The organism is Nocardia sp. NPDC003482, assembly GCF_053588115.1.
In genome coordinates this window covers 1-56873 of record NZ_JBSFPI010000010.1, presented here as the reverse complement: position 1 = coordinate 56873, position 56873 = coordinate 1, and the positions used below count along the sequence as shown (strand labels likewise).

General features: G+C 69.8%; 52 protein-coding genes and 1 rRNA gene (1 of these 53 running past the window's edge). 34 read left to right on the top strand and 19 right to left on the bottom strand.

What is annotated here, in order from left to right; all coding sequences use genetic code 11:
- The 5 genes from pheT to rpoB all read left to right on the top strand — a co-directional run.
- Positions 1 to 1488, top strand: the 3' portion of a protein-coding gene (gene pheT, locus ACWDSJ_RS17280; protein WP_450033068.1) for a phenylalanine--tRNA ligase subunit beta. It extends 1038 nt beyond the left edge of the window; the window shows 1488 of its 2526 coding nt (coding positions 1039-2526); the start codon falls outside the window, past its left edge; its stop codon occupies positions 1486 to 1488.
- Between the two features lie 307 nt (positions 1489 to 1795).
- Positions 1796 to 1957, top strand: coding sequence for a hypothetical protein (locus ACWDSJ_RS17275; RefSeq protein WP_387362147.1), 162 nt, complete (start codon positions 1796 to 1798; stop codon positions 1955 to 1957).
- Positions 1958 to 2169: 212 nt separating this feature from the next.
- Positions 2170 to 2661, top strand: a complete 492-nt coding sequence (locus ACWDSJ_RS17270) for a hypothetical protein (RefSeq protein WP_450033066.1) — start codon at positions 2170 to 2172, stop codon at positions 2659 to 2661.
- A gap of 30 nt (positions 2662 to 2691) precedes the next feature.
- A complete protein-coding gene (locus tag ACWDSJ_RS17265; protein WP_450033065.1) occupies positions 2692 to 3720 on the top strand; it encodes a hypothetical protein in 1029 nt (342 codons plus the stop codon).
- A gap of 239 nt (positions 3721 to 3959) precedes the next feature.
- Positions 3960 to 7358 (top strand): DNA-directed RNA polymerase subunit beta, encoded by a 3399-nt coding sequence (gene rpoB, locus ACWDSJ_RS17260; RefSeq protein ID WP_450033063.1) that lies wholly within the window; start codon positions 3960 to 3962, stop codon positions 7356 to 7358.
- A gap of 6 nt (positions 7359 to 7364) precedes the next feature.
- Here rpoB and ACWDSJ_RS17255 read toward each other — a convergent pair whose 3' ends face one another.
- From ACWDSJ_RS17255 to ACWDSJ_RS17245, 3 genes are read right to left on the bottom strand one after another with little or no spacing between them, the layout of a single operon-like run.
- Positions 7365 to 7769, bottom strand: a complete 405-nt coding sequence (locus tag ACWDSJ_RS17255) for a RidA family protein (protein WP_450033061.1) — start codon at positions 7767 to 7769, stop codon at positions 7365 to 7367.
- A complete protein-coding gene (locus ACWDSJ_RS17250; protein WP_450033059.1) occupies positions 7759 to 8529 on the bottom strand; it encodes an IclR family transcriptional regulator in 771 nt (256 codons plus the stop codon). Before ACWDSJ_RS17250 ends, ACWDSJ_RS17255 begins: the two co-directional genes overlap by 11 nt.
- Entirely contained in the window at positions 8526 to 9545 is a 1020-nt protein-coding gene (locus ACWDSJ_RS17245; protein WP_450033057.1) for a sugar kinase, read from the bottom strand. The genes ACWDSJ_RS17250 and ACWDSJ_RS17245 overlap by 4 nt, the downstream gene beginning before the upstream one ends.
- Before the next feature lie 130 nt (positions 9546 to 9675).
- Here ACWDSJ_RS17245 and ACWDSJ_RS17240 point away from each other — a divergent pair, with 130 nt between their 5' ends.
- The 4 genes from ACWDSJ_RS17240 to ACWDSJ_RS17225 are packed head-to-tail and all read left to right on the top strand — an operon-like array spanning position 9676 to position 14636.
- A complete protein-coding gene (locus tag ACWDSJ_RS17240; protein ID WP_450033055.1) occupies positions 9676 to 10947 on the top strand; it encodes an alanine racemase in 1272 nt (423 codons plus the stop codon).
- A 14-nt stretch (positions 10948 to 10961) separates the two neighbouring features.
- Entirely contained in the window at positions 10962 to 12572 is a 1611-nt protein-coding gene (locus ACWDSJ_RS17235) for an N-acyl-D-amino-acid deacylase family protein (protein ID WP_450033053.1), read from the top strand.
- Between the two features lie 25 nt (positions 12573 to 12597).
- Positions 12598 to 13218 (top strand): bifunctional 4-hydroxy-2-oxoglutarate aldolase/2-dehydro-3-deoxy-phosphogluconate aldolase, encoded by a 621-nt coding sequence (locus ACWDSJ_RS17230; RefSeq protein WP_450033051.1) that lies wholly within the window; start codon positions 12598 to 12600, stop codon positions 13216 to 13218.
- Between the two features lie 8 nt (positions 13219 to 13226).
- Positions 13227 to 14636, top strand: a complete 1410-nt coding sequence (locus ACWDSJ_RS17225) for a GntP family permease (RefSeq protein ID WP_450033049.1) — start codon at positions 13227 to 13229, stop codon at positions 14634 to 14636.
- On the opposite strand, the gene ACWDSJ_RS17220 is transcribed toward ACWDSJ_RS17225, so the two are convergent.
- Genes ACWDSJ_RS17220 through ACWDSJ_RS17210 form a run of 3 tightly spaced genes read right to left on the bottom strand, consistent with a single transcriptional unit; the run spans position 14530 to position 16375 of the window.
- Positions 14530 to 15387: an isocitrate lyase/PEP mutase family protein gene (locus ACWDSJ_RS17220; RefSeq protein WP_450033047.1), complete on the bottom strand. Its 858-nt coding sequence runs from the start codon at positions 15385 to 15387 to the stop codon at positions 14530 to 14532. The two genes, ACWDSJ_RS17225 and ACWDSJ_RS17220, sit on opposite strands and share 107 nt — an antisense overlap.
- A gap of 17 nt (positions 15388 to 15404) precedes the next feature.
- Positions 15405 to 15614, bottom strand: coding sequence for a tautomerase family protein (locus tag ACWDSJ_RS17215; protein WP_450033045.1), 210 nt, complete (start codon positions 15612 to 15614; stop codon positions 15405 to 15407).
- A gap of 29 nt (positions 15615 to 15643) precedes the next feature.
- Positions 15644 to 16375, bottom strand: a complete 732-nt coding sequence (locus ACWDSJ_RS17210; RefSeq protein WP_450033044.1) for an SDR family oxidoreductase — start codon at positions 16373 to 16375, stop codon at positions 15644 to 15646.
- Positions 16376 to 16502: 127 nt separating this feature from the next.
- Between ACWDSJ_RS17210 and ACWDSJ_RS17205 the strand changes: the two genes are divergently transcribed.
- From ACWDSJ_RS17205 to ACWDSJ_RS17175, 7 genes are read left to right on the top strand one after another with little or no spacing between them, the layout of a single operon-like run.
- Positions 16503 to 17354, top strand: a complete 852-nt coding sequence (locus ACWDSJ_RS17205; protein ID WP_450033042.1) for a helix-turn-helix transcriptional regulator — start codon at positions 16503 to 16505, stop codon at positions 17352 to 17354.
- Between the two features lie 48 nt (positions 17355 to 17402).
- Positions 17403 to 18458 (top strand): N-acetyl-gamma-glutamyl-phosphate reductase, encoded by a 1056-nt coding sequence (argC, locus tag ACWDSJ_RS17200; protein ID WP_450033040.1) that lies wholly within the window; start codon positions 17403 to 17405, stop codon positions 18456 to 18458.
- Entirely contained in the window at positions 18455 to 19666 is a 1212-nt protein-coding gene (gene argJ, locus ACWDSJ_RS17195) for a bifunctional glutamate N-acetyltransferase/amino-acid acetyltransferase ArgJ (protein WP_450033038.1), read from the top strand. The genes argC and argJ overlap by 4 nt, the downstream gene beginning before the upstream one ends.
- Entirely contained in the window at positions 19663 to 20562 is a 900-nt protein-coding gene (argB, locus tag ACWDSJ_RS17190) for an acetylglutamate kinase (protein WP_450033036.1), read from the top strand. The genes argJ and argB overlap by 4 nt, the downstream gene beginning before the upstream one ends.
- Positions 20559 to 21749 (top strand): acetylornithine transaminase, encoded by a 1191-nt coding sequence (locus tag ACWDSJ_RS17185; RefSeq protein WP_450033034.1) that lies wholly within the window; start codon positions 20559 to 20561, stop codon positions 21747 to 21749. Before argB ends, ACWDSJ_RS17185 begins: the two co-directional genes overlap by 4 nt.
- Positions 21746 to 22684, top strand: coding sequence for an ornithine carbamoyltransferase (argF, locus tag ACWDSJ_RS17180; protein ID WP_450033032.1), 939 nt, complete (start codon positions 21746 to 21748; stop codon positions 22682 to 22684). The genes ACWDSJ_RS17185 and argF overlap by 4 nt, the downstream gene beginning before the upstream one ends.
- Positions 22681 to 23169 (top strand): arginine repressor, encoded by a 489-nt coding sequence (locus ACWDSJ_RS17175; RefSeq protein ID WP_387362207.1) that lies wholly within the window; start codon positions 22681 to 22683, stop codon positions 23167 to 23169. The genes argF and ACWDSJ_RS17175 overlap by 4 nt, the downstream gene beginning before the upstream one ends.
- A 4-nt stretch (positions 23170 to 23173) precedes the next feature.
- On the opposite strand, the gene ACWDSJ_RS17170 is transcribed toward ACWDSJ_RS17175, so the two are convergent.
- Complete coding sequence (locus ACWDSJ_RS17170) at positions 23174 to 23326, bottom strand: hypothetical protein (RefSeq protein WP_387362209.1); 153 nt, start codon at positions 23324 to 23326, stop codon at positions 23174 to 23176.
- 178 nt (positions 23327 to 23504) lie between these two features.
- On the opposite strand from ACWDSJ_RS17170, the gene ACWDSJ_RS17165 reads away from it, so the two are divergent.
- From ACWDSJ_RS17165 to argH, 3 genes are read left to right on the top strand one after another with little or no spacing between them, the layout of a single operon-like run.
- Positions 23505 to 24707 carry an argininosuccinate synthase gene (locus ACWDSJ_RS17165; protein WP_387362211.1) on the top strand — a complete coding sequence of 401 codons (1203 nt, stop codon included), beginning with the start codon at positions 23505 to 23507 and terminating at the stop codon, positions 24705 to 24707.
- Positions 24708 to 24719: 12 nt separating this feature from the next.
- A complete protein-coding gene (locus ACWDSJ_RS17160) occupies positions 24720 to 25625 on the top strand; it encodes an SAM-dependent methyltransferase (RefSeq protein ID WP_450033029.1) in 906 nt (301 codons plus the stop codon).
- Positions 25622 to 27043, top strand: coding sequence for an argininosuccinate lyase (argH, locus tag ACWDSJ_RS17155; RefSeq protein ID WP_450033027.1), 1422 nt, complete (start codon positions 25622 to 25624; stop codon positions 27041 to 27043). Before ACWDSJ_RS17160 ends, argH begins: the two co-directional genes overlap by 4 nt.
- 328 nt (positions 27044 to 27371) lie before the next feature.
- On the opposite strand, the gene ACWDSJ_RS17150 is transcribed toward argH, so the two are convergent.
- Positions 27372 to 28361 (bottom strand): GlxA family transcriptional regulator, encoded by a 990-nt coding sequence (locus ACWDSJ_RS17150; RefSeq protein WP_450033025.1) that lies wholly within the window; start codon positions 28359 to 28361, stop codon positions 27372 to 27374.
- A gap of 80 nt (positions 28362 to 28441) precedes the next feature.
- Here ACWDSJ_RS17150 and ACWDSJ_RS17145 point away from each other — a divergent pair, with 80 nt between their 5' ends.
- On the top strand, positions 28442 to 29023 hold the full coding sequence (locus ACWDSJ_RS17145; protein ID WP_450033023.1) for an isochorismatase family protein: 582 nt from the start codon (positions 28442 to 28444) through the stop codon (positions 29021 to 29023).
- A 22-nt stretch (positions 29024 to 29045) separates the two neighbouring features.
- Complete coding sequence (locus tag ACWDSJ_RS17140; RefSeq protein WP_387362220.1) at positions 29046 to 29375, top strand: DMT family transporter; 330 nt, start codon at positions 29046 to 29048, stop codon at positions 29373 to 29375.
- 186 nt (positions 29376 to 29561) lie between these two features.
- On the opposite strand, the gene ilvA is transcribed toward ACWDSJ_RS17140, so the two are convergent.
- Entirely contained in the window at positions 29562 to 30782 is a 1221-nt protein-coding gene (ilvA, locus tag ACWDSJ_RS17135; protein WP_450033021.1) for a threonine ammonia-lyase, read from the bottom strand.
- A gap of 97 nt (positions 30783 to 30879) precedes the next feature.
- On the opposite strand from ilvA, the gene ACWDSJ_RS17130 reads away from it, so the two are divergent.
- Positions 30880 to 31629 (top strand): GntR family transcriptional regulator, encoded by a 750-nt coding sequence (locus ACWDSJ_RS17130; protein ID WP_450033019.1) that lies wholly within the window; start codon positions 30880 to 30882, stop codon positions 31627 to 31629.
- On the opposite strand, the gene idi is transcribed toward ACWDSJ_RS17130, so the two are convergent.
- Genes idi through ACWDSJ_RS17110 form a run of 4 tightly spaced genes read right to left on the bottom strand, consistent with a single transcriptional unit; the run spans position 31607 to position 35810 of the window.
- On the bottom strand, positions 31607 to 32158 hold the full coding sequence (idi, locus tag ACWDSJ_RS17125; protein WP_387362226.1) for an isopentenyl-diphosphate Delta-isomerase: 552 nt from the start codon (positions 32156 to 32158) through the stop codon (positions 31607 to 31609). The genes ACWDSJ_RS17130 and idi overlap by 23 nt on opposite strands.
- Positions 32155 to 33027 (bottom strand): geranyl diphosphate 2-C-methyltransferase, encoded by an 873-nt coding sequence (locus ACWDSJ_RS17120; RefSeq protein WP_387362228.1) that lies wholly within the window; start codon positions 33025 to 33027, stop codon positions 32155 to 32157. The genes idi and ACWDSJ_RS17120 overlap by 4 nt, the downstream gene beginning before the upstream one ends.
- Before the next feature lie 36 nt (positions 33028 to 33063).
- A complete protein-coding gene (locus ACWDSJ_RS17115) occupies positions 33064 to 34389 on the bottom strand; it encodes a family 2 encapsulin nanocompartment cargo protein terpene cyclase (protein WP_450033016.1) in 1326 nt (441 codons plus the stop codon).
- 11 nt (positions 34390 to 34400) lie between these two features.
- A complete protein-coding gene (locus ACWDSJ_RS17110; RefSeq protein ID WP_450033014.1) occupies positions 34401 to 35810 on the bottom strand; it encodes a family 2B encapsulin nanocompartment shell protein in 1410 nt (469 codons plus the stop codon).
- 316 nt (positions 35811 to 36126) lie between these two features.
- On the opposite strand from ACWDSJ_RS17110, the gene ACWDSJ_RS17105 reads away from it, so the two are divergent.
- The gene (locus ACWDSJ_RS17105) at positions 36127 to 39075 is read left to right on the top strand and encodes an AMP-binding protein (RefSeq protein WP_450033012.1); all 2949 of its coding nucleotides are present in this window, start codon (positions 36127 to 36129) and stop codon (positions 39073 to 39075) included.
- Positions 39076 to 39155: 80 nt separating this feature from the next.
- Positions 39156 to 39755: a class I SAM-dependent methyltransferase gene (locus ACWDSJ_RS17100; protein WP_450033010.1), complete on the top strand. Its 600-nt coding sequence runs from the start codon at positions 39156 to 39158 to the stop codon at positions 39753 to 39755.
- On the opposite strand, the gene rffA is transcribed toward ACWDSJ_RS17100, so the two are convergent.
- Together rffA and ACWDSJ_RS17090 are read right to left on the bottom strand one after the other, a co-directional pair.
- On the bottom strand, positions 39745 to 40887 hold the full coding sequence (gene rffA, locus ACWDSJ_RS17095; protein WP_450033008.1) for a dTDP-4-amino-4,6-dideoxygalactose transaminase: 1143 nt from the start codon (positions 40885 to 40887) through the stop codon (positions 39745 to 39747). The genes ACWDSJ_RS17100 and rffA overlap by 11 nt on opposite strands.
- Positions 40874 to 41959: a glycosyltransferase family 2 protein gene (locus ACWDSJ_RS17090; protein WP_387362239.1), complete on the bottom strand. Its 1086-nt coding sequence runs from the start codon at positions 41957 to 41959 to the stop codon at positions 40874 to 40876. Before ACWDSJ_RS17090 ends, rffA begins: the two co-directional genes overlap by 14 nt.
- Positions 41960 to 42148: 189 nt before the next feature.
- Here ACWDSJ_RS17090 and ACWDSJ_RS17085 point away from each other — a divergent pair, with 189 nt between their 5' ends.
- From ACWDSJ_RS17085 to ACWDSJ_RS17070, 4 genes are all read left to right on the top strand, one after another.
- Positions 42149 to 44344, top strand: coding sequence for a hypothetical protein (locus tag ACWDSJ_RS17085; protein ID WP_450033006.1), 2196 nt, complete (start codon positions 42149 to 42151; stop codon positions 44342 to 44344).
- 63 nt (positions 44345 to 44407) lie between these two features.
- Positions 44408 to 46612: a hypothetical protein gene (locus tag ACWDSJ_RS17080; protein ID WP_450033284.1), complete on the top strand. Its 2205-nt coding sequence runs from the start codon at positions 44408 to 44410 to the stop codon at positions 46610 to 46612.
- Positions 46609 to 47079: a GtrA family protein gene (locus ACWDSJ_RS17075; RefSeq protein ID WP_450033004.1), complete on the top strand. Its 471-nt coding sequence runs from the start codon at positions 46609 to 46611 to the stop codon at positions 47077 to 47079. Before ACWDSJ_RS17080 ends, ACWDSJ_RS17075 begins: the two co-directional genes overlap by 4 nt.
- A gap of 10 nt (positions 47080 to 47089) precedes the next feature.
- The gene (locus ACWDSJ_RS17070) at positions 47090 to 47311 is read left to right on the top strand and encodes a Trm112 family protein (RefSeq protein ID WP_450033003.1); all 222 of its coding nucleotides are present in this window, start codon (positions 47090 to 47092) and stop codon (positions 47309 to 47311) included.
- Between the two features lie 98 nt (positions 47312 to 47409).
- On the opposite strand, the gene ACWDSJ_RS17065 is transcribed toward ACWDSJ_RS17070, so the two are convergent.
- From ACWDSJ_RS17065 to ACWDSJ_RS17055, 3 genes are read right to left on the bottom strand one after another with little or no spacing between them, the layout of a single operon-like run.
- Positions 47410 to 48021, bottom strand: a complete 612-nt coding sequence (locus ACWDSJ_RS17065) for a TetR/AcrR family transcriptional regulator (RefSeq protein WP_450033001.1) — start codon at positions 48019 to 48021, stop codon at positions 47410 to 47412.
- Complete coding sequence (locus ACWDSJ_RS17060) at positions 48018 to 48791, bottom strand: ABC transporter permease (RefSeq protein ID WP_450032999.1); 774 nt, start codon at positions 48789 to 48791, stop codon at positions 48018 to 48020. The genes ACWDSJ_RS17065 and ACWDSJ_RS17060 overlap by 4 nt, the downstream gene beginning before the upstream one ends.
- Complete coding sequence (locus tag ACWDSJ_RS17055; protein WP_450032997.1) at positions 48788 to 49513, bottom strand: ABC transporter ATP-binding protein; 726 nt, start codon at positions 49511 to 49513, stop codon at positions 48788 to 48790. The genes ACWDSJ_RS17060 and ACWDSJ_RS17055 overlap by 4 nt, the downstream gene beginning before the upstream one ends.
- Before the next feature lie 92 nt (positions 49514 to 49605).
- On the opposite strand from ACWDSJ_RS17055, the gene ACWDSJ_RS17050 reads away from it, so the two are divergent.
- From ACWDSJ_RS17050 to ACWDSJ_RS17040, 3 genes are all read left to right on the top strand, one after another.
- Entirely contained in the window at positions 49606 to 50751 is a 1146-nt protein-coding gene (locus ACWDSJ_RS17050) for a low temperature requirement protein A (protein ID WP_450032995.1), read from the top strand.
- A 149-nt stretch (positions 50752 to 50900) separates the two neighbouring features.
- Complete coding sequence (locus ACWDSJ_RS17045; protein ID WP_387362255.1) at positions 50901 to 51188, top strand: DUF3761 domain-containing protein; 288 nt, start codon at positions 50901 to 50903, stop codon at positions 51186 to 51188.
- 100 nt (positions 51189 to 51288) lie between these two features.
- Positions 51289 to 51912 (top strand): DNA-3-methyladenine glycosylase, encoded by a 624-nt coding sequence (locus tag ACWDSJ_RS17040; protein ID WP_450032993.1) that lies wholly within the window; start codon positions 51289 to 51291, stop codon positions 51910 to 51912.
- 25 nt (positions 51913 to 51937) lie between these two features.
- Here ACWDSJ_RS17040 and ACWDSJ_RS17035 read toward each other — a convergent pair whose 3' ends face one another.
- The gene (locus tag ACWDSJ_RS17035; protein ID WP_450032991.1) at positions 51938 to 53572 is read right to left on the bottom strand and encodes a 2-isopropylmalate synthase; all 1635 of its coding nucleotides are present in this window, start codon (positions 53570 to 53572) and stop codon (positions 51938 to 51940) included.
- A 203-nt stretch (positions 53573 to 53775) separates the two neighbouring features.
- On the opposite strand from ACWDSJ_RS17035, the gene ACWDSJ_RS17030 reads away from it, so the two are divergent.
- The 3 genes from ACWDSJ_RS17030 to ACWDSJ_RS17020 form a co-directional block, all read left to right on the top strand.
- On the top strand, positions 53776 to 54444 hold the full coding sequence (locus ACWDSJ_RS17030; RefSeq protein WP_450032989.1) for a FadR/GntR family transcriptional regulator: 669 nt from the start codon (positions 53776 to 53778) through the stop codon (positions 54442 to 54444).
- Positions 54445 to 54533: 89 nt separating this feature from the next.
- A complete protein-coding gene (tyrS, locus tag ACWDSJ_RS17025; RefSeq protein WP_450032987.1) occupies positions 54534 to 55820 on the top strand; it encodes a tyrosine--tRNA ligase in 1287 nt (428 codons plus the stop codon).
- A 496-nt stretch (positions 55821 to 56316) separates the two neighbouring features.
- Positions 56317 to 56873: ribosomal RNA gene (locus ACWDSJ_RS17020) — 16S ribosomal RNA — on the top strand; the annotation flags it as partial.

Below are 56873 nucleotides of genomic sequence, written 5' to 3'. Positions count from 1 at the left end.
GATTCCACCGACATCCTGCTCGAGGCCGCGACCTGGAATCCCGTGGCGATCGCGCGGACCGTGCGGCGGCACAAGCTGCCCTCCGAGGCCGCGAAACGCTATGAGCGCGTGGTCGATCCGGAGATCAATGTGGCCGCGCTGGATCGCGCCGCGACGCTGCTGGCCGAGATCGCCGGGGGCACCGTCGAATCCGCCCTCACCGATGTGCGGGTGCCGACGCCGGGACCGCGGCCGATCCGCATCGATATCAATCTCGCCGATCGGACCGCGGGCGTGGCGTATCCGACCGGGAGTTCGGCGCGGCGGCTCGCGCAGATCGGGTGCGCGGTCGAGGTCGGGGTCAGCGAGTCCGGGCACGGGCAGCTGGTGGTCACCCCGCCGAGCTGGCGGCCGGATCTGAGCCAGCCCGCCGACCTGGTCGAGGAGGTGCTGCGGCTCGAGGGGCTGGACAAGATTCCGTCGGTGTTGCCGAGCGCGCCTGCCGGACGGGGACTCACCGCGACGCAGCGGCGGCGGCGAGCGGTCAGCCGGGCGCTGGCGTTCGCGGGGACCGTGGAGGTGCCGGTGTCGCTGTTCATGCCGGGCGCCGCGTTCGACACGTGGGGGCTCGACGCCGACGATCCACGGCGCAACGCCCTGCGGGTGCTCAATCCGCTCGACGTGGAGCGGGCGGAGCTGGCGACGACGCTGCTGCCCGGACTGCTGGAAGTGGCCGCGCGCAACATCTCTCGCGGTGAACGGGATCTGGCCGTCTACGGGATCGCGCAGGTGGTGCTGCCGACGCCGCACACGGGTCCGGTGGAGCCCTTGCCGGTGGACCGGCGGCCGACCGACGAACAGATTGCGGCGCTGTTGAATTCGCTGCCCGAACAGCCGGTGCACGTCGCGGCCGTGCTGGCCGGGCGGCGCGAACCGCGCGGTCCGTGGGGGCCGGGGCGGGCCGCCGAGGCCGCCGACGCGTTCGCGCTCGTGGACGCCATCGGCGATGCGGCCGGGGTGCGGATCGAGCGGCGGGCGGCGGCGTATCTGCCGTGGCATCCGGGCCGGTGCGCGGAGCTGGTCGTCGAGGGCCGGGTGGTCGGCCACGCCGGGGAGCTGCATCCGGCGGTGCTCGAGCGGGCGGGTCTGCCGCCGCGCACCTGTGCTCTCGAACTGGATCTGGACGCGTTGCCGCTGCGCGAGATTCGCCCGGCGCCCGCGGTGTCGCCGTTCCCGGCGGTGTTGCAGGACGTCTCGGTGAGCGTGGACCGGGCGGTGCCCGCCGCCTCGGTCGAATCCGCGTTGCGCGCCGGGGCCGGGGAACTGCTCGAGGACATCGCCCTGTTCGACGTCTACGAGGGCGCCCAGGCCGGAGAAGGCCGCCGCTCCCTCACCTACGCCCTGCGTTTCCGCGCCCCCGACCGCACCCTCACCGAGGACGAGGCCAGCGCGGCCCGCGATGCCGCGGTGGCCGCGGCCGCCGATGCCGTGGGGGCCGCGCTGCGCTGACTCGCGGGCGAGGCTGGGCGGCACCGCGATTCGGTGCCGCCCCGAGAGGGTTGTTGAGCAGCGGGGACTTTCACGGGCCATCGAGGAGGTCGCGAAGGCGGCGGCGGGGATGGGTGGCGAGTACTTCCATGTCAGCGACTCGCTGGGGGCGACGATCCGGGCCGAGGTGTATCGGCGGGGGCGGCGAGGTTCATAACGATTCGGCGGCGGGTTCGCCGGTGAGGTGATCTCGGGGGTCCGGTGGGGTACTAGTTCGAGAATCCCACTGGCACAGCGTGTTCGAGCGCTAGGGACCGAGGAGAACGCCATGAACGAGCCGGTTTGCATCGATTGCTGGCGCCGCGACAACCTCACCTTCGTACAACGACTCGATCCGGCCTTCGTCACCCCCGGCCCCGTCCACCGCTGCGTCCCGCACCGCACGGCCCACGAGGACCTGCGCGGCGGCCCCGCACCACAGGCCGCCTGAGGGCGGTGCCGTGCACGTCCGGGCCAATAGGTGCGCGCCCGGGCCGTGAGGTGCGCGGCTGAGACGTGGGGTGCGCGCTTGAGCTGGGGGTGCACGGCCGGGCGATGGGGTGCGCCGAGGACGTGGGCGCGCGGCGGGGCCGTGAGGTGTGCGGCTGAGGCGTGAGGTGCGCGGACGGGTCGTGGGTGGGTGGGAGTGCGTAGCCTGGAAGTATGTCTGAGATCGGGGATTTCGCGGCGCTGTTGGCGGCTCTGAAGGATGAGGATCTGCTGGCCGTTGTCGCTACCGCGACCACCGGTCGGCCCGCGTTGGATCGGCTGCATCTGGTGGCTGTCGAATTGGCCGGGCACACCGGTCATATCGAGGTGCGGGGGGATGTGACTTCGACCACGGGCGGCCCGGGGCCGGGGGTGCCGGATGCCACGCCTGCGACATACGGGCAGGTCGCGCCCGTGAGTGGAACGGGGATGTCGCCGGGTGGGATCGGGGAAGTCGGGGGTTATTCTCCCGGGGGCGTACCTACTTTCGAGTCAGTTCGCGATAAGGTCGAGCAGCGCTTCGGTACCGCACAGGGGATGGGCGAACTCGATCGGCAGACACCGGCGGGCCGCAGTGCCGACGAACAGTGGCAAGCGCGGGAGAAGGCCGCGCGCGACCGTTTGGACGAGATTCGGAACTCGATGCGCCGCAACGACTCCGGCTAGTCCGGCGGTCCGGACGAATCGAGGGTACCGATGACCGAACCGCGGGAGATCGCCGAACGACTGCTCGACGCCCAGGTGGACTTCATCCTCTCGGAGGTGTCCGGCGACCGATTCGCCGAGGTCGTCGCCCGCGACGTGGCCACCGTGCTCGAGGTGGCCGACACCATCGTCTTCCGGGACGTCGTCGCCGTCGACCAGGCCAAGCTGACCGTGCGCAAGGTCGTCGACCACGGCGGCGACAGCCCGCTGCTGCGCGAACTGCTCGGCGTGCTGGCGAATTCGCTCTACGACCACATCGCGGGCAACGACGACTACACCCTCGGCGACGTCGTCGAGCGCGAACCCGTCGAGGCCCTGCTCGAGAAGATCCTCGGCATGTACGGCACCCAGGAACGCCTGCTCGACCGCCTCAGCGAGGCCCCGACCGCCGGACCGGTCGCCGCGAAGTTCTCCGACATGCTCATCGACGACATCCTCGAGGCGAACAAGAAGATCGCGGGCCGCGTGCCCGGCGCGGGTTCGCTGATGTCGCTGGGCCAGTCCGCGGTGAAGTCCGCGCGCAAGGCCGTGGAGAACAGCCGCGTCGGCGATCTCGCCGCCCGCGGCACCCTCTACGCGCTCAAGCGGGTCACCAACGCCATCCGCGAGACCCTGCGCGAGGCGCCCGTGCACGGCGCGGCCATGGAGTTCTGGGATCTGCACGCGGGCGAACCGGTCAGCGGGCTGCGCGACTACCTGAGCCAGGCCGATCTGCGCGAGCTGGTGCTGCTCGTGCACGAGATCGTGAAGACCAGCCGCAACAAGGAATACGTCGGCCTGCTGCTCGACGAGTCGGTGGAGGTCTTCTTCGCCCGGTACGGGGACCACACCCTCGCCGGGCTGCTGCCCGAACTCGGCCTCACCGCCGACGACATCAGCGAGGAGATCCTGCGCTACGGCCCCGCGGTGATCGAGGCCGCCAAGCGGGACGGCGTGCTGGCGGCCCGGATTCGCGAACGGCTCGAACCCTTCTACACCTCCGACCAGGTGCTGGGCCTTCTCGATTTGACTAATCCCTGATCCCGTGCCATTCTAAAAATGGGAAGACACAGAAGCATTCAAGTGTCTCTTTCGTCGTGCTCTCGACATATCTCTTCTTTCCGTGTAGTTTGAGACCTCGCGCCGGGGCGCGTGCTGTCCAACTCTCGCCAGAATGAAACATCTCTACCCGTCGTTGTCGAGGCATGTTCGGGTGGCGTCCGGCACGGTGCGCAATCAATTCACCGCACCCAAACGCATACCGTGGGGAAGGACGCATCTTGGCAGTCTCGAGTCGTACCGGGCGGGTCTCGTTCGCGAAAATCCGTGAGCCACTGGCGGTTCCGCAGTTGCTGTCGGTTCAGACCGATTCGTTCCGATGGCTGGTCGAAGAGGGTCTGGCCGAGGTTCTCGACGAGATCAGCCCCATCGAGGACTTCGGCGAGACGATGTCGCTGACGCTGTCGCAGCCTCGTTTCGAGGAGGTCAAGGCCTCGGTCGACGAGTGCAAGGACAAGGACATGACCTACGCGGCGCCGTTGTTCGTCACCGCGGAGTTCATCAACAACAACACCGGCGAGATCAAGTCGCAGACGGTCTTCATGGGCGATTTCCCGATGATGACCGATACCGGCACCTTCGTGGTGAACGGCACCGAGCGGGTCATCATCTCCCAGCTGGTCCGCTCCCCGGGCGTCTACTTCGACCGGACCATCGACAAGTCCACCGAGAAGACGCTGCACAGCGCGCGGATCATCCCCTCGCGCGGCGCCTGGCTCGAATTCGACATCGACAAGCGCGACACCGTCGGCGTGCGCATCGACCGCAAGCGTCGCCAGCCGGTGACCGTGCTGCTCAAGGCGCTCGGCTGGACCACCGAGCGGATCACCGAACGGTTCGGGTTCTCCGGCATCCTGCTGTCGTCGCTGGAGAAGGACAACACCCCGGGCCAGGACGAGGCGCTGCTCGACATCTACCGCAAGCTGCGTCCGGGCGAGCCGCCGACCAAGGAGTCCGCGCAGACGCTGCTGGAGAACCTGTTCTTCAGCGAGAAGCGCTACGACCTCGCGCGGGTGGGCCGCTACAAGATGAACAAGAAGCTCGGGATCCACACCGGCGAGGCGGTCGGCGCGCCGGTGCTCACCGAGGAGGATCTCGTCGCGATCATCGAGTATCTGCTGCGGCTGCACGCCGGGGAGACGACGATGACCGCGCCCGGGGGCATCGAGGTGCCCGTGGACGTGGACGATATCGACCACTTCGGCAACCGCCGACTACGCACGGTCGGCGAGCTGATCCAGAACCAGTTCCGGGTCGGACTGTCGCGCATGGAACGCGTTGTGCGCGAACGCATGACGACCCAGGACGTGGAGGCCATCACCCCGCAGACGCTGATCAACATCCGGCCCGTGGTCGCGGGGCTGCGGGAGTTCTTCGGCACCTCGCAGCAGTCGCAGTTCATGGAGCAGCGCAATCCGCTGGCGAGCCTCACCCACAAGCGCCGCCTGTCGGCGCTGGGCCCGGGCGGCCTGAACCGGGAGCGGGCCAGCCTCGAGGTCCGCGACGTGCACTACAGCCACTACGGCCGGATGTGCCCGATCGAGACGCCGGAGGGCCCGAACATCGGGTTGATGGGGTATCTGTCGGTGTACGCGCGGGTGAACCCCTTCGGGTTCATCGAGACCCCGTACCGCAAGGTGGTCGACGGCCGGGTCACCGACGAGGTGGACTATCTGTCCGCCGATCAGGAGGACCTGCACGTGGTCGCGCAGGCGAACGAGCCGCTCGACGCCGACGGCCGTTTCGTCGCCGACCGAATCGCGGTGCGCCGCAAGAACTCCGAGGTCGAGCTGGTCCCCGCCGCCGCGATCGACTACATGGATGTGTCGCCGCGGCAGATGGTTTCGGTCGCCACGGCGATGATCCCGTTCCTCGAGCACGACGACGCCAACCGCGCGCTCATGGGCGCCAATATGCAGAAGCAGGCCGTCCCGCTGATCCGCTCGGAGGCCCCGATCGTCGGCACCGGGATGGAGGTGCGCGCCGCGATCGATTCCGGTGAGGTCGTGGTGAACGAGAAAGACGGTGTGGTGGAGGAGGTTTCGGCCGACTACATCACCGTCATGCATGACGACGGCACCCGCCGCAGCTACCGGTTGCGGAAGTTCGCGCGGTCGAACCAGGGCACCTGCGCGAATCAGCGTCCGATCGTGGACGAGGGTCAGCGGGTGGAGAAGGGTCAGGTTCTGGCCGACGGTCCGTGCACCGAGAACGGTGAGATGGCGCTGGGCAAGAACCTGCTCGTCGCGGTCATGCCGTGGGAGGGTCACAACTACGAGGACGCGATCATCCTGTCGCAGCGTCTCGTGGAGGAGGATGTGCTGACCTCGATCCATATCGAGGAGCACGAGATCGACGCCCGGGACACGAAGTTGGGTGCGGAGGAGATCACTCGCGATATCCCGAATGTGTCCGATGAGGTGCTCGCCGATCTGGACGAGCGCGGCATCGTGCGTATCGGCGCGGAGGTCCGTGACGGTGACATCCTGGTCGGCAAGGTGACCCCGAAGGGTGAGACCGAGCTGACGCCGGAGGAGCGGTTGCTGCGGGCGATCTTCGGTGAGAAGGCCCGCGAGGTGCGTGACACCTCGTTGAAGGTGCCGCACGGTGAGTCCGGCAAGGTGATCGGTATCCGCGTGTTCTCCCGCGAGGACGACGACGATCTGCCGCCGGGCGTGAACGAGCTGGTCCGGGTGTATGTGGCGCAGAAGCGCAAGATCCAGGACGGCGACAAGCTCGCCGGTCGCCACGGCAACAAGGGTGTGATCGGCAAGATCCTCGCGAAGGAGGATATGCCGTTCCTGCCCGACGGGACCCCGGTCGACATCATCCTGAACACCCACGGTGTGCCGCGTCGTATGAACATCGGCCAGATCCTGGAGACCCACCTGGGCTGGATCGGCAAGGCGGGCTGGGATGTTCGGCTCGCCGACGGGACGCGACCGGACTGGGCGGGGCGGCTGTCGGAGGATCTGCTGGCGGCCGACCCCGACACCAAGGTGGCGACACCGGTGTTCGACGGGGTGCGCGAGGACGAACTCACCGGGCTGCTGTCGTCCACACTGCCCAATCGCGACGGGGAGGTCATGGTCGGCGAGGACGGCAAGGCGACGCTGTTCGACGGTCGCACGGGCGAACCGTTCCCGTACCCGATCGCCGTGGGCTACATGTACATCCTGAAGCTGCACCACCTGGTCGACGACAAGATCCACGCGCGCTCGACCGGTCCGTACTCGATGATCACCCAGCAGCCCCTCGGTGGTAAGGCGCAGTTCGGTGGTCAGCGCTTCGGCGAGATGGAGTGCTGGGCCATGCAGGCCTACGGCGCGGCCTACACACTCCAGGAACTGCTGACCATCAAGTCCGACGACGTGGTCGGTCGCGTGAAGGTGTACGAGGCGATCGTCAAGGGCGACAATGTGCCCGAGGCCGGGGTGCCCGAATCGTTCAAGGTGCTGCTCAAGGAGCTCCAGTCGCTGTGCCTCAATGTCGAGGTGCTGTCGGCGGGTTCGGCCGTCGAGCTGAACACCGGCGACGACGATATCGATCGCACCGCGGCGAATCTCGGAATCACGCTGTCGCGCAACGAATCCGCCGCGGTGAACGATCTGCCGGGCTGAGTCCGGTCAGTCCACGATCGCCAGCGCGTCGATCTCCACCAGCATCTCCAGGCGGGGTAGGCCGGTGAAGACCGTTGTGCGGCACGGGAGTACGTCACCCGTCGTGTGGTTCCCGACGAACGCGCCGTAGGCGTCGTTCATGAGCGGGAAGTCCTCGCGGCGGGTGAGGTACACCCGCAGCATCACCACATCGTCGAAGCGCGCGCCCGCCGCCTCGACGATCGCCCGGACGTTCTCCAGGGTCCGGACGGTCTGGGCGGCCACGTCGCCGGGATGGACGTAGTCGCCGGTGGCCGGGTCGACCGGGCCCTGCCCGGACACCTGGACGAACGAGCCCTTGCGCACGCCCTGCGAGAAGGTGTGCGCCGGGGCGGGCGCGGCGGCGGTGCGGACGGCGAGTTTATCGGTCATGGACGGCCTTTCGGGGTTCGGGGCTCCAGCCGAGCCCGGCGGACACACTGTCGGCGGTGGCGCGCAGGCGGGGCAGCAGGCCCAGCACCTGGTCGTGATCGAGGAGCAGATCCGGCACCGACACCGACAGCGCGGCGGTCACCGCGCCCGTGCCGTCGCGGATCGGGACCGCCACGCAGTTGACGAAGCTCTCGTGCTCCTCGCGGTCCTCGGCGAAGCCTTGCGCCGCAACGGTTTCCAGCTCCGCGAGGTAGCTGTCCGGGTCGCCGAGGGTGTGTTCGGTGAAGCGGCGGTAGTCGATCCGCTCCGCGATCTCGCGCCACCGCGCCCGCGGTTCCCCCGCCACCAGCACCTTGCCCACGGCCGTGCAGTGCAGCGGCGCGGGGCGGCCCACCCGCGAGTACATGCGCACGCTCTGGGTGGCGTCGAGCTTGTCGATGTAGACGGCCTCGCCGGATTCGTAGGTGGCCAGGTGCACGGTCTGACCGGTGGCCGCGTTGAGCGCCTCCAGATGCGGGCGGGCCACCGTGCGCACGTCGCGGCGCTCCAGCGAGCGGTTGGCCAGCTCGAACAGCCGCGCCCCCAACGTGTATCGATGATCGCTGCCGTGGGTGACGAACCGCTGCGCCTCCATGGTCTGCAACAGGCGCAGCACCGTCGACTTGTGCACGCCCAGCGCGGCGGCCAGCTGGTCCAGGCTGCGGGCGTCCTCGCCGAGTTCGGTGAGGATCGTCAGCGCTCGGCGCAGGCTCTGGCTCACGACGTTCCCTCCACCCGTATCCGCGCCCACTCCGAACACGGTGCGGCCGCGTGCTTTTCGAGCCGCTGCCGGGGCGGCAGTTCGGCCACGTCGCCGGTCCCGGTGAGCGCCGCCGCCGCGCACAGGTGACCGAAGCGCAGCAGCTGTTCGTGCGGGCGGCCGTGCAGCAGGGCCGCGAGATAGCCGCCCGCGAAGGCGTCGCCCGCGCCGATCGCCTCGGTCACCTCCAGCCGCAGGGCCGGGACCTCGGTCCAGCGTTCGCCGAGGAACCCGGTGACCGAATGACCGCTGTTCTTGACCACCAGATGCCGTGGGCGCGGGAACATCTCGCGCAGCCGGGCCGGATCGCCGGTGCCGAAGACCTCCTCGGCCTCGTCCGCGCCCACGAACACCACGTCGGCGCGGCGGACGTGCGCGGCCAGCACGTCGGCCGCCGACTCCGGACGCCGAATCCACAGGGCGGGACGGTAATTCACGTCGAAACCGATCAGGCGATCGCCGCGCGGGCGGGCCAGCAGCGCCTCGGTGAGGGCGGTGGCCGACGGGGAGAGCGCGGTGGTGACGCCGGTGAAGTGGACGAGCGCGGCGCGGTCGAGCAGGGGCGCGGCGGCGGTGAGGTCGGCGGGGGACAGCGCGCTGGCCGCCGACCCGGTGCGGTAGTACAGCATCCGGCTGGCGCCCGCCGCGAGATCGGTGGGCCGGTCCGAGCCGCCGCCGCGCTCCTTGACGTACACGCCGGTCGGCCGGGCCGGGTCCACGTGGACCGCGCTGGTGTCCACGCCCCGGGAGGCCAGATGCCGCATCAGGTAGCGGCCGAACCCGTCGTCGCCGACCCGGGATATCCACGCGGTCGGCACGCCGAGCTGGGCGAGCACGGTCGCGACATTCACCTCCGCGCCGCCCGCGGTGCGTTCGAAGACGGGGGAATCCTCCAACGGCCCCGGGCGGGCGACCAGCACGGCCAATCCCTCGCCCACGGTGACGGCGCGCGGCGGGGTCGGCGTGGGGCGGCTCACGGAAACTCCTCGGAACGCTTGCGGGTCGCGATGTCGCTGTGCAGAATAACCACGGAAAACAAGATACGCAATGCGAGTTGCAAAATATGCAATAGCGAGAAAGTATTTCGGTCCGATCGGAAGGAGCGCCGTGTCCATCGAGAGCGGGAGAAGCGTGGAGCGGTCGGGTCGCATCGATACCGCCGCGGTCGCGACGCTCGGCGATCTGGTGATCGGCCCGGAGCACAAGGCGCTGCCGCCGCGCGCCTGGGGGACGACGGTGCGCGAATTCCTCGACACCGCACCGCGTCTGGACGATCTCCAGACGCCGGTGCTCACCCTGGACCGCGGCGCGCTCGACGGCAATATCGCCGTCATGGCCGAGTGGGCCGCCGCGGCCGGGGTGCGGCTGGCCCCGCATGGCAAGACCACCATGGCCCCGCGGCTGTGGGCCGAGCAGCTGGCCGCGGGCGCGTGGGGGATCACGGTGGCCACGCCGTGGCAGGCGCAGGTGGCGCGGGCGTTCGGGGTGGATCGGGTGCTGCTGGCCAACCCGTTGCTCGATCCGGTCGGATTGCGGTGGGCGGCGGCGGAATCCGCGCTGGAACCGTCGTTCGAGCTGATCAGCTGGGCCGACAGCGTCGAGACCGTGGCGGCGATGGATCGGGTGCTCACCGAGGCGGGCGCGCGGGTGCGGCTGCCGGTGCTGGTGGAACTCGGTGGGCCGCACGGGCGGACGGGGGCGCGCGGGCCGGACGCGGCGCGGGCGGTGGCCGAGGCCGTGCGGGCGTCGGAGCGGTTGGAGCTGGCCGGGATCGGCGGGTACGAGGGCGCGCTGGCGCACGATCGGACGGCGGAATCGGTTGCGGCGCTGCGGGATTACCTCGATACCTTCGTGCGTCTGCATCGGGAGCTGGCCGGTGCGTACGAGCGGCCCGCGATCGTGTCCGCGGGCGGCAGCGCGTATCCCGATCTGGTGGTGGAGCGGCTGGCGTCGCTCGCGGACGGGGGCGACACGACGGTGTTGCTGCGGTCGGGGGCGTATGTGATCCACGACGACGGGTTCTACGCGGGGATCACGCCGATCTCCGGGTTGCGGTCGGCCATGCACATGTGGGCGCGGGTGCTGTCGCGGCCGGAGCCGGGGCTGGCGCTGCTGGACGCGGGGAAGCGGGATCAGCCGTTCGATGAGGGATTGCCGGTGCCGCAACGGATTTCGGGGTCGGCGCGGGTCGCCAAGTTGGCCGATCAGCACACGTTTCTGGAGCTGTCGGAGGGTGGGGAGCTCGCGGTCGGTGAGGTGGTGCGGTTGGGGTTGTCGCATCCGTGCACGGCCATGGACAAGTGGCGGTTGGTGCCGGTCGTCGACGACGCCGCCGCCGAGCGACCTCGCGTGATCGACCTCGTGCACACCTTCTTCTGATTCGGCGAGAACGTATGAGCTACTTGTTGTTCCGGGATATCGGCGTTGTCGACGGCACCGGTGATCCGCGCTATCGCGGGGATGTCGTGGTGGAGGACGGGCGGATCGCCGATATCGCGGCGCCGGGCGCGATCGAGGGGGCCGGGCGGGTGATCGACGGCGAAAAGCTCGTGCTTGCACCGGGTTTCATCGATATGCACGCGCATTCGGATCTGCATCTGTTGACCGAGCCGGGGCATTTCGCGAAGGTCAGCCAGGGCGTCACGACCGAGGTGATCGGGCAGGACGGGCTGTCGTACGCGCCGGTCGACGACGCCCCCCTCGCGGTGGTGCGGCGGCAGATCGCCGGGTGGAACGGTGATCCGGCGGGGTTGGACTTCTCCTGGCGGACGGTCGGGGAGTATCTGGAGCGGCTGGATCGGGGGATCACGCCCAACGCGGCGTATCTGGTGCCGCAGGGGACATTGCGGCTGCTGGTGGTGGGCACCGAGCGGCGGGCGGCCACGACCGCGGAGATCGACCGGATGTGCGCGCTGCTGGCCCAGGGGCTGGCGGAGGGCGCGGTGGGGATGTCGAGCGGGCTGACCTATCCGCCCGGAATGTACGCCGACACAGCGGAATTGGCGGCGCTGTGCGCGGTGGTGGCGGAGGCGGGCGGGTTCTACGCGCCGCACACCCGCTCCTACGGGGCCGGGGCGCTCGACGCGTACGCGGAGATGATCGGGCTGGCGCGCCGGACCGGGTGCGCGCTGCATCTGACGCACGCCACCATGAACTTCGCCGAGAATCGCGGGCGGGCGGGGGAATTGCTCGCGCTGGTGGACGCGGCGCTGGCGGAGGGGTGCGATATCAGTCTCGACACCTACCCGTATCTGCCCGGGGCGACGACCTTGTCGGCGCTGCTGCCGAGCTGGGCCATGTCGGGTGGACCGGACGCGACGCTGGCGCGGCTCGCGGATCCTGTTGCGCGGGAGAAGATTACGTTCGATGTGACCGTGCGTGGCTCCGACGGGTGTCACGGGGTGACCGTGGCGTGGGAGACGATCCAGATCAGCGGGGTCGGCGACGCGGCGTTGAGCGGATACGTGGGGCGGACGGTCGCCGAGATCGCGGCGGACGAGGGGCGCGAACCGGTGGCGGTGTTCTTCGATCTGCTCGTGCGCGACGAGCTGGCGACGACGATCCTGCAACACGTCGGGCACGAGGAGAACGTGCGCGCGATCATGCGGCACGCCCGGCACATGGGCGGCAGTGACGCGCTGCTGGTGGGGGAGCGGCCGCATCCGCGGGCGTGGGGGACGTTCCCGCGTTATCTCGGGTATTACGCGCGCGAACTCGGGGTGTTCGGGCTCGAGGAGTGCGTGCATCACCTCACCGGGCGGCCCGCGCGGCGGTTGCGGCTGCGGGAACGAGGGTTGGTGCGGGTGGGGTACGCGGCGGATCTGGTGGTGTTCGATCCCGAAACCATCCGGGACACAGCGACTTTCGAGGATCCGAAGCGGCAGGCGCGGGGGATCGAACAGGTGTTGGTGAACGGGGAGTTCGCGATCGAGGACGGGAAGGCCACGGGGCGCAGGGCGGGCCGGGCGCTTCGGATGGACCCGGTGCGGAAGGAGACGCGATGACGAACGCCGGACGTGGGGGGCGGCCATGACCTCCGCCTTGACCGTGATGCTCGCGGATCGCGCGCTGACGGTGGTGCGGGCGCCGCGGATTCCCGATCCCCGAGCGCTCGCCGACGTGCTTGCCGGTGCCGGAATCCGTTGTGTCGAGCTGACTTTCACGACGCCGGACGTGCTCGCGGCGGTGCGGGCGGCGGCGGGGTCGGAGCGGGCCGTGCTCGGAATGGGGACCGTGCTGACCGGGGACCAGGCGGCCGCCGCGATCGACGCGGGGGCGCGGTTCCTGGTGACGCCGGGGATTCGCGCCGAGGTGGCGGGGGTGGCCGCGCGGCACGGAATACCGGTCGTGATGGGGGCTTTCACGCCCAGTGAGGTGCTGGCCGCACTGGATCTCGGGGCGGCGGCGGTGAAGATCTTTCCCGCTCGCGCGCTCGGGCCCGGATACCTGAGGGATCTGCGCGGGCCCTTTCCCGATACGGCGTTCATTCCCTCCGGCGGTGTCAATGCCGGGAATGCCGCCGACTTTCTCGCGCACGGCGCGGCCGCGGTCACCGCGGGCACCGATGTCGTGGCACCCGATGACGTCGCCGCGGGCCGATGGTCCGTCATCGCCTCGCGCGCGGCGTCTTTCGTTCGATCCATGAATTGAGGTACATCATGGGGTCCGCCGTCGACTGGCTGCGCACCACCACACCGGGACTGCTGGTGCTGTGCGGCCTGGCCATCGCCGTCCTGCTCGTGGCCATCATCCGCGTCAAGCTGGAACCGTTCATCGCGCTGCTGCTCACCGGGCTCGCGCTGGCGCTGGCGGCCGGGCTGCCGGTCGAGAAGATCGTGGGCACCGCGCTCAAATCCGGTGACTCCCTGCTGGAAACGGGATTCGGGTCGATCCTCGGGCATATCGCGGTGATCATCGGATTGGGGACCGTGCTCGGTGCGATCCTCGAACGATCCGGCGGCGCGGACGTGCTCACCGAACGGCTGCTGACGCTGTTCGGGCCCAAGGGCGCTCCGGTCGCCATGGGGCTGGTCGGGTTGATCTTCGGTATCCCGGTGTTCTTCGATATCGGCATCTTCGTGCTGGCGCCGCTGATCTACGTGGCGGCCAAGCGGGGCGGGCGGTCGCTGGTGCTGTACGCCCTGCCGATGGTGGCCGGGTTGTCCATGACGCACGCGTTCCTGCCGCCGCATCCGGGGCCGGTGGCGCTGGGCGGGCTGCTCGGGGTGAGCCTGGGGTGGCTGATCCTGATGGGGTTGGTGTGCGGGCTGCCGGGGTTCGTGGCGGCGGGCATCGTGTGGGGGTCGTTCATCGGCAAGCGCGTGCACGTGGAGGTGCCGGAGGAGTTCCTCGTGCGGCCCGAACCCGTGGAAGACGTTGCGGCGGAGCGGAAACCGCCGTCGGCGGCGTTGATCGGGGTGATCATCGCGATCCCGCTGGTGCTGATTCTGGGCGCGACGTTCGGAACGCAGTTGCTGCACAAGGGATCTCGGCCGTTGCAGGTGCTGACGTTCCTGGGGACGCCCGCGGTGGCGTTGCTGATCGCGGTGCTGGTGGCGTTCTACGTGCTCGGGGTGCGGCGCGGGTCGTCGGTGGCGGAGTTGAGCGCGCTCACCGCGGATTCGCTACGGCCGGTGGGGATGTTGCTGCTGGTGGTCGGGGCGGGGGCGTTCTTCGGGAAGGTGATCTCGGCGACCGGCATCGGAGACGCGTTGGCGCACACCATGTCCGAGGCCGGGCTGCCGGTGATCGTGCTGGCGTATCTGATCAGTTGCGGGCTGCGGATCGCGCAGGGGTCGGCGACGGTCGCGATCGTCACCACGGGTGGGATCGTCGCGCCGCTGCTGCCCGGGCACGACTATTCGCAGGTGTCGCTGGCGTTGATCGCCATGGCCATCGCGGCGGGGTCGATCATTCTGAGTCACGTCAATGACGGTGGGTTTTGGATCATTTCGAAGTTCTTCAATATGTCGGTGAAGCAGACGTTGATGACGTGGTCGGTGCTGGAGACGGTTTTGTCGGTGGTGAGTTTCGCGGTGGCGGCGGCGTTGTTCGCTGTGGTCGGGTGACGAGGTTTTGGATGCGGGCGTAGGTGGGGATGTTCGGTGGGGTGGGCAGGTTGTCGCGGATGGCTCGGGCCGTGTCGACCGTGGCGGCGACGGCGGCGCGGAACAGCAAGCCGCCGGTGCTGATTCGGGCTACGCCTTGCGCGGCCAGCTCGCGGACCGAGGGGCCGCCGGGGAGGTAGAGGACGTTGAGCGGGAGGCGGGTGGCCTTCGCCAGTCTCGCGATCTCGGCGGGGTCGCGGACACCGGGGACGAAAAGGCCGTCCGCTCCGGCCTTTTCGTAGTGACGCATTCGATCGATGGTGGAATCGTGGTGGAGGCCGAGCCAGTGGGTGTCGACGCGGGCGTTGACGAACAGGGGCGGGGTGCGTGACTTGATCGCGGCGATGAGTTCGGCCTGGGTGTTCGGATCGGCGAGTTCCGATCCTCGGCCGTCCTCGACGTTCACGCCCGCGATACCGGCCTCGGCCAGCTCGTGGGCCACCTCGGGGGCGTCGCCGAAGCCCGCTTCGATGTCGACGGTGATCGGGACGGGGAGGCGGGCCAGTTTGCGGGCCAGGTTCATGGTCTCCGCGCGGGTGGCTCCGGCCGCGTCGGGCACTCCCGCCGCTGCCGAGACGCCGAGGCTGGTGGTACCGATGGCGGGAAAGCCCTCGGCGACAAGGGCTGCGGCGGAGCAGTAGTCCCAGGCGTTGGGGAGGAGCAGGGGGCGGCCGGGCTGATGGAGTTCGCGGAACCGCTCGGAGATGCTCATGGGGTGACGGTACGCCGTTACTGGTGGCCCTCCAGCATGGCTTTGGTGAGGATGATGTCGCCGATGCCCCAGCCGCCGTCGGCTACCTCCTCGACGAGGACCATAGTGTTGGGGCGGGCTCGGTCGCCGTAGATCTCGGCGTAGAGGGCGGTGGTGCGGTGGACGATGAGTTCCTTCTGTTCGGGGGTGAGGGTTCCGGCGGGGACCTTGAAGTTGGCGAACGGCATGGGATTTCTCCTTCGAATTGTGGTGGGGGTCAGATGATTCCGCCGTTGGCGCGGAGTATTTGGCCGTCGACCCAGTGGCCCTCGGGGGAGGCGAGGAAGGCGGCGACCTGGGCGATGTCCTCGGGGGTGCCGAGGCGTTGGAGTGGGGGTTGGGCGGCGAGGTGGGCGATGGTCTGGTCGTCCTTGCCGTCGAGGAAGAGGTCGGTGGCGGTGGGGCCGGGGGCGATGGTGTTGACGGTGACGTCGCGGCCGCGGAGTTCGCGGGCCAGGATGAGGGTGAGGGCCTCGACCGCGCCCTTGGTGGCGGTGTAGGCGCCGTACTCGGGGAAGGCCAGGCCGACGACCGAGGTGGAGAACATGATGAGGGAACCGCCGGGGCGGAGGCGGCGGGCGGCTTGTTGGGCTACGGCGAAGGTGCCGCGAATGTTGGTGTGGTACAGGGTGTCCAGATCGGTGAGGTCGAGGTCGGCCACGGGGGCGAGGGTCATCTTTCCGGCCGCGTGGGCGACGACGTCGACACCGCCGAAGGTTGTTTCGGCCGCGTCGAACAAGGCCGAGACGGCGTGTTCGTCGCCGACGTCGGCTTGGACGGCCACGGCTTGCCCGCCTTCGGCCTCGACGGCGGCGACTGCCTCGTCGGCGCGATCCTTGCGCCCGGCGTAGCCGACGACGATGGCGAAACCATCGGCGGCCAGGCGGGTGACGATCGCGCGGCCGATGCCTCGGGAACCGCCGGTGACTATGGCGACTTTGGTGGTCATGAGGTGCTCCCTTCCGATCGGTGACGGTTTCTACTCTCCGGGAATGGGCGTGGCTGGAACAGTGGCTGTGTACCCGGGGGTTGTCACCCCCTGGCTCGCTCTGTTCGTGGGGGCGGAGACTGGTTGGGTGAACCTGGCCGAACTCGGGGCGTTTCTGAAGTCGCGGCGGGACCGGATTCGGCCCGCTGATGTGGGGTTGCCCAGTGGGCCGCGGCGGCGGGTGCCGGGGTTGCGGCGGGATGAGGTGGCTCAGTTGGCGGGGGCCTCGGTGGACTATTACATCGAGCTCGAACGTGGTAGTGGGGCGCAGCCTTCCGAGCAGATGGTGGCCGCGCTGGCTCGGGCGTTGCGGTTGACGCGGGATGAACGGGATCACCTCTATCACCTTGCGGGGCGTCCGGTGCCGCCTGCGGGCAGTGCGGCGGCGCATGTGCATCCGGGGATGCTCGATCTGCTGGATCGGCTGACGACGACGCCGGCGCAGGTGATCACGGATCTGCATGTGACGCTCGTGCAGAATCGGCTGGCCGTCGCGTTGCTCGGTCCCGCACCGGTCGCGAGTGGGTTCCGGGCTAGTTTCGTTTACCGCTGGTTCACCGATCCGGCGGCTCGGGGGCTCTATCCGGAGGCCGATCACTCGTATCATTCGCGCTCGTTCGTGGCCGATCTGACGGCGGCCGTCGCTCGGCGGGGCGGGGCGGATGGGGAGGCCGAGGGGATGGTCGCGGAATTGCGTTCGCGCAGTGGCGAATTCGCCGAGTTGTGGGAGCGGCGGGAGGTCGCGGTTCGGCGGAACGATCGCAAGCGGATCGTGCATCCCGTGCTCGGGGTGCTCGAGCTCAACTGTCTCAATCTGTTCAGTGAGGACGGGCGTCAGCGGCTGTTGTGGTTCACCCCGGCGGTCGGGACGGAATCGGTGGAACAGCTCGAGTTGCTCGGTGTGCTGGGGACGCAGGATCTCGCGCCCGGGAGCCGGTGACCCCGACCCGCCTATGCATGAGCTTGCACACTCGTGCATAATCATCACATGGAGAGCGGGAGTGGGCCTGTCTTACGGGTCGCGGTGGCCGGTGCCAGTGGGTACGCGGGTGGGGAGGTGTTGCGGGTGTTGTTGCAGCATCCGGCGTACCGATCCGGGCGGCTCGAGATCGGGGCGTTGACCGCGGGCTCGAGTGCGGGTACCCCGCTCGGGCAGTCGCAACCGCATTTGCTGCCGCTGGCCGAGCGGGTGTTGGAGGAGACCACTCCGGAGACCCTTTCCGGGCATGACGTGGTGTTCCTCGGGTTGCCGCACGGGCAGTCGGCGGCCATCGCGCGGGAGTTGCCGGAGTCGACGGTGATTCTCGATTGCGGGGCGGACTTCCGGCTGACCGATGGCGCGGCGTGGGAGAAGTACTACAAGAGTCCGCACGCGGGGAGTTGGCCGTACGGGCTGCCGGAACTGCCGGGGGCGCGGGAGCGGCTGCGGGGGGCGACGCGGATCGCGGTGCCGGGGTGTTATCCGACCGTGGCGAGTCTGGCGATGGCCCCGGCGGTGGCGGCGGGGATCGTCGAGCCGCGGGTGAATGTGGTCGCGGTGAGCGGGACCTCGGGGGCGGGGCGCAAGCTCGATGTGGGGCTGCTCGGGTCGGAGGTGATGGGGTCGGCCCGTGCGTACAATATCGCGGGCGCGCACCGGCACACCCCGGAGATCATCCAAAACCTCAGTGCCGTCAGCGATTCCGAGGTGAGCGTGGCGTTCACGCCCGTGCTCGCGCCCATGCCTCGCGGCATCCTGGCGACCTGCTCGGCCCCGACGACGGTGGACGCGGCGCAGGCGCGCGCGGTCTACGAGAAAGCCTACGCCGATGAGCCTTTCGTGCACCTGCTGCCGGAAGGCGTTCTGCCGCAGACGGGTTCGGTGGTCGGGTCCAACAGCGTCACCCTTCAGGTCGCCGTGGACGCCGACGCCGGGCTGCTCGTGGTGATCGGTGCGATCGACAACCTCACCAAGGGCACCGCGGGCGGCGCGGTGCAGTCCATGAACCTGGCGCTCGGATTCGACGAGACCGCCGGACTTTCCACCGTAGGAGTGGCACCGTGACCGACGTCAGCGGCGGGAAACTGGTTCGCAACCAGGGCGTGACCGCACCCCTGGGTTTCCGCGCGGCCGGGATCGCCGCCGGGATCAAGGCCACCGGAAAGCCCGATCTGGCACTGGTTTTCAGTGAGGGGCCGGAGTACTCGGCGGCGGGGGTGTTCACCCGCAACAAGGTCAAGGCCGCGCCCGTGCTGTGGTCGCAGCAGGTGCTCGGCGGCGGGCAGCTGCGCGCGGTGATCCTCAATTCCGGTGGGGCGAACGCGTGTACGGGGCCGGGCGGGTTCCAGGACACCCACGCCACTGCCGAGGAACTGGCGAAGGCGTTGAGCAACTGGGGAACCGAGACCGGCGCCGGTGAGATCGCCGTCTGCTCAACGGGTTTGATCGGCGACCGGCTGCCGATGGACAAACTCCTGCCCGCGGTCACCGAGATCGTGCGCGAGATGGGCGGCGGGCTGTCCGGCGGCACCGACGCCGCGCACGCCATCATGACCACCGACACCGTGCCCAAGGAGGTGGCGTTCCACCACCGCGACAAGTGGAACGTCGGCGGTATGGCCAAGGGCGCGGGCATGCTGGCCCCGTCGCTGGCGACCATGCTCGTGGTGCTCACCACCGACGCGGCCGCCACCCCAGAGCAATTGGACCGGGCGCTGCGCAAGGCCACCGCCCGCACCTTCGACCGCCTCGACGTCGACGGCTCCTGCTCCACCAACGACACCGTGCTGCTGCTGGCCAACGGCGCCAGTTCGGTCGCCCCCACCCAGGACGATCTCGACGCCGCGGTGCTCGCGGTCTGCGACGATCTCGCCGAACAGCTCATGGCCGACGCCGAGGGCGTCACCAAACGGGTGCGGGTCACCGTCACCGGCGCGGTCGGCGAGGACGAGGCGCTCGTCGCGGCCCGCACGGTCGCGCGCGACTCGCTGGTCAAGACCGCGTTCTTCGGTTCGGACCCGAACTGGGGACGGGTGCTGGCCGCCGTCGGCATGGCCCCGATCACCCTGGAGGCGGATCGAATCTCGGTGTCGTTCAACGGAAGTCCGGTCTGCGTGAACGGCACCGGCGCGCCGGGCGCCCGCGAGGTCGACCTGTCCGGGCCCGATATCGAGGTCGTCGTGGATCTGGGCCTGGGCGACGGCACGGCCACCATTCGCACCACGGACCTGTCGCACGGGTACGTGGAAGAGAACTCGGCCTACAGCTCATGACCGCGTTCGAGCTGTCCGCGCTCGACAAGGCGCGGGTGCTGGCCGACGCGCTGCCGTGGTTGCAGCGCTTCCGCGACAAGATCGTCGTCGTCAAATACGGTGGCAACGCCATGATCGACGACGAACTCAAACGGGCCTTCGCCGCGGATATGGCGTTCCTGCGCACGGTCGGGGTGCATCCGGTGGTCGTGCACGGCGGCGGGCCGCAGATCTCGGCCATGCTCGCGAAACTCGGTCTGCGCGGGGAGTTCCGGGGCGGGTTCCGGGTCACCACGCCCGAGGTGATGGATGTCGTGCGCATGGTGCTGTTCGGTCAGGTCGGGCGCGAACTGGTGGGCCTGATCAACGCGCACGGACCGTACGCGGTCGGCATCTCCGGTGAGGACGCGCATCTGTTCACCGCCACCCGCCGCAGCGTCGTGGTGGACGGTGAACCGCTCGACATCGGCCTGGTCGGCGACGTCACGACCGTGAATCCCGAAGCGGTGCACGATCTCATCGCCGCGGGCCGCATCCCGGTGGTGTCGACCATCGCGCCCGACGCCGACGGCGTGGTGCACAACATCAACGCCGACACCGCCGCCGCCGCGCTCGCCGAGGGCATCGGCGCGGAGAAACTGGTGGTGCTCACCGATGTCGAGGGCCTGTACACCGACTGGCCCGACCGGAATTCGCTGACCACCCACATCGACGCGGCCGCGCTGGCCGCCCTGCTGCCCTCCCTCGACGCGGGCATGGTGCCCAAGATGGAGGCGTGCCTGCGCGCGGTCGAGGGCGGCGTGCCCTCCGCGCACGTGATCGACGGGCGGGTGCCGCACGCGGTCCTGCTGGAACTGTTCACCGGGGAAGGCATCGGAACGATGGTGACCCCCGCCGAGTCAGGAACCACACCATGAGTACCGAGCAACTACGGCAGCGGTGGTCGGCCGCGCTGATGAACAACTACGGCACCCCGCAGGTGGCGCTCGTGCGCGGCGCGGGCGCGGTGGTCGAGGACGCGGACGGCAAGAGCTACGTCGACTTCCTCGGCGGCATCGCCGTCAACATCCTCGGCCACGCCCACCCGGCGGTCGTCGAGGCGGTCACCCGGCAGCTGGGCACGCTCGGCCATGTGTCGAATCTGTATGCCAGCGAACCGGTCGTGGAACTGGCCGAACGGCTGCTCGCGCACTTCGGGGACGGGCACGGGCGGGCGTTCTTCTGCAACTCCGGCACCGAGGCCAACGAGGCGGCGTTCAAGATCTCGCGGCTCACCGGACGCACCAAGATCATCGCGTGCGAGGAGGCGTTCCACGGGCGCACGATGGGCGCGCTCGCGCTGACCGGACAGCCGTCCAAGCGGGCCCCGTTCGAGCCGATGCCGCCGCAGGTCGTGCACGTGCCCTACGGCGACGCCGACGCGCTGGCCGCGGCGGTGGACGACGAGACGGCCGCGGTGTTCCTCGAACCGATCCTCGGGGAGAGCGGGGTCGTGGTGCCGCCCGCGGACTACCTGGCCCGCGCCCGCGCGCTCACCGCCGAGCACGACGCGCTGCTGATCCTGGACGAGGTGCAGACCGGTATCGGGCGCACCGGGCACTTCTACGCCCATCAGGCCGCGGGGATCGTGCCCGATGTCATCACCCTGGCCAAGGGGCTCGGCGGCGGGCTGCCGATCGGGGCCGTGCTGGCGCAGGGCCGGGCCGCGGACCTGCTCACCCCCGGCCTGCACGGGACCACCTTCGGCGGGAATCCGGTGTGCGCGGCGGCGGCGCTGGCGGTGCTGCGCACCCTCGACGAGGAGGCGTTGTTGCCGCACGTCCAGGCGCTGGGCAAGACGCTCGTCGACGGCATCGCCGATCTCGGGCATCCGCTGATCGACCATGTGCGCGGCGCGGGGCTGCTCATCGGAATTCAACTGACACAACAGGTTTCGGCTCGGGTGGAGGCTTCGGCGCGGGCGGCGGGGTACCTGGTGAATCCCGCCAAACCCGATGTCATCCGGCTCGCCCCGCCCCTGATCCTCACCGAGACCCAGGCCGAGAACTTCGTGGCCGATCTACCCGGCATCCTGGATGCCGCGCTGGCGGAGGGAGCCCAGTGACCATTCGGCATTTCCTGCGCGACGACGATCTCTCGCCCGCCGAGCAGCTCGAAGTCCTCACGCTCGCAGCGGAATTGAAGGCGGAGCCGTTCTCGCGCAGGCCGCTCGACGGGCCGCGCGGGGTCGGGGTGATCTTCGAGAAGAACTCCACCCGCACCCGGTTCTCCTTCGAGATGGGCATCGCGCAGCTGGGCGGGCACGCGGTCGTGGTGGACGGGCGCGACACCCAGCTCGGGCGCGAGGAGACCCTGGCCGACACCGGGCGGGTGCTGTCGCGCTACGTCGAGGCGGTGGTGTGGCGGACCTTCGAACAGCGGCGGCTCGACGAGATGGCTTCGGCGGCAACGGTTCCCGTGGTCAACGCATTGTCCAACGAGTTCCATCCGTGCCAGGTGCTCGCCGATCTGCAGACGTTGCGGGAACGCAAGGGTGAGCTGCGCGGGTTGCGGCTGACCTATCTCGGCGACGGGGCGAACAATATGGCGCATTCGCTGTTGCTGGGCGGGGTGACGGCCGGAATCGACGTGACCGTCGCCGCCCCAACGGGTTTCGTGCCCGAGGAGTGGGTGCTCGAGGCCGCGCGCAAGCGGGCCGCCGAGACCGGGGCGAGCGTGCGGGTGACCGACGATCCGATCGCCGCCGCGGCGGGGGCGGACGCGCTGGTGACCGACTGCTGGACGTCGATGGGGCAGGAGAACGACGGCCGCGACCGCGTCGGCCCGTTCCGGCCGTTCCAGCTCAATGCCGAGCTGCTGGCCCGCGCCGACGCCGATGCCGTTGTGCTGCACTGTCTTCCGGCGCACCGCGGCGAGGAGATCACCGACGAGGTCATCGACGGCCCGCACAGCGCGGTGTGGGACGAGGCCGAGAACCGCCTGCACGCGCAGAAGGCGCTGCTGGTGTGGTTACTGGCCAAGCGAGGGGAGTCGGCGTGAGCGGACCGGTCATCGCCCGGACGCGGGCCGGGCGGCAGCAGCGCATCGTCGAACTGCTGACCGCGCACGCCGTGCGCAGCCAGACCGAACTCGCCGCGCTGCTGGCCGCCGAGGGCATCGAGACCACCCAGGCGACGTTGTCGCGCGATTTGGATGAACTGGGCGCGGTGAAGCTGCGCGCGGCCGACGGGGGTGCGGGGATCTATGTCGTGCCCGAGGACGGTAGTCCCGTGCGGGGGGTCACCGGGGGCACGGCTCGGTTGTCGAAACTGCTCGGGGATCTGCTGGTCTCCACCGATCACAGTGGCAATATCGCCGTGCTGCGTACTCCGCCGGGCGCGGCGCATTTCCTGGCCAGCGCTTTGGACCGTGCGGCGCTGCCCGAGATCGTGGGGACCATCGCGGGCGACGACACGATCGCGGTCATCGCGCGCGAGCCGCTGACGGGGGCCGAACTCGCGGCGAAGATCGAGGAATTGGCCTGAGGGATCAGGCCAGGGGGTACTGCCCGGGGGGATAGGCGCCGCCCGGCCCGGTGCCGACCGCGCCGAGCAGGTCGGCGATGAGCTGCACGACCGACGTGGCCACCCCCAGCACGTCCGAGCCGATCTCCGAGAAGTAGCTGGCCAGACTCGTCATCATGGTCTCAGCGTGGCATATGGTCGGCGCTATCGTGCGGATATCGTCGTGTCCTGCAACGGGATCCGGGACGAATGCGGCAATTGCCACTGGATTGCCTCACCCCGATTATGAATGAGCTTGCATGGTGATGCATAATCATTTGCAGCTTGGCACCACGAACCCTGAGGAGCTCATCGACATGGCCGATCGCGTCGTACTCGCCTATTCCGGCGGGTTGGACACCTCCGTCGCCATCAGCTGGATCGGCAAGGAGACCGGGGCCGAGGTCGTCGCCGTGGCGATCGACCTGGGGCAGGGCGGCGAGGATATGGACGTGGTGCGGCAGCGCGCGCTGGACTGCGGGGCGGTCGAGGCGATCGTGGTGGACGCGCGCGAGGAGTTCGCCGATCAGTACTGCCTGCCGACGATTCAGGCCAACGCGCTGTACATGGGCCGGTATCCGTTGGTGTCGGCGATCAGCCGGCCGCTGATCGTCAAGCATCTCGTGGACGCCGCGGAGTATCACGGCGCGTCGACCGTCGCGCACGGCTGCACCGGCAAGGGCAACGATCAGGTGCGGTTCGAGGTCGGGATCGGGGCGCTCGCGCCGGATCTGAACGTCATCGCGCCGGTGCGCGACTACGCGTGGACGCGGGAGAAGGCCATCGCCTTCGCCGAGGAGAACAAGCTCCCGATCACCGTCACCAAGAAGTCGCCGTTCTCCATCGACCAGAACCTGTGGGGCCGGGCGGTCGAGACCGGTTTCCTCGAGGATCTGTGGAACGCGCCGACCAAGGACGTCTACGACTACACCGTGGACCCCACGATCAACTTCGAGGCGCCCGACGAGCTGATCGTCACCTTCGACAAGGGTGTGCCGGTCGCCATCGACGGCCGCCCGGTCAGCGTGTACGAGGCCATCACCGAACTCAACACCCGCGCGGGCCGCCAGGGCGTGGGCCGTCTCGATATGGTCGAGGACCGGCTCGTGGGCATCAAGAGCCGCGAGATCTACGAGGCGCCGGGCGCGATCGCGCTGATCACCGCGCATCAGGAGCTCGAGGCCGTCACCATCGAGCGCGAGCTGGGCCGCTACAAGCGCCAGGTCGAACAGCGGTGGGGCGAGCTGGTTTACGACGGCCTGTGGTTCTCCCCGCTCAAGCGCGCCCTCGACGCGTTCGTGGGCGACACCCAGCAGCACGTCTCCGGCGAGGTGCGGATGGTGCTGCACGGCGGCACCGTCGTGGTCAACGGGCGGCGCAGCGAGGAGTCGCTCTACGACTTCAACCTGGCCACCTACGACGAGGGCGACAGCTTCGACCAGTCGCTGGCCAAGGGCTTCGTGCAGATCCACGGCCTGTCGTCCAAGGTCGCGGCGCGCCGGGATCTCGGCAAGAAGTAGTAGCCTGCGCCCGTGCGCACCGACGACGACAGCTGGGACATCACCGAGAGCGTGGGGGTGACCGCGCTCGGCATCGCGGCACTGCGCGCGGCCGAGACGCGGCGGCCGGACGCGCTGTTCCGCGATCCGTACGCGGAACGGCTCGTCACCGGGGTGGGTGAGGGCGGCTGGCAGGGGATCGTACGGGGACAGGTGGACTCCGGCGACGAACGGGCCGGGCGGCTCTATCGGACGATCGGAAACTTCGCCATCGCGCGGACCTGCTACTTCGACGCGTACTTCGAAAGCGCTGCGGCACAGGGCATTCGGCAGGTCGTGATCCTAGCGGCCGGGTTGGACGCGCGGGCCTACCGCCTGGCGTGGCCGCCGGGGACGGTGGTGTTCGAGCTGGATCAGCCGAAGGTGCTGGCGTACAAGGCGGCCACGCTCGCGGACGTGACCCCGGCGGCGGAGCGGCGCGAGGTCGCGGTGGACCTGCGGCAGGACTGGCCGGAAGCGTTGCGGCGCAACGGTTTCGACGAGTCCGCGCCGACCGCGTGGCTGGCCGAGGGGCTGTTGCGGTATCTGCCCGCCGCGGCGCAGGACCGGCTGTTCGAGGCGGTGACGGCGCTGAGTGCGCCCGGTAGTCGGATGGCGCTCAATATCGGACGGGGCGAGCCGGGGAGCGAACAGGCGCGCCGCCAGCGCGCCGAGGCGGTGCAGCAGCTGGACCCGGGGCTGGCGCTGAACTCGCTGTGGTACTCCGACGAGGGTCGCAGCGACCCGCGGGACTGGTTCGCCGCCGCCGGATGGGTTGTGGCACAGGCCGATCCGGTGGCCGTGCTGACCGAGCGCGGCCGCGCGGTGCCCGACGAGGTGGCCGAGGACATGCGCAGACAGATTCTGATGACCGCGATTTCACCGACAGGAGAGCGATGAGCGAGGGCGGCAGCACCAATCAGGGGGCGCTGTGGGGTGGGCGCTTCGCGTCCGGCCCGGCGGCGGCGATGGCGGCGTTGAGCAAGTCGACCCATTTCGATTGGGCGTTGGCCCCCTACGACATTCGCGCCTCCAAGGCGCACGCGCGGGTGCTGCACAAGGCCGGGCTGCTGTCGGAGAGCGATCTCGCCGAGATGCTGGCGGGGCTGGATCGCCTTGCGGCGGATGTGGATTCGGGCGCGTTCGGTCCGGCCGAATCCGATGAGGACGTGCACGGGGCGCTCGAACGCGGGCTGATCGAACGGGTCGGCGCGGAGCTGGGCGGGCGGCTGCGGGCGGGGCGCTCGCGCAACGATCAGGTGGCGACGCTGTTCCGGATGTGGCTGCGCGACGGGGTGCGCCGGGTCGCGGCCGGGGTGTTGGACGTGGTGGACGCGCTGGTCGAGCAGGCGCGGGCGCATCCGGACGCGGTGATGCCCGGGAAGACACATCTCCAGGCCGCTCAGCCGGTGTTGCTGGCGCATCATCTGCTCGCGCACGCGCATCCGTTGTTGCGGGATGTGGATCGGTTGCGCGACTTCGACAAGCGGGCGGCGGTGTCGCCGTACGGGTCCGGCGCGCTGGCCGGGTCCTCGCTCGGGCTGGATCCGGAGGCGATCGCCGCCGAACTGGATTTCGATGCGGCGGCGGCCAATTCGATCGACGCGACCTCCGCGCGGGACTTCGCCGCCGAGGCCGCGTTCGTGCTGGCGATGATCGCGGTCGATCTGTCGCGGATGGCGGAGGAGGTGATCCTGTGGAGCACACCGGAATTCGGGTACATCACCCTCGCGGACGCCTGGTCCACGGGCTCGTCGATCATGCCGCAGAAGAAGAATCCGGACGTGTCGGAGTTGACCCGGGGTAAGGCGGGGCGGTTGATCGGTAATCTCACCGGGCTGCTCGCGACGCTGAAGGCGCAGCCGTTGGCGTACAACCGGGATCTTCAGGAGGACAAGGAGCCGCTGTTCGATTCGGTGGCTCAGCTGGAATTGTTGTTGCCCGCGATCGCGGGGCTGGTTTCGACGCTGACCTTTCACACGGATCGGATGGCGGAGCTCGCGCCCGCCGGGTTCACGCTCGCCACGGATATCGCGGAATGGCTTGTGCGGCAGGGTGTTCCGTTCCGGGTGGCGCATGAGGCGGCGGGTGCGTGCGTGCGGGCCGCCGAGGCGAGGGGGGTGGGGTTGAACGATCTCACCGATGCCGAATTCGCGGCCATCGATCCGGCGTTGACGGCCGAGGTTCGCTCGGTGCTCACTGTGGAGGGGTCGATCGCCTCCCGGGACGCGCGTGGGGGCACGGCTGGTCCGCAGGTGGCTCGGCAGCTCGAGGAGATCGGCGCGGCGACCGCCGCTGCTCGCGCCTGGTTGCGCTGAACCCGGGGGTACGGCGGCGGCGCGGTTCATCGCTGCGGGGCACGGCAGCATGCGGTACGGCGGCGCGGGCCACTACTGCGGGGCACGGCAGCTGGGGGGTACGGGCAGCAGCACGGGTTACCACTGCGGGAGAGGGCAGCGCGAGGTACCACCGCGGGGTACGGCGGCTTGGGGTACCGCAGCGCGGGGCACGGCAGCTTGGGGGTACGGCAGCGCAAGCCACTCTCGCGGGGTACGGCAGTACAGCCGCACCCTTTATTTGGATTCGCACCCCTTGTGTAGCCCTGGAACGGGTGCGGATTTGGATAAAGGGTGCGGCTGGGTTGCGTTAAGGGGTGGTTCGGAAGCGGTGGCGGTAGGCGGTGGGGGTGGTGTCGAGGGTGCGGCGGAAGGCTCGGGTGAGGGTGTCGGGGGTGTGGAAGCCGCAGGTGGTGGCTATGCGGTCGAGGGTGTCGTCGGTGGTTTCGAGGCGGTGGCGGGCCAGTTCGACGCGGGCGGCCTCGACGTAGGCGGCGGGGGTGGTGTCGAGGTCGGTTTTGAAGACTCGGGTGAGTTGGCGCTCGCTGAGGTGGGCGTGGGCGGCGAGGTCGGCGACGGTGAGGGGGGCGGCGATGTTGCGGGAGATGTAGTGGCGCAGGGCTTCTATGCGGCGGGTTGTCGATACGGGGTCGAGTAGGACGCTGAATTGGCTCTGGCCGCTCGGGCGTTTCAGGTACATCACGAGTTGGCGGGCCACGCGCAGGGCCCACTGGTCGCCGAAGTCCTCGGCGATCAGGGCGAGGGTGAGGTCCAGGCAGGCGGTGATGCCCGCGCCCGTCCACACGTGGTCGTCGCGGATGAAGATCGGGTCGGCGTCCACCTCGATCGCGGGATGGTCGGCGGCGAGCTGGCGCGCGGTCGACCAGTGGGTGGTCGCGCGGCGGCCGTCGAGGAGTCCGGCCGCGGCGAGCACGTGCGCGCCGACGCACACCGACGCCACCCGGCGCGCGGCGGGGGCCAGCGTCCGGACCCGTTGCACCACAGCGGGTTCGGTGATCGCGCGGACGCGGCGCTCGGCGTCGAGTTCGACCGCGCCGGGCACGAGCAGGGTGTCGATGCGGCGGTCGGCGATGTCGGCGAAGGTCACGTCGGGCAGCACCCGGACCCCGGCGGCCGTGGTGACGGGGTCGAGGGATTCGGCGGCGAGGACGACGCGGTAGCCGCTCGGCTCGTCCATCTCGCGGGCCAGCAGGGCGAAGACCTCGGGTGGGCCGGTGACGTCGAGCAGGTCGACGCCCTCGAACAGGACGACGACGATCAACCGTTCGATACCGCTCATCGCTCCTCGCCGTGCCGTGTCCGAATCTGCACCTTACATGACATTTCCGACACGGCCGTCGGGCCATAGCGTCGATCGGTATGAGCACCATGACACTTCGCGAACTCAACGGCCTCGATCGCACCGCGCCCGCGCTGGCCGAATCGACGCTGATCCTGATCGACTACCAGAACACCTACACCCGGGGCGTGCTCGAACTCACCGGGTGGCGGCCCGCGCTCGAGGCCGGGGCCGAGCTGCTGGCCCGCGCTCGCGCCGCCGGGGCGGCGGTCGTGCGCGTGATCAACGACGGCGGGCCGGGGACGCTCCACGACGTGCGCGCCGAAATCGGGCGGCCGCATCCGCTGGTCGCGCCGCGCGACGGGGAGTCGGTCGTGGTGAAGTCCGTGCCCGACGGGTTCGTGGGCACCGACCTCGGCGCGCACGTCGATGCCGCGGGCCACGAGAACGTGGTGATCGCGGGTTTTATGACGCACATGTGCGTGAGTTACACCGCGGCGGGTGCGTTCCTGCGCGGCAATCGGCCGACCGTCGTGGCGGACGCGTGCGCGACGCGGCCGGTCGCCGGGGTGGCGGCCGAGACGCTGCATCGGGCCGCGCTCGCCACCGTCGCCGACCTGTACGGCGTGGTCGTGGGGTCGGCCGCCGAGTTGGCCCGGTGACCGGTTTGGCTATTGTGCGGAAATGACCTTCCTGCTGCTGGGCCTGGCCATCGTGTCCGAGGTGACCGCGACGGTGTCGCTGAAGATCTCCGAGGGATTCAGCAAACTCGTGCCGTCGGTGGTGGTGGTGATCGGGTACGTGGCGGCGTTCTTCTTCCTGTCCCAGGCGCTGAAGCGGGGGATGGCGATCGGGGTCGCCTACGGGATCTGGTCGGCCATCGGGGTGGCCGCGGTCGCCGCCATCGGGGCGCTGTTCCTGAACGAGTCCCTGACGGCCGTGCAACTCGGCGGGATCGCGCTGGTGATCCTCGGGGTGCTCGCCCTCGAACTCGGCGGGGCGCATCAATCCTGAAGGGGCGCTTTGGGTTCCGGGGTGGCGAGTGTGATCGGGATCAATCTCGGAGGCGCTGCGGTCCGTGAGTGCGGCCGGGACGTCAGTCCCGAGCCCGCACCTCGTGGCTCGCGTTGGTGAGTGCGGCCCGGGCGTCAATTTCGAACTCGCTCATTGCGGGCCGCGTTTGTGAGTGCGGTCTGGCCGTCAATCCTGTACCCGCACAGCGTATCCCGCGTCGGTGAGGGTGGACAGGACGTCGTCTCGGTGGGTGGGGCCGCGGGTTTCCAGGGTGAGGAGGACTTCGACCTCGTCGATGCCGAGCCAGGCGCCGGTGCGGGAGTGGACGACGTCGACGACGCTGGCTCGGGTCGCGCCGACGGTGGCCAAGAGGCGGCCGAGGCTGCCGGGGTGGTCGGAGATGGTGACGCGGACGGCGAGGTAGCGGCCGGCGGCGCTGAGGCCGTGGCCGATGAGGCGGGTCAGGAGGAGGGGGTCCACGTTGCCGCCGGACAGGATCGCGCAGACCGGGCCCGTGAGGCCGAGTTCGGCGGGGTGGAGGGACATGAGGGCGGCGACGGCGGCGGCGCCCGCTGGTTCGACGATGAGTTTGGCGCGTTCCATGCACAGCAGCAGGGCGCCGGACAGGGCGTCCTCGTCGACGGTGACGATCGTGGGGGCGTATTCGGTGACGTGCGCGAACGGGACCGCGCCGGGTAGGCCGACCGCGATGCCGTCGGCCATGGTCGACATGCGTTCCAGCGCAACGGGTTCGCCCGCTGCCAGGGAGGCGGGCCAGGCCGCGGCGCGGGCCGCCTGCACGCCGACCACGCGCACGCCGGGCGCGAGGTGACGCAGGGCGATCGCGATGCCCGCCAGCAGGCCGCCCCCGCCGGTGGGCACCAGGACCGTGCCGACGTCGGGGAACTGGTCCAGCAGTTCCAGGGCGACGGTCGCCTGCCCGGCCACGATATCGGCGTGGTCGAACGGGTGGATGAGCGTGGCGCCGGTCTGATCGGCGAATTCCCTTGCGGCCGTGAGGGATCGGTCGATGGTCTCACCGACCTGGTGGACGGTCGCGCCGTAGGCCCGGGTGGCGACGAGTTTGGGCAGGGACGCGCCCTCGGGCATGAACACCGTGGCGTCGATGCCGAGGGTCGTCGCCGACCAGGCCACGCCTTGGGCGTGATTGCCCGCGCTGGCCGCGACCACCCCGCGCGCCCGCTCGGGCGCGGGCAGATTCGCGATCCGGTTGTAGGCCCCGCGCGGTTTGAACGATCCGGTGCGTTGCAGGTTCTCGCACTTGAGCCGCACCTCGTGCCCGGTCCGCTCGGACAGCACGCGGGAGGCGACCACCGGGGTGCGCCGAATGACCGGCGCCAGCAGCTTCGCCGCCGCTTCGATGCGCTCCACTCCGATCAGCTCCATAGGGGGTCATGCTGCCAGACGGAACTGGTGCCTTCGTGTTGCCTGATCGTCACATCCGCGAACATCGGCGCAAACATCGGGGTTCTACCTTGGGTTCATGCCCCCACGACGACGATCGGCGCTGTTGGCGAAACTGGTGGTCGATGAGCCTGGTCGGCCGCAGATCATTCTCGGTGAGTTGCGCCGGGTGATCTTGGATGGGGCGGTGCCGCCGGGGACGGCGATTCCGTTGCGGGAGATCGCGGAGTTGTTCGATGTCAGCCATATTCCGGTGCGGGAGGCGTTGAAGACGCTGATCGGGGAGGGGCTGGTGGCGCATCAGCCGAACGCGGGATACGCTGTGGCGCAACTGACCTCGGCGGAGCTGCGCGAAATGTATGTGGCGCGGGAGGCTTTGGAGGAGGCGGCGTTGGCGGCTGCGGCGGTGTGCGCGACCGCGGCGGACCGTGACGCGCTGCGGGAGGTGAACGCGCTGCTGGAGCAGGCGATTCGGGATGATGATCCGGCCGCCTATCATCGGCGCTCGCGGGAGTTCCATCTCGCGCTGACCCGGCCCTCGCGGATGTTCCGGCTGCTGCACATGCTCGAATCCGCTTGGAACGTCACCGAACCCGTGCAGTCGATGGTGCACGTGACCCGCGCCGACCGGGTGCGGCTGCACACCGATCACGCGCTGTTGCTGGACGCGTTCCTGGCCCGCGATGTGGATCGGCTGCTCGCGGTCGCGCGGCGGCACCACCGCCGCCTCGAGACCGTGATCGCCACGCTCCCAACGGATCTGGGCCTGCTCGCGCCGCCCGGCGAGGTGTCGCTCGCACCCGGGGTCAGGCGTTCGAGCGGTCGATGACCATGAGCACCCCGCCGAGCCAGGGGGTGTAGATCTCGGGTCGGGTGTCGAGGGCGTCGGTGAGGGTTTCCGGGCGCACCCAGGCGTAGTCGGCGATCTCGGCCGGATCGGGGCGGGGCGGTTCGCCGTCGAAGCGGCCGATCAGGACGTGGTCGAACTCGAATTCGACGCGGCCGGTGGTGGGGTCGTCGGCGTGGTAGCGGAAGGTGCCGATCTCGTGGACGGCGGCGTCGATGCCGAGCTCCTCGTGCAGGCGTTTGACCGCGGCCTCGGCGACCGATTCGCCGGGGGCGGGGTGGCCGCAGCAGGTGTTGGCCCAGCGCAGGGCGAAGCGGGTTTTGGTGGCGGCCCGCTGTTGCAGCAGGACCCGGCCCGACTCGTCGAACAGCAGCACCGAGAACGCCCGGTGCAGGCGGCCGGGGGCGGCGTGGGCGGCGGCGACCGGGCACGCGCCGGTCGCGCGGCCCTGCTCGTCCACGAGCTCGACGAGCAGGGCCTCGCGATCGGTCGTCTCGGCGGTGGAGGTCACCGTCCCACCTTATCCGCGGCGATCAGCAGGTATTGAAAACTCCCCTCGCGATAGGCGGTGAGGAACGGCTTCTCCACGCCCGTGGCCAGCTCGGAGTGCGTGCGCAGATCCCAGTAGGGGATGGTGGCCGCCGTGAGATCGACCACGTTCACCGGTACCAGGTTGTTGGCCGCCAGCGCCCGGAAGTACTCGCCGCGCGGGTGAATCATGCAGCCGTAGTGGGCGTCGATCCAGCTCACCGCCGCCGAGCGGCCGCCGGTGACGTCGTTGGAACAGCCCGTAATGCACACATAGCGCCCGCCGGGCCGCAGCAGCCGCGCGAATTCGGCGAACAGATCCGTCAGATCCACGTACATGGTGGTCTCGTTGGTCCAGATGCCGCGCATCACCGCGGAGTCGAAACCGGTGTCGACCATATTGCGCAGATGGAACCGCACCCGGTCGGACACCCCGCGCGCGGCGGCCTGCTCGTTGGCGAAGCCGACCTGGTATTCGGAGATGGTGACCCCGTCGACCTGGCAGCCGAACCGCTGATTGGCCATGAAACTGGTGCCGCCGCGCCCGGATCCGGCGTCCATCAGCCGATCGTCGGGCCGCACATCGCCGAGGTGGTCGAGCAGCAGATCGGCCTGCGCGGTCTCGAGCCGGTGCAGTTCGCGCACGAGGCGCTCCTGGCGGGTGTCCTCGGGGCCCTCGAGCACGGACAGATCGGGTTCGCCGATGCCGTAGTGGTGGTGGTAAAGGCCGTCGACCTCACCGAGTTTGGTGTTCACGCGGTCGTCGTTGGGATTGTTGTTCCAGTATTCGGCGACCGACCGCTGATACGGGGTGAGCGGGACCGGGCCGGCCTGGGGTTCGAGCATGGTCATGGCGGAACATCCTCTCGATGGGTACAACGCTGGCGCTCAATCGATGTCGTGATAGCGGCGGCTGTCGGCGTGCCAGGCGCGGTTGCCGCCCATCCACGCCCACAGCCCGGTGAGGAAGCGATGCAGCGGCGGGGACGCGGTCGCCGCGAGCGCCCGCGCCTCGGTCTCGAAGCGGTGCGCGAGTTCGTCGTGCACCTCGGCGGTGCGCTGCACCGCCTCCTGCCGGGAACAGCCCTCCTCGGCGGCGAGGACCGTGGGCAGGTTGAACTCCCGCCCGTTCGAAAGATCCTCGCGCGCCATCGAATACAGGTCGTTGACCATCTGCGCGGCCAGCGCCGCGGTGGTGGTCACCCGGCGCACGGCCGGATGACTGTATTCGGCGGGATCGAGCTCGTACCCGCCCACGGCGTCGATCGGCGCCATACAGGGCAGGAAGCTGTGCGGCTGCCGGTTGGTCAGGTACTCCCACACCGGCGGCATCCGGTGCGCCCCCCGCCAGCCGGCCTCCGCGCCGAGAGCGATGAACCAGCCCGCGATCTCGGTGCGCAGCCGGGCCAGCTGCGCCGGGCTCGCGTAGCGGGCCAGATGCTCGAACGAGGTGCGGAAGGCCCGCAGGATCGGGTCGGCCTCGAGCGCCCGGTCCAGTTGCGCCTGATAGCCGCGCGGCAGGGCCACCGGATCGAGGGCGGCCATGGCCAATTCGAGCCGGGGCCCGAGTTCGGCCTCCGCGCTGGACGGGGTGCCGTCCGGCGCGCGGTCGTCGGCGTCCTCCTCGCAGTAGTAGTCGTCCACCGACCACTCCGACACCGCGCACTTGGCCGCGGCCAGCAGCGGATCCGGATCGTCGCAGTCGGGGTGGCAGAGCATGACCAGCCGCCCGAAGTCGGCGCGGTGCAGCTCGTCCATCTTGCCCTCGTACAGCCCGATCGACTCCGCCCAGGCGAGGATGCCCGCGTTGACCGCCTCGGCCAGCGCCGGATCGTCGCGGACCGGCGGCGGGCAGTAGAGCGGGGGGATCGCGCGTCGCCCGGGCGCGGCCGGGCGCACCACCCCGGCCGCGGTGCCGATTCCGGTGGGCCCCAACGGTATTCGGGGAACCACTCGGTCCGGCGGCGGGGTCCGCGCGGGAGCGCGCGGCGGGGACAGCAGACCCGACGCGCCCACCCCGGACGGACCGAGCAGCCGACGCGGCGCGCCGCCGGCCAGCATGGCGGCGAGGGCGGGGGAAAGCGCCTCGCCCCCATCGGAATTCGGCAGCAGCACCGCGGGCGGGGCGTGCTCGAGATCGGTCAGCAGCGCGGTCACCGTCGCGGCCACCTCGTGGGTGGCGGGCGGCGCCGCGATGCGCGACAACACCGACACGGTCGCTCACCTCACTCGGCCGCGTGGCGGGCGACCAGGACGTTGTCGAGAATGCCCAGCGCGTCGGGCACCAGCACCGCGGCCGAGTAGTAGCAGCTGATCAGGTAGGAGATGATCGACTGATCGTCGATGCCCTTGAATCGGACGTTCAGGCTCGGGGCGTACTCGTCGGGGATGCCGGTCTGGTGCAGGCCGATCACGCCCTGTTCCTTCTCGCCGGTGCGCAGGGCGAGGATCGAGGTGGTCTGGGCCTCGCTGACCGGGATCTTGCCGCACGGGAAGATCGGCACCCCGCGCCAGGCCGGGACGCGGTGGCCGTCGACCTCCACCGGATCGGGGTAGAGCCCGCGCTTGTTGCATTCGCGGCCGAACGCGGCGATCGCCTTGGGGTGGGCCAGGAACAGTTTGGTGCTGCGCCGCATGGACAGCAGTTCGTCCATGTCGTCGGGGGTGGGCCCGCCGGACTCGCTGTAGATGCGCTGCTTGAGATCGCAGTTGTGCAGCAGGCCGAAGTCGGGATTGTTGACCAGGTCGTTCTCGCGGCGTTCGTACAGCGCCTCGATGGTCAGGCGCAGTTGCTGCTCGATCTGATTGTGCGGCTCGTTGAACAGATCCGCGACGCGGGTGTGCACGCGCAGCACGGTCTGGGCGAGGCTGAGCTCGTATTCGCGCGGGGAGGCGTCGTAGTCGACGAAGGTGCCCTCGAGCAGGGGTTCGCCGGAGTGCCCGGAGGCGATCTCGATATTCGCCTCGCCGTGCTTGTTCTGCGGGCGTTGCGATCGCGCCGACACCCGCGACAATTGCTCGCGCAATGCGGGCGCCTCGTCGGCGATGCGATCGAAATCCGCGCGCGCCAATGTGAGCACGGTCGTGGGGGTGAGCGTTTTCACCGTGGCGGGCCAGATCGCGTCGTTGTCCAGCAGCATGGAATCGCCGAAATAATCGCCGTCGGAGAGAATGCCCAGCCGGGTCACCTCGCCGAATTTACCGGTGCCCATCTTGCTGAGTTTTCCGTGCACGACCAGAATGATCTGATCCATCGGATTGCCGAATTCGGCGACGACCGTATCGGGATCGAGATCGCTTTGTTCGAAACGGCGGGCGAGGGCGGCCAGCACCTCCTCGTCCTCGAATTCCCGCAGGGCGGCCATTTCCCGCAGTTCCTCCGGGATGACGGTGGCGCGCGGGCCGTCGACGTCGAATTCGATCTCGCCGTTGCCCAGCGTGTGGGTCAGGCGGCGGTTGACCCGGTAGACGCCGCCGTGCACCTGGACCCAGGGCAGCGCGCGGGTCAGCCAGCGCGAGGAGATGCCCTGCATCTGCGGTTCGGATTTGGTGGAGTGCGCCAGCACTTGCGCGGCGCCCGTCGACAGACTCTTGCGTGCGTGATTCTCGGTTTCGATCGGCAATTCGATGGTCATACCTCAGTCCTCACATCGAGGTGGCCGTCCGGCGGCACCGAACGGTTACTTGCAGGGCGAGCAGGCAGGCGGAGACACACCTGCGAAGTAGGTGGCGCGAACGAATATTTATGTGCGACAGCGCGTTCCGGAGCAGTGTGACATCGCGATCCGGCCCCTCGATGGTAGGACGCGAACGGTCGGGTTCGCGGCGAAATCGCTCGAACGGCCGCGAATTTCATTGGGCGGTAACGAAACGGCAAGGCGCGTCGATTTCCAGACCGACCGGTAGCCGATCGGGGTCCGGGGCCGGGTGGGTACGGATAGGCTGGGAGCCATGGTGAGATTGACGCGGAGGTCGGTCGTCGAGTCGGTGCAGCGGTTGATGGCCACCGCGCAGAACGGGCTCGAGGTGATCCGCTTCGGCGGGCTGACCCACGACGTCGAGTCGTCGCCGTACGAGGTGACCGAGCGCAAGCGCATGTACCGGCTGCGGCACTACTTCCCCGACGACACCACCCCGGGCCGCCCGGTCGCGGTGCTCGTCCCCCCGCTCATGGTCAACGCCGACGTCTACGACGTGAACGTCGAGGGCGGCGCGGTCGGCATCCTGCACCGCGCCGGAATCGATTGCTGGGTGGTCGATTTCGGCTCGCCCGCCACCGAGGAGGGCGGCTGGAAGCGCGACCTGGCCGACCACGTGCTGGCGCTGTCCAGCGCGATCGACACCGTCAACGAGCTGACCGGGCACAACGTGCACCTGATGGGCTACTCGCAGGGCGGCATGTTCACCTATCAGACCGCCGCCTATCGCTACGGCAAGGGCGTGGAGAGCATCGTCACCTTCGGCAGCCCCGTCGACGTGGTCGCCGGGCTGCCGTTCGGCCTGCCCTACGGTCTGGTCTCCGAGGTCGCCGATTTCGTCGCCGACCACGTGCTCACCCGGCTGCCGATCACCGACGCCATGGTCCGGGTCGGCTTCCAGATGCTGGACCCGGTCAAGACCGCCAAGGCCCGGCTGGACTTCCTGCGCCAGCTGCACGACCGCGAGGCGCTGCTGCCCAAGGAGCGGCAGCGGCGTTTCCTCGAGCGCGAGGGCTGGGTCGGGTACGCCGGTCCCGCCGCCGCCGACCTGCTCAAGCAGTTCGTGGTGCACAACCGGATGATGTTGGGCGGATTCGTGATTCGCGACCATCCGGTGTCGCTGGCGGAACTGAGGTGCCCGATCCTGGCGTTCGTCGGGGAGGTCGACGACATCGGCCAGCCCGCCGCCGTGCGCGGCATCCTGCGCGCCGCGCCACACGCCGACGTCTACGAGGCCACCCTGGTGGCCGGGCACTTCGGCCTGGTCGCCGGGTCCACTGCCACGAACCACACCTGGCCGCTGGTGCGCGACTGGGTGAAGTGGCTCGACGGCACCGGCGAGCTGCCCGAGCAGATCGCCCCGATGACCGAGCACGAACCGGCCAACCCACAGCGCACCGCCGCCACCCGCGTGGTGCACACCGCGGCCTCGCTGGCCGAGACCGGGGCGGGGCTGGGCGCGGCGCTGACCGATATCGCGAGCAACGCGGTGCGCGGCTCGCTGGAACTCGGCGGCGAGGCGGCGCGGGCGCTGCCGCGCCTGACCCGGCTGGGGATGATCCAGCCGCACACGCGAATCTCGTTGGGTCGCTTGCTGTCCGAACAGGCCCGCCGCGCGCCGCTGCGCGACCTGTTCCTGTTCGACGACCGGGTGCACACCAACGCCGCGGTGAACCGGCGCATCGACAACGTGGTGCGCGGGCTGGTGTCGGCGGGTGTACGGCCCGCCGCGCGGATCGGCGTGCTCATGGAGACCCGACCCAGCGCGCTGGCCGCGGTCGCGGCGCTGTCGCGGCTCGGCGCGGTCGCGGTGCTGCTGCCGCCCGGCGGCGAACTGGACCGCGCGGTGGAGCTGACCGGGGCGAGCACGATCATCGCCGATCCGGAGAATCTGCGCGACGCGTGCGCCACGGGCGCGCGGGTGCTCGTACTCGGCGGCGGCGACACGCGCGAACTGGATGTGCCGCTGGACGGGGACGTGCTCGACCTCGAGCAGATCGATCCGTCGAAGGTGGTGCTGCCCGGCTGGTTCCGGCCCGATCCCGGACTCGCGCGGGAGCTGGCGTTCGTGCTGGTGACCGGCACCGGCGACAAGCTGGAGACCAAGTACATCACCAACCACCGCTGGGCGCTGTCGGCGTTCGGCACCGCCACCTCGGCCGATCTGGACCGCCGCGACACGGTGTACTGCCTGGCGCCGCTGCATCATTCGTCGGGGCTGCTGGTGAGCCTGGGCGGCGCGGTCGCGGGCGGCAGCCGGATCGCGCTGGCCCGCTCGCTGGATCCGGCGCGCTTCGCCGAGGAGGTGCATCGCTACGGCGTCACCGTGGTGACCTACACGTGGACGATGATGCGCGACATCCTCGACGCCGATCCGTTCCCGGACGGGCATTCGCATCCGATCCGGTTGTTCATCGGGTCGGGCATGCCCGCCGGGCTGTGGCGGCGCACCCTCGAAAGGTTCGCGCCCGCAAGGGTTCTGGAGTTCTACGCCTCCATCGAGGGCGATGTGGTGCTGGCGAACGTGGCGGGGGTGAAGATCGGCTGCAAGGGCCGTCCGGTGCCGGGCACCGCGCGGGTGGAACTCATCTCCTACGATCCGCACAGCGGCCGGATCGTCACCGACGCACAGGGTTTCGCGCGCCGCGCCGCCGACAACGAGGTGGGCCTGCTGATCGGCAAGGCGGGCGAGACGGTCGACATCTCCCAGGGCGGCCTGCGCGGGGTGTTCACCCCCGGCGACTCCTGGATGCCGACGGAGAACCTGTTCCGCCGCGACGGCGACGGCGACTACTGGCTGATGGACCGCCGCGACAGCGTGGTGCTCACCGACCGCGGCCCGGTGTACAACCAGCCGATCGTGGACGCGCTCAACGACATCACCGCCGTCGACACCGAGGTCGCCTTCGCCCTGCACGCCGCGGGCCGCACCCTGCCGGTCGCCGCGATCAGCGTCCGCGCGGGACACGAGCTGCGGCCCAAGGACGTCAGCGAATGCCTGCGCACGCTGGAGGCGAGCCAGCGGCCCGACCTGATCTTCGTCGTCGACGAGATCCCGCGCAGCTCCACCTACCGGCCCTCCACCCGCGCGGTGCAGGCGGCGGTGCGGCTCGAGCCGGACGAGAACACCTGGTGGTACAACCGCGACACCGAGACCTACGAGGTCCTCACCCGCGAGGCGCTCGACGCGCTGCTGGACTGAGCGCCCGGGGGGGCGAGCGTCCGGAGGGGGGAGAGCGTCCGGCGGGCGCGCGAGGCCCCGACCGGGTACGGTCACAGGCGGTGAGAACGAGCCTGGTCTACCGCAACCGGCGCATCTACGAGCTGTTGATGCGCGGGCTCTACCGGACCCACTACGCGGCCCGGTTCACCGCGATCGACGAGCTGATCCCCGACGGCGTGCGCGTGCTCGACGTGTGCTGCGGCCCCGCCACCCTCTACACCCGCTGCCTGCGCGACCGGTCGATCGACTACACCGGACTCGACCGCAACGCCGGATTCGTCGCGGACCTGATCGCGGCGGGCGGGCACGGGCGGGTGTGGAACGTGCGTGACGAAACCCCGTTGCCCGCAGCGGATTTCGTGGTCATGCAGGCCAGCCTGTACCACTTCCTGCCCGACGCGGCCCCGGTGGTGGACCGGATGCTCGCCGCGGCGGGGACGGCGGTGATCGTGACGGAACCGATCCGCAACCTCGCCACCAGCGAGCACCGCGTGGTCGCCGCGCTGGCCCGCCGCTGCACCGACGCCGGGGACGGCGCGCAGGCACACCGGTTCACCGAGACCACCCTCGACGCGCTGTTCGACCGCTACGGCTCCCGGGTCACGCGCCGGGGGCGCATCGCGGGCGGCCGGGAGAAGCTCTACCTCCTCACACCGTGAACGCGGTGACCGCCTCGATCACCCGCGTCACCTGCGCGTCGGTGAGGTCGGGCCACAGCGGCAGGCGCACGACGGTCTCGGAGAACTCGGCGCTGCGCACGCACGGCCGGGGCGTGCGGCCCAGCTTCCCGCCCGCCGGGCTGGTGTCCAGCGGCACGTAGTGGAACGGGGCCGAGATGCCTTGCGCGGCAAGATATCCGATGAAATCGTCGCGGCGCTGCTCGGTGGGCAGCCGCAGATAGAACAGGTGCGCGGTGTGCTCGCGGTCGGCGGGGACCCGCATGAGCCGAACGTCGTTGCGCGCGGCCCAGTCCGGCAGCGCGGCCGCGTAGGCGTCCCAGACCCGGTGCCGCCCGGCCTGAATCGTCTCGAACTCCTCGAGCTGCGCGTCGAGCACGGCGGCATTGAGTTCGCTGGGCAGATAACTGGATCCGATGTCCTGCCAGGAGTACTTGTCCACCGCGCCGCGCAGGAAACGGGCCCGGTCGGTGCCCTTCTCGCGGATGATCTCCGCGCGGCCCATCAGAATCTCGTCGGTGAGCAGCAGCGCGCCGCCCTCGCCGCAGTGCACGTTCTTGGTGTCGTGGAAGCTGAGCGCGCCCAGGGTGCCGAGGGTGCCCAGCGGCCTGCCGCGCCAGCGGCCGCCCAGCCCGTGCGCGTTGTCCTCGACGACGGCGATGCCGTGCGCGTTGGCCAGCGCGAGCAGGCCCGCCATATCGGCGGCGACGCCGCCGTAGTGGATGACCATGATCGCCTTGGTGCGCGGGGTGAGCACCGCGGCGACGGCCTCGGGGTCGAGATTGCCTGTGGCGCTGTCGATGTCGGCGAACACGCAGGTCGCCCCGCGCAGTGCCATGGCGGTCGCGGTGGAGGTGAACGCGAAGCTGGGGACGATCACCTCGTCGTCGGGGCCCAGCTCCAGCAGCAGGCCCGCCATCTCCATGGCCGAGGTGCAGGAGGTGGTCAGCAGCGCGTGCGGCGCCTCGGTGATGGCCTTGAGCTTCTCGGTCGCCGACCGCGTGAAGGGACCGTCGCCGTGGCTCTGATCCGACGACAGCACGGCCTCGAGGTTGGGCAGCTCCCGCCGGGCCCGGTAGGGACGGCTGAAGATGATGCGGTCAGTGGTGGTCAACCCGATCGTTCCCCTCGGTGATCGTCGCGGATGTCTCCCGATTCTCTACCACGTCCGGGGTGGGGTTCGCGGGTCGCGGGGTGGGGGAGGCGACGGTGAGATAGAGCGGCTTGCCCACCAGCACGTGCAGGGCGACACCGAGATATTCGGCGATCAGGCCGAGCGAGAACAGGATCGCGCCCGAGCACAGCAGCAGCACCACGATGGTCGAGGTCCAGCCCTCCGGCGCCCAGTCCGAGCGGGTGAGGGCCTCGAAGACGATGAGCCCGGCCATCACCGCCCCGCCCAGCGCGAGGGTCACCCCCAACATGCTGACCAGGCGCAGGCCGCGAGTTCCGCTGCACAGCACCATCTTCCAGAACAGCGAGAACAGCCGCCGGTAGTTGTAGCCGGACTCCTCGCGGCCCTCGGCGCGCAGCGCGACCGGGACCTGGGCGACGGTGTCGACCACCCAGGTGAGCGCGACGTCGAGATATACGCCGTTGGAGGCCACCTCGGCGAGCTGGCGGGCGATGTCGCCGCGGATGAGCCGGTAGCTCTCGAACCGGGTGGAGTCGGGGAAGGCGAACAGGGTGGCCAGCACGAGTTTCGCGCCGCGCGAGGTGAGGTTGCGCAGGAAGCCGTGCGGGCGGGTGTTGATCGGCTTGGAGTAGACCAGGTCCGCGCGCTGCGCGAGGGCCGCGTCCAGGAAGGCGCCGATGAAGGCCGGGTCGTGCTGGCCGTCCTCGTCCATGGTGACGGTCCAGTCGCCGCGCGCGGCCGACATGCCCGCGATGGTCGCGGCGTCCTGACCGAAGTTGCGCGACAGCCAGATCGGGCGCACGTTGTCGTGGCGGGCGGCCAGCTCCTGCAGGACGACATCGGAGCGGTCGGGGCCGTGGTCGTGGACGAGGATGATCTCGCCGACCACGAAGGTGGCGCCGCCGGGGGTGGTCGTCGGCCGCGCGTAGGTCGCGAGTTCGGCGACGAGTCCGGCGATGGTCTGCTCGCCGCGGTACACCGGGACCACCACGGAGACGGTGTGCGTCCGGGCGGACCCGCGGTGTCCGTTGGATTCGGGGGGAATCGGCATCAGCTGGATCAACTTTCGATGACGGTGCGTGCCGGTACTCCTCGCTGGTCACCAGAGCCCGAGCCGCTGAGAACTCTAGCACGGTGGTGAAGGGCCGCCCCGGGCGCAGAGCCGCCGTCTCCAGCACCGTGGTGGGGGCCGCCCCGGGTGCCGGAGCAGTCGCCGAACCCGCTGTAAGGTCTGGAACCTGTGAGCGAAGGTGACGACTCCGAGACTCTTTCGCGGCGACGGGTTCACCGCTGGGGAGCGGTGACGGCGCTCGGGGTCGTCGTCGGGTACGGGGCCGTCCTGCTGGGCAATGTGCGTCATTTCTTCACCGACGACACCGAATCCCAGTACACCGGGCTGTGGCTCGCGCTGGGACGCGCGTTGCGCGCGGGCCGGTTCCCGGTGATGTGGCCGGACCAGTGGATGACCGGCAACAACACGATGGACGACGCGGGGCTGTTCAATCCGCCGCAGCTACTGGTGGATCTGATCGCGCCCTCGGTGGACAACGTCGCGCTGTACGCGACGCTCGTGAAGCTGATCTTCTCGATCATCGCCGCGCTCGGCGTGTACCGGGTGTGCCTGGCCTACGGGGGCCGCCCGGCCTGGTCGGCGGTGGCGGGGGTGGCGTTCCCGTTCAGCGGCTGGTTCCTGTTCTTCGACGAGGCCAGTTGGATGACCGCGCTGACGGGGACCGCGTGGATGCTGCACGCGTGGGCCGCCTCGGTGCGCTACACGCGCGGAAGGGGCGGGCCGCTACCGGTTTTCGTGTACCTCTACCTCACCATCTCCACGGCCTACATCTTCCCGGCGGTGGAGGCGATGATCATGCTGGCCGCGGTCGCGGTGGGGGAGATCCTGTACCAGCGGGCCTGGCGGCCGGTGGCCCGGCTGACCGCGGCGGCCGCGTGCGCGGGGGCCGCGGGACTGCTGACGTTCCTGCCGAGCATGCTCTCGGCGAAGGTCACCTGGCGCGGCACCTCGCAGATCATCAACGATCAGTTCCTCACCGTGCCGTGGTCGGAGTCGCTCAACGCCAGCCTGCCCAGCACGATGCCCGCGTTCAGCGCGTGGTGGGGATACATCCAGCCGCTGCCGGTCACCTATATCGCGTGGTTCCTCGTCCCGATCCTCGCGTTCGTCGACTGGCGTGCGGCACGGGCGGAGTGGCGGCAGCTGAGCGGGGTCGCGCTGTTCTCGGTCGTGATGCTGATGTGGACCGCGGGGCCCGGCACCATCGGGCCGCTGCGCTGGCCCGCGCGGGTGCTGCCGATGCTGGCCGTCGGGCTGCTGGTGCTGGTGTGCGTGCTCGTCGGCCGGTACGGCACGACGCGGGATTGGCGACCGCGGGCGGTCGCGGCGGGCGTGCTCATCCTCGCGCTGTGGGTGCGCTCGTTCTCCGCCGACCCGCACGACGTGCTGTGGCATGTGCTGGCCGCGGTGGTCGTCGGCGCGCTGCTGGCCGGGGTGCTGTGGCTGGGCCGGACGCGGGGCACGGCCGCGGCGTGCGCGCTCGCCCTCGTCGCGATGTTCCCCATCGCGTACGCCCAGGTGGCCTCGGTGCAGCCGACGCCGATGTCGTGGCAGCTGCCCGCGTCGCGGTCCGAGGCGAAGGCCGCCTTCCCGGACTTCGGCGGCAAGACGCTGCAACTGGGCGAGCGCGGGCTGCTGCAACCGGGCGACAAGAGCGTCGAAAACGCCTATGGCTCATTGGTTTTCGGCAACTACGCCAAGAATCTGGAGCTGAACTACGTCAACGGCTACACCCCGACCGGCTACTACTACTTCGGCGAGCTGCTGTGCATGCGGTGGGATTCCAGCGTCTGCCCCGACGCCTACCGCCGCGTGTTCGCCCCGGAACCGACGACGGGCCGCCCGCTGGTCGATCTGATGAAGGTGGATCGAGTCGTCTTGCAGCGCGCGCTGTTCCCGGACGCGGCGAAGCAGGAACCCCCGCCCGGCTGGAAGTGGGTCGACTACCCGGGCCACGAGCGCTGGATCGCGGTGCTCGAACGCGTGGACGGGCCGGTGTCGACGACAGGCGGCCGGGTCGCGGCGACCAAGGACCTCACGGCGGCGTCGCTGTCGGAATCCGACACCGAGAGCCGGGTGCGGGTCAGCTCGCCGGACGGCGGCCGGGTGGTGTTCGCGCGGCTGGGCTGGCCCGGGTATCGGGTCACCTTGAACGGCAAGCCGATTCCGTTCACCACGGTCGCGAAGTCCTTCGTCGCCGTGGACGTCCCGGCGGGCACGAACGACGCCGAGCTGCGCGTGAGCTGGCGGCCGCCGGGCTGGAAGATCGGCATCGCGACGTTCGTGGCGGGCCTCGCCGGAATCGCGGTGTTGCAGTGGATGTTCGTGCGGTCCCGGCGGCGCGGGGACCTCGCCGCCCTGTAGGGTCTGGTCCTCGTGGTGGAAAGTGCTGCTGGGTCGATCGCGCAGGCGGACGATCGCAAGAAGATCTACAGGTGGGGGGCGCTCACCGCACTCGGTGTGGTGCTCGGCTACGCCGCGGTCCTGCTCGCCAACGCCCGCCATTTCTATACCGACGACACCGAATCCCAGTACGCCCCGCTGTGGGTGATGCTCGGCCATCGGCTGCGCGACGGGCAGCTGCCGCTACTGGCGCCCGACCAGTGGATGACCGGCAACTACACCATGGAGGAGGCGGGGCTGTTCAACCCGCCGCAGCTGCTGATCGATCTGATCGCGCCCTCGGTGGACAATATCGCCCTCTACGCCACGATCGTGAAGCTGATCTTCTCGATCATCGCCGCGCTCGGCGTGTACCGGGTGTGCCTGGCCTACGGCGGGCGCGCGGCGTGGTCGGCGGTGGCGGGTATCGCCTTTCCGCTCACCGGCTGGTTCCTGTTCTTCGACGAGGCCAGCTGGACGACCTCGCTGACGGGGACCGCGTGGATGCTGCACGCGTGGGCGGCGTCGGTGCGCTACACCCGCGGCAGGGGCGGGCCGATCCCGGTGTTCGCCTACCTCTATCTGGCGATCTCGGTCGAATACGTCTTTCCGGCCGTCGAGTCGGCGCTCATGCTGCTCGCGGTCGCCGTGGGAGAGGTTGTGTACCAACGGAAGTGGCGGCCGGTGGCGCGGCTGGCGCTGGTGGCCGGGTGCGCGGGCCTGGCCGGGCTGATGACGTATCTGCCGAGCATGCTCTCGGCGAAGGTGAGCTGGCGGGGGACCTCGCAGATCAACAACGACCAGTTCCTCACCGTGCCGTGGTCGGAATCGCTGAACGCGAGCCTGCCGTCCACCCTGCCCGCGTTCAACTCGTGGTGGGGCTACATCCAGCCGATGCCGGTCACCTACATCGCGTGGTTCCTGATTCCCGCGCTGGCCTTCGTGGACTGGGGCCGGGCCCGCGCGGCGTGGCGGGAGCTGACCGCGGTCGCGCTGTTCGCGATCATGTTCCTGATGTGGACCGCCGGGCCCGGTACGGTCGGGCCGCTGCGCTGGCCGTCGCGCGTGCTGCCCATGCTGGCGGTCGGGCTGCTGGTGCTGGTGTGCGTGCTGATCGGCCGCTTCGGCACGGTGTCCGGCTGGCGAGGGCGCGCGGTCGCGGCGGCGGTGCTGATCGGATTGCTGTGGGTGCGAACGTTTTCCGCCGATCCGCACGACGCGCTGTGGCATGTGCTGTCGGCGCTGGCCGTGGCGGCGGTGGGCGCGGGCGCGGTGTGGCTGGGCCGCACCCGGGGCGCGGGCGCGGCGGCGGCGCTGGCCATCGTGGCCATGTTCCCCATCGCCTACGGGCAGGTCGCGGCCGCGCAGCCGACGCCGATGGGGTGGAATCTGCCGGTGTCCCGGTCCGAGGCCAAGGGCGCGTTCCCCGACTTTCCCGGCGTCACCCTGCAATTGGGCGATCGGGGGCTGCTGCAACCCGGCGACCGGACCGTGCGGGGGGCCTACGGTTCGCTGGTCTTCGGCAACTACGCCAAGGACCTCGAGCTGAACTATGTCAACGGCTACACCCCCAACGGGCACTACTGGTTCGGTGATCTGCTGTGCATGCGCTGGGATTCCAGCGTGTGCCCGGACGCGTTCCGGCGCGTGTTCACCCCCGAGCCGAGCACCGGCCGTACCCTGGTGGATCTGATGAAGGTCGATCGAGTCGTGTTGCAGCGGGCCATGTTCCCCGACGCGGACGCGCGGCCCGCGCCGGAGGGCTGGAAGTGGGTCGAGTACCCGGGCCACGAGCGCTGGATCAGCGTGCTCGAGCGCGAGGGCGGGCCGGTCGCCACGGTCAACGGCCGGGTCGCCGACGCGCACGACGTGACCGCGACCTCGATCGGCGAATCCGACACCGCGAGCACGGTCCGGGTCAGCTCGCCCGCCGGAGGCCGGGTGGTGTTCGCGCGGTTGGGCTGGCCCGGGTATCGGGTCACCTTGAACGGCAAGCGGATTCCGTTCACGACCGTCGCGAAATCGTTCGTGGCCGTGGACATTCCGGCGGGAACCACGGACGCGGAACTGACGGTGGCCTGGCGGCCGCCGGGCTGGAAGATCGGCATCGCGGCGGCCGCCGCCGGGCTGATCGGGCTCGGGGTGTTGCAGTGGGCGCACGTGCGCTCGCGCCGTCCCGAGGACGACGAGCCCGCCGCGGCGGCGCCCGATCCGGAGCCGGAACGCGTTCCCGCGGAGGCGCTTTCGTGAACGAGGCGGCCGTGACCGGGACGGGCGAACTCGCCCGGCCGGGTCCGCTGCTGCGGCTGATCCGGCGGCAGGAGGTCGCCTTCGCCGCCGTCGGGGTGGGCAATACCGCGCTCGGTATGGCGATGACCGTGCTGTGGCTGAAGGTGCTGGGACCGGCCTGGCCGCCCGCGGTGGCGGTGGTGCTGGCCTACGCCGTCAGCATCGTGTTCGCCTTCCTCGCCCATCGCACGCTGGTGTTCCGGGTGCGGGGGCATGTGCTGCGCGACTTCGTCCGGTTCGTGCTGGTGAACTCCGGCGGGCTGGTGCTCAATACCGTGGGCGTGCAGGTGGCGGTCGGGGTGTGGCGGCTGCCGGAGACCCCGGCGACGCTGGTCGTGATGGGTCTGGTCGCGGTCGGCAGCTTCTTCGGGCACCGGCACTTCTCGTTCCGGCGAGCGCCGCGTCGGCCCGTTCCCGAGGACCGGTAAGTTATCGATCATGGCGGAGCAAACCTTGGATTCCACGTTGTTGAGCCTGCTGGCCTGCCCGCAGGACAAGGGCCCGCTGTCGCTGGTCCACGACGGCGACGGCGCGAGCCTGCTCTACAACCCGCGCCTGCGCCGCGCCTACCGCGTCGACAACGGCATCCCGGTGCTGCTCGTCGACGAGGCCCGCGAGGTGTCCGACGCCGAGCACGAGAGGTTCAGCGCCCAGGGTTGATTCGGACCCAGAGCCCGAGCACAGGCTGAGTGGGGCTCAGGGCTCGAGCGCGAGGCCGAGTGGGACCCAGAGCTCGGGCGGGGGGCTGAGCCGGGGACTCAGAGTCCGATGTCCCCGGTCAGGTAGCGCTGCAAGGTCGGCCCGACGATGCGGGCGAGTTGGTCGACGGGCATGGACGCCAGGGGTTCGATGCCGACGATCTTGCGGCCGACCAGGACGCCGATCATTTGTGAGGCGGCCAGCACCACCCGGGTCGCGCCGCTGCCGGGGGGCGAATCCACCCGGGAGCGAACGTCTTTGAGCACGACCTCGAGCAGGAACTGGCGGGCCAGCGTGGCGTCCCCGCCCAGGACGGTGCGGAAGAACGCCACGGCCTGGAGGCCGAGGGGGGAGTCCCACACGCCGACCACGGCGCGGACGATGGTCTCGCCGAGCGCGTCGACGGGGACGGCGGCGATCTGGTCGGTGATGAGAGTCGGGTCGATCGGGAGATCCAGTGCGGCCGTGAGCAATTCGGCCTTGGTGCCGAAATAGTGGTGCACCAGCGCCGGATCCACCCCGGCGACCCCGGCGATCGAACGGATCGACGCCTTGTCGAAACCGACCTCGGCGAAGCGCGCGCGGGCGGCGTCGAGTATCGCCGCGCGCGTGCCGGACTGCCCGGGGCGGCGACCGCTGCGCCCGGGCCCGCCGTTGCCGGTGTCGGTCATGCCGTGCGCCTGCGGAGGGTGGCCGCCCCGGAACCCAGTGCGACGGCGGCGAATCCGGCCACCACGAGCAGATCCCACCACATCCGCGCGGTCGCGCCCGGGGACCGGGAGACCTGTTGCAGGGCGTCGACGGCGTAGCTCAGCGGCAGCACGTCGCTGATGATCTCCAGCCAGCGCGGCAGCTGATCGCGCGGCACGAGCAGCCCACACAGGAAGAATTGCGGTCCGACGATCATCGGCATGAACTGTACCGCCTGAAACTCCGTGCGCGCGAAGGCACTTGCCAGCAGACCCAGCGCCACCCCGAGCACCGCGTCGAGCACGGCGATCAGCAGCACCAGCCACACGCTGCCTCGTGAGGTCAGCCCGAGCAGGCCGAACGCCACCAGACAGGCCAGCCCCGCCTGCGCGGCCGCGGCCACCGAGAACGCGGTCCCGTAGCCGGCCAGCAGATCGGGTTTGGACAGCGGGGTGGTCATCAGCCGTTCGAGCGTGCCCGAGCTGCGTTCGCGCTGCATGGCGATCGCGGTGATCAGGAACATCACGATGAACGGCAGGATGCCCAGCATGCTGATGCCGACACGGTCGAACAGCCGCGGCATGCCCGGCACGGCCGGGGTGTCGTGATAGACGAAGTACAGCAATGTGATCAGCAGCGCGGGCACCAGCAGCAGCATCGCGACCGTGCGATGGTCGGCGCGCAACTGTTTCAGGATGCGGACGGTGGTGGCGGTGTAGCAGCGGGTGGTGCGGGTCAGGGCGGTGGTCATCGCGGCTGCTCCATTCTGATCAGGGCGAGAAACGCGTTCTCCAAACTGGTTTCGCCGGTGCGTTCGCGCAGTTCGTCGGGGCTGAGTTCGGCGAGCAGGGCGCCGTCGCGCAGGAGCAGCAGATCCTCGCAGTGCTCGGCCTCGTCCATCACGTGACTCGACACGATCAGGGTGCGGCCCTGCGCGGCGAGGTCGTGGAACTGCCGCCACAGCTCGGCGCGCAGCACCGGATCCAGGCCCACGGTCGGCTCGTCGAGGACCAGCAGTTCGGGATCGGCGACCAGCGCGCACGCCAGCGACACGCGGGTGCGCTGCCCGCCGGAGAGCTGATTGCCGCGCTGGCGGGCATGCTCGCCGAGCCCGACCGACTCGATCGCCGCGTGGACGGCGTCGGCGGGGCGGCCGTAGAGCGCGGCGAAGTAGGAGACGTTGTCGGTGACGGTCAGATCGTCGTAGATGCTCGGCGCCTGGGTCACATAGCCCACGCGCGAGCGCAGCCGCGGACTGCCCGCGGGCTCGCCCAGCACCCGCACGCTGCCCGCCTGGACGAGCTGGGTGCCGACGATGCTGCGCATGAGCGTGGTCTTGCCGCAGCCCGAGGGGCCGAGCAGACCGGTGATGCGGCCGCGCGGGACGGTCAGCGAAATGTCGTGCAGCACTTCGCGTCCGCCGCGCCGCACCCGCAGGTGCGTGATCTCGATCGCGAGTTCCGGCGCCGCCATGGGCCACCTCTATTCATCGTGTGTTGAATTCATTGCTCGTTGAATTCTGCGCCCCCATCCCGCCGTCCGCAAGTCCCGATTAGTCTTCGCCCGTGAGCAGTGCTGTTTCCGACGAGGCCGAGGGCGGGCAGACCCGGGCGTCCACCCTGGAGTTGTTCTTCGACCTCGTGTTCGTCTTCGCCCTGACCCAGCTGACCCACGCCTTCGGCGCGCATCCCGGCTGGCCCGCGCTGGGCCGGGTGGCCCTGGTCTTCGCCATCATGTGGTGGATGTACAGCGGGTACGTGTGGCTGACCAACGAGGTCGCGCCGAATTCGACCGTGCGCCGGACCGCGCTGATGCTGGGCATGTTCGGGTTCTTCGTCATCGCGCTGGCGATCCCTGGCGCGTTCGCCGGGTCGGGCATCGCCTTCGGGCTGGGCTACCTGCTGGTGAATGTCGTTCACTCCGCGCTGTTCTGGGCCAACGGCGGGACGCAGGCGTCGGCGGCGGCGCTGCGGATCGTGCCGCCCAACGCGGTCTCGGCGATTCTGGTGCTGGTCGGCGGCTGTGTGCACGGGTGGCCGCGCTACGGGTGCTGGATCGTCGCGCTGGTCGTGCAGATCGCCACGCCGTATCTGAGCGATCCGGGCGGATTCGTCATCCGCACCGCGCACTTCTGCGAACGGCACGGGCTGGTGCTGCTGGTCGCGCTCGGCGAATCGGTCGTCGCGGTGGGCGCGAGCCTGCACGCCGACACCGTGACCGTGCCGCTGGTGGCGATGGTCGGGCTCGGCCTGACACTCAGTTACGTGCTGTGGTGGGCGTACTTCGGGCTCGACGACGAACGCGGCGAGCACGCCCTCGCCGCGCTCGCGGGCCCGCGGCGCGGCCGACCGGCCGTGCTGGCCTACGGCTACGCCCTGTACCCCATGCTGCTCGGCGTCATCCTGACCGCGGCGGGCATCGGAACCGTTCTGGCGCACGGCAATTCGCCGGTGCCGGTGGCCCAGGCGCTGGCGCTGTCGGGGGGCGTGGCGCTGTACTTCTTCGGGCAGGGCTGTTTCCGCCTGGCGCTGGGCATTCCGCGCGCCTGGATCCGGCTGGTGGCCGCGCTCGCCGTGCTGGCGACCGCGCCGATCGGCGTGGCGTGGGTGGCGTGGGGGCAGCTGGTCGCGCTGCTGGTCGTGGGGTACGGGCTGGTGATCGCGGACGACAATCTGGGCATTCGGGCGGGGGATCACAGCGCCTACGTATGACGGGAACGTCCGGGAACCGGTCCGTATGGTTCCCACAACCCCCCAATTGTCCGGATCCGAGTGTGGCGGCTCGGCGCGATGGGTAACTTGATCCCTCCGTACCGCGACCGGTGCGGACGAAAGACGCACTGCTGTAGGGAGTTTCACAGATGAACACCGATCGGCGAGCTCGGCTCGCGTCCTGGGCCTGCGCCGTCGGGGTGGCCGTCGCCGCGGTCCTCACCCCCACCGCCGCGGCCGTCGCCGCGCCGCCCGCCTTCGTCGCCTGCCCCGCGGGCGAGTACCAGAACGTCGACAACGCCTGTGTCCCGCGCCCGCAGCAGTCCGATACTCAGCCCGACGGGGCGACCGCCCAGTGCAAGGACGGCACCTACAGCTTCAGCCAGCACCGGAGTGGCACGTGCTCCGGGCACGGCGGGGTGTCGCGCTGGTTGTAGCGGCCTGCCCCGGGCACGGCGGGGTGTCGCGCTGGTTGTAGGCGGCTCCGCCCACTACCCCTGGCGGGGCGGGCGAGGGCGGAATGGACAATGGTCCGTTGTGTCTGCTGAAGAACTCGCCGTCGAACCCGTTGCCGCCGCCCGCCGACTGCTGGGCGCGACCCTCTGGTCGGGTGCGGTCGGCGCACGGATCGTGGAGGTGGAGGCGTACGGGGGTGATCCGGCCGGGCCGTGGCACGATCCGGCCGCGCACTCCGGGCGGGGGCGGACCCCGCGCAACGCGGTCATGTTCGGCCCGCCCGGCCACCTGTACGTGTACTTCAGTTACGGGATGCACACCTGCGTGAACGTGACGAGCGGGCCGGACGGTGTCGCCAGCGCGGTGCTCATCCGGGCGGCGGAGATCATCGCCGGGCACGAGGCGGTGCGCGAACGCCGTCCCGCCGCCCGGACCGACGCGGCGCTGGCCCGGGGGCCGGGAAATGTCGGGAGTGCCCTCGGAATCTCGTTGCGGGACTACGGAATCGATCTGTTCGACCCGCGGGCGCCCATCCGGCTCGAATTGGGAACGCCGATCACCGACCCGAGCGCCATCGGGATCGGGCCCCGGGTCGGGGTGAGCCTGGCCGCGGATCGGCCGTGGCGACTGTGGCTGATCGACTCGCCCGCGGTGTCGGCGTACCGCCGCAGTCCGCGCGCGCCGCGGGCCGAGAAGTCGGCATGAGTTCCCGGCCCGCGGCTGCGGCGATTCAGGAGGCCGGGACCGCCGCCGTCATCGACGCGCGATGCGCGGCGGACAGCACGGCCCGGCACGCCGCCTCGGTCGCGGTGCGGCCGAATCCGATTGCCCAGGAGGCGGTTCCGGCCGATCGGTATTCCAGGTAGGCGATCGTGGCGTCGTCGACCCGGTGGTCGGTGACGGACAGGACCTCGACCCGGGGGCCGTGCTCGGCGATCAGTTCGGCCGCGGCCGCCGCGTCGGCCGGGTGCCCGACGCGGTGGCCGTCGATGTCGAGGCCGGTGTCCGCCCAGCGGATTCGGGGATTCTCCGGGGCGTAGACGGCCAGCAGCAATTCGTACAGTTGCGCCGCGGTCGCCTCGCCGCCGGTGCCGTCGGTGTGGCGCTGTACGTGCCGGGCGAAGTCGATCTGCACCCGGCGCGGCAGCCGCAGCCCGTACTCCGTCTCCAGCAGATACGCGATGCCGCCCTTGCCGGACTGGGAGTTCACCCGGATCACGGCGTCGTAGGAGCGGCCCACATCGGCCGGATCGATGGGCAGATACGGTACGCGCCAATCGATTTCGCGTTCGGTGACGCCGTCACGCGCCGCCCGCGCCCGATGTTCGGCGAAGCCCTTCTTGATCGCGTCCTGATGGGTGCCCGAGAACGCGGTGTAGACGAGATCGCCCACGTACGGGTGGCGCGGCGGGATCGGCAACCGCGTGCAGTACTCGACCGTGCGGCGGATCTCGTCGATATCGGAGAAGTCGATCATCGGATCCACGCCCTGCGCATGCAGATTCAGCGCCAGCGTCGCCAGATCCACATTGCCGGTGCGCTCGCCGTTGCCGAATACGCAGCCCTCCACGCGCTGCGCCCCGGCCAGCACCGCGAGTTCGGCGCACGCCACGCCGGTGCCGCGATCGTTGTGCGGATGCACCGACAGCACGACACCGTCGCGGCGGGCCAGGTTGCGATGCATGTACTCGATCTGGTCGGCGTAGACGTTGGGCGTGGCGACCTCCACGGTCGCGGGCAGATTCACGATCACCGGCCGCTGCGGGGTGGCGTCCCACAGCGCGGTCATCCGATCGCACAGCTCCAGCGCGTAATCGGGCTCGGTGAGCATGAAGACCTCGGGGGAGAACTGGAACCGGATGTTGGCCCGGTCCCCGGCGCCCGCCGCGACGGCCCGCCCGCCCGCGAGGATCATCTCGGTCGTCTCCGCTCGCGACATGCCGAGCACGACCTCGCGCCACACCGGCGCGGTCGCCGCGTACATGTGGACGACGACGTCGTTGGCGATGCCGCGCACCGACTCCAGCGTGCGGTCGATGAGATCGGGCCGCGCCGGGGTGAACACCACGATCGTCACGTCCGCGGGGGCGAGATCGGTCTCGGCGAGCAGCCGCACGAAGTCGTAATCGGTCTGCGAGGCGCTCGGATAGCCGACCTCGATCTCCTTGTAGCCCATGGCCACCAGCAGTTCGAAGAAGCGGCGCTTGCGCTGCGGATCCATCGGCTCGGCCAGGGCCTGATTGCCGTCGCGCAGATCGACCGGCACCCACAGCGGCGCCGCGGTGATCCGGTTCGACGGCCAGCGACGCTCGGTGAGCGGCACCGAAACCCGTTGGTACACATCGCGATACCGGTGCGACGGCATGACGGAGGGCTGTTGGCGATTCCAGGACATGGGGGATGAGTGCTTTCGCGTCGGAGGGACGACCGGCGCGGCGAAGCAACCCGCGGGCAGGGTGCCGGTCGAATCAGACCCCGCCGCGGCGGCGAAGGAGAAGCAGACCGGATCCCATGTGGCCTACACTAGCGAGGAGAAAGTCCTCAGACAAGTAGAGAGGTACGGAAACTTTGGCGCACGTACAGCGGCATCCGCTCGCCGCCCAGGCGGCCGAACTTCTGTTGCGGCGGATCCGTGCGGGCGAATGGGCGCTGGGCCACAAGCTGCCCGGCGAGACCACGCTGGCCGCGCAACTGGGCGTGGGCCGTTCGACGCTGCGCGAGGCGATCCGGGAACTGTCCGGCAAGGGCGTCCTCGAAAGTCGCCAGGGCGCAGGCGTTTTCGTGACCGCGCTGGACGTCGCCGAGGATTGGGACACCATCCTGCGCCGGGCCGACATCGTCGCCGTCATCGAGGCGCGGCTGGCCATCGAGGCCGAATCCGCGGCCCTGGCGGCTGCGCGCCGCACGCCCGCCGACCTGCGCGCGCTGTGGCGGGCCCTGGCCGTCCGCGCCGAGGCCACGGGATCGGTCGAGGAGCTCGTCGACGCCGACACCGCCTTCCACCGCGCGGTCGTCACCGCCGCGCACAACGACATCCTCACCGGCATGTTCGACGCCTTCATCCCGCGCTCACGCCACGCGATGGTCGACATGCTGCGGATCCGCCCGCTGACCGACGCCCGCGCCGACCACCACGCGCACGAGGTCCTGCTCGACGCCGTCCGCCGCCGCGACGCCGCCGCGGCGGCCTCGGCGAGCCGGGTCCACCTGACGTCCTTGCGGGACGCCTTCGCCTGATAATCGCTGGACCGCCGGGCCGCCGCCGATCAGACTCGGCGGTGGACCTGTGCGCGGGCGACCGGAGCCGTGCGGAAAGATAGGGCGACGTGAGCGTCGACATCATCGAGGAACTGACCTGGCGGGGGCTGATCGCCCAGTCCACCGATCTGGACGAGCTGCGATCGGAGCTGGCGAAGGGTCCGATCACGCTCTATGCCGGATTCGATCCGACCGCCCCGAGCCTGCACGCCGGGCATCTGGTTCCGCTGTTGGCGCTGAAGCGTTTTCAGCAGGCGGGCCATCGGCCGATCGTGCTCGCGGGCGGGGCCACCGGGCTGATCGGCGACCCGCGCGATGTCGGCGAACGGACGATGAACTCGACCGACACGGTCGCGGCCTGGGCCGAACGCATCCGCGGGCAGCTGTCCCGCTTCGTCGACCTCGGCGATACCGGAAACGGCGCGATCATCGTCGACAACATGCAGTGGACCGGGCCGTTGAGCACGGTCGACTTCCTGCGCGATGTGGGCAAGCACTTCTCGATCAACGTCATGCTCGCGCGCGAGACCGTCAAGCGGCGGCTCGAGACCGACGGCATGTCCTACACCGAGTTCAGCTACATGCTGTTGCAGGCCCACGACTACCTCCAGCTGCGCCGCCAGCACGGGTGCCGTTTGCAGGTCGGCGGCTCGGACCAGTGGGGCAACATCATCGCGGGCGTCGAGCTGAACCGCCGCGTCGACGGCGAGCACGTGCACGCGCTGACCGTTCCCCTGGTGACCTCGGCCGACGGCAAGAAGTTCGGCAAGTCCACCGGCGGCGGCAGTCTGTGGCTCGATCCGGAGATGACCAGCCCCTACGCCTGGTACCAGTACTTCGTGAACACCGCCGACGCCGATGTCGTGCGCTACCTGCGCTGGTTCACCTTCCTCGACCGCGCGGAACTCGACGAGTTGCAGAAGGCCACCGAGGAGCGCCCGCACGCCCGCGAGGCGCAGCGACGGCTCGCCGCGGAGATGACGAATCTGGTGCACGGCGACGCGAATACGCGGGCGGTGCAGCTGGCCAGTCAGGCGCTGTTCGGGCGGGGTGACCTGCACGAACTCGACGAGGGCACATTGTCGGCCGCGTTGTCCGAGGCGGCGGGCGAGGGCGGCGTCGCGGTCGCGGGCACGGACGCCACGATCGTGGACCTGCTCGTGGCGTCCGGGCTCTCGGAGAGCCGGGGAGCGGCCCGCCGGGCGGTGAACGAGGGCGGCGCGTCGGTGAACAACACGCGCGTGTCCGACCCCGAGTGGACGCCCGGCGACTCGGACTTCCTGCACGGAAGCTGGCTCGTCCTGCGGCGCGGCAAGAAGAACTTCGCGGGCGTGCGGCGGACACCGAACCGATAGACATGACCTGGGTCACATCCGGTGACCCGGGCCGGTCGGAGGCCGGATCGGCGTCGCTCTGACCAGCGTTGATGATCTTCATCTTGGGGATTTGACGTTGCGTTATCCGACACGTAACTTGGTTCGAGTCAGAGCGACACGGACACCGACCGGGCCGAGAGGCCGGGACACGAGGTTGGACGGTGAGCGCCGGACAGCCAGCATGAAACCGACACGAACTTGGGACTTGACTCCCTGGCTTCGAGTGGTTAGGCTGGAAAAGTTGCCTCTTCAGAAGGTCGGATTACCGGCCCGATGGGGTGTGCGCCTGTTCTTTGAGAACTCAATAGTGTGTCGATGAATGTCAGTGCCAAATATTTTTGGTTTCGGCGCTCATACCCCCGTGTGGGTGTCGAACATTTTTGTCAGCTAATTTCCGGCTGGCGTTTATAGTTAGGTTTTCGGACTCTGGTTCGAGTTACTTCCGATTGCGCCCTTTGGGCGTGGTTGAGAGTCTTCAACGGAGAGTTTGATCCTGGCTCAGGACGAACGCTGGCGGCGTGCTTAACACATGCAAGTCGAGCGGTAAGGCCCTTCGGGGTACACGAGCGGCGAACGGGTGAGTAACACGTGGGTGATCTGCCTCGTACTCTGGGATAAGCCTGGGAAACTGGGTCTAATACCGGATATGACCATGGGATGCATGTCTTGTGGTGGAAAGATTTATCGGTGCGAGATGGGCCCGCGGCCTATCAGCTTGTTGGTGGGGTAATGGCCTACCAAGGCGACGACGGGTAGCCGACCTGAGAGGGTGACCGGCCACACTGGGACTGAGACACGGCCCAGACTCCTACGGGAGGCAGCAGTGGGGAATATTGCACAATGGGCGGAAGCCTGATGCAGCGACGCCGCGTGCGGGATGACGGCCTTCGGGTTGTAAACCGCTTTCGACTCCGACGAAGCGCAAGTGACGGTAGGAGTAGAAGAAGCACCGGCCAACTACGTGCCAGCAGCCGCGGTAATACGTAGGGTGCGAGCGTTGTCCGGAATTACTGGGCGTAAAGAGCTTGTAGG

Bases quoted from the DNA above. Each gene is read 5' to 3' on its own strand.
- ACWDSJ_RS17275 (WP_387362147.1), top strand. From the start codon at position 1,796: ATGAACGAGCCGGTTTGCATCGATTGCTGGCGCCGCGACAACCTCACC.
- ACWDSJ_RS17270 (WP_450033066.1), top strand. From the start codon at position 2,170: ATGTCTGAGATCGGGGATTTCGCGGCGCTGTTGGCGGCTCTGAAGGAT.
- ACWDSJ_RS17265 (WP_450033065.1), top strand. From the start codon at position 2,692: ATGACCGAACCGCGGGAGATCGCCGAACGACTGCTCGACGCCCAGGTG.
- ACWDSJ_RS17255 (WP_450033061.1), bottom strand. From the start codon at position 7,769: ATGACCGATAAACTCGCCGTCCGCACCGCCGCCGCGCCCGCCCCGGCG.
- ACWDSJ_RS17235 (WP_450033053.1), top strand. From the start codon at position 10,962: ATGAGCTACTTGTTGTTCCGGGATATCGGCGTTGTCGACGGCACCGGT.
- ACWDSJ_RS17230 (WP_450033051.1), top strand. From the start codon at position 12,598: ATGACCTCCGCCTTGACCGTGATGCTCGCGGATCGCGCGCTGACGGTG.
- ACWDSJ_RS17225 (WP_450033049.1), top strand. From the start codon at position 13,227: ATGGGGTCCGCCGTCGACTGGCTGCGCACCACCACACCGGGACTGCTG.
- ACWDSJ_RS17220 (WP_450033047.1), bottom strand. From the start codon at position 15,387: ATGAGCATCTCCGAGCGGTTCCGCGAACTCCATCAGCCCGGCCGCCCC.
- ACWDSJ_RS17215 (WP_450033045.1), bottom strand. From the start codon at position 15,614: ATGCCGTTCGCCAACTTCAAGGTCCCCGCCGGAACCCTCACCCCCGAA.
- ACWDSJ_RS17210 (WP_450033044.1), bottom strand. From the start codon at position 16,375: ATGACCACCAAAGTCGCCATAGTCACCGGCGGTTCCCGAGGCATCGGC.
- argC (WP_450033040.1), top strand. From the start codon at position 17,403: ATGGAGAGCGGGAGTGGGCCTGTCTTACGGGTCGCGGTGGCCGGTGCC.
- argB (WP_450033036.1), top strand. From the start codon at position 19,663: ATGACCGCGTTCGAGCTGTCCGCGCTCGACAAGGCGCGGGTGCTGGCC.
- ACWDSJ_RS17185 (WP_450033034.1), top strand. From the start codon at position 20,559: ATGAGTACCGAGCAACTACGGCAGCGGTGGTCGGCCGCGCTGATGAAC.
- ACWDSJ_RS17170 (WP_387362209.1), bottom strand. From the start codon at position 23,326: ATGATGACGAGTCTGGCCAGCTACTTCTCGGAGATCGGCTCGGACGTG.
- ACWDSJ_RS17165 (WP_387362211.1), top strand. From the start codon at position 23,505: ATGGCCGATCGCGTCGTACTCGCCTATTCCGGCGGGTTGGACACCTCC.
- argH (WP_450033027.1), top strand. From the start codon at position 25,622: ATGAGCGAGGGCGGCAGCACCAATCAGGGGGCGCTGTGGGGTGGGCGC.
- ACWDSJ_RS17150 (WP_450033025.1), bottom strand. From the start codon at position 28,361: ATGAGCGGTATCGAACGGTTGATCGTCGTCGTCCTGTTCGAGGGCGTC.
- ACWDSJ_RS17145 (WP_450033023.1), top strand. From the start codon at position 28,442: ATGAGCACCATGACACTTCGCGAACTCAACGGCCTCGATCGCACCGCG.
- ACWDSJ_RS17140 (WP_387362220.1), top strand. From the start codon at position 29,046: ATGACCTTCCTGCTGCTGGGCCTGGCCATCGTGTCCGAGGTGACCGCG.
- ilvA (WP_450033021.1), bottom strand. From the start codon at position 30,782: ATGGAGCTGATCGGAGTGGAGCGCATCGAAGCGGCGGCGAAGCTGCTG.
- ACWDSJ_RS17130 (WP_450033019.1), top strand. From the start codon at position 30,880: ATGCCCCCACGACGACGATCGGCGCTGTTGGCGAAACTGGTGGTCGAT.
- ACWDSJ_RS17120 (WP_387362228.1), bottom strand. From the start codon at position 33,027: ATGACCATGCTCGAACCCCAGGCCGGCCCGGTCCCGCTCACCCCGTAT.
- ACWDSJ_RS17110 (WP_450033014.1), bottom strand. From the start codon at position 35,810: ATGACCATCGAATTGCCGATCGAAACCGAGAATCACGCACGCAAGAGT.
- ACWDSJ_RS17105 (WP_450033012.1), top strand. From the start codon at position 36,127: ATGGTGAGATTGACGCGGAGGTCGGTCGTCGAGTCGGTGCAGCGGTTG.
- ACWDSJ_RS17090 (WP_387362239.1), bottom strand. From the start codon at position 41,959: ATGCCGATTCCCCCCGAATCCAACGGACACCGCGGGTCCGCCCGGACG.
- ACWDSJ_RS17070 (WP_450033003.1), top strand. From the start codon at position 47,090: ATGGCGGAGCAAACCTTGGATTCCACGTTGTTGAGCCTGCTGGCCTGC.
- ACWDSJ_RS17065 (WP_450033001.1), bottom strand. From the start codon at position 48,021: ATGACCGACACCGGCAACGGCGGGCCCGGGCGCAGCGGTCGCCGCCCC.
- ACWDSJ_RS17060 (WP_450032999.1), bottom strand. From the start codon at position 48,791: ATGACCACCGCCCTGACCCGCACCACCCGCTGCTACACCGCCACCACC.
- ACWDSJ_RS17055 (WP_450032997.1), bottom strand. From the start codon at position 49,513: ATGGCGGCGCCGGAACTCGCGATCGAGATCACGCACCTGCGGGTGCGG.
- ACWDSJ_RS17045 (WP_387362255.1), top strand. From the start codon at position 50,901: ATGAACACCGATCGGCGAGCTCGGCTCGCGTCCTGGGCCTGCGCCGTC.
- ACWDSJ_RS17035 (WP_450032991.1), bottom strand. From the start codon at position 53,572: ATGCCGTCGCACCGGTATCGCGATGTGTACCAACGGGTTTCGGTGCCG.